The organism is Chondromyces apiculatus DSM 436 (genome assembly GCF_000601485.1).
GTDB lineage: Bacteria > Myxococcota_A > Polyangia > Polyangiales > Polyangiaceae > Chondromyces > Chondromyces apiculatus.
Genome location: NZ_ASRX01000003.1, coordinates 230,115 through 287,785 on the forward strand (window position 1 = coordinate 230,115; position 57,671 = coordinate 287,785).

The 57,671-nt window shown below is 70.7% G+C and carries 48 protein-coding genes (2 of these 48 cut by a window edge); 22 read left to right on the top strand and 26 right to left on the bottom strand.

Annotated features, from left to right (window positions below; translation table 11 throughout):
- Positions 1-219, bottom strand: the 5' portion of a protein-coding gene (locus tag CAP_RS02595) for a Ppx/GppA phosphatase family protein (RefSeq protein WP_081864485.1). The gene continues 1,416 nt to the left of window position 1, outside the view; only the first 219 of its 1,635 coding nucleotides appear in the window; the start codon lies at positions 217-219; the stop codon falls past the left edge of the window.
- Positions 220-269: 50 nt separating this feature from the next.
- Between CAP_RS02595 and CAP_RS02600 the strand changes: the two genes are divergently transcribed.
- The 4 genes from CAP_RS02600 to CAP_RS02615 all read left to right on the top strand — a co-directional run bounded on the left by CAP_RS02600 (position 270) and on the right by CAP_RS02615 (position 3,459).
- Positions 270-926 carry a hypothetical protein gene (locus CAP_RS02600; protein ID WP_044235594.1) on the top strand — a complete coding sequence of 219 codons (657 nt, stop codon included), beginning with the start codon at positions 270-272 and terminating at the stop codon, positions 924-926.
- Between the two features lie 17 nt (positions 927-943).
- Entirely contained in the window at positions 944-1,309 is a 366-nt protein-coding gene (locus CAP_RS51845; protein ID WP_197040962.1) for a hypothetical protein, read from the top strand.
- Positions 1,310-1,366: 57 nt separating this feature from the next.
- Entirely contained in the window at positions 1,367-1,549 is a 183-nt protein-coding gene (locus CAP_RS02610) for a hypothetical protein (protein WP_044235596.1), read from the top strand.
- A gap of 533 nt (positions 1,550-2,082) precedes the next feature.
- Positions 2,083-3,459 (top strand): S41 family peptidase, encoded by a 1,377-nt coding sequence (locus tag CAP_RS02615; RefSeq protein WP_197040963.1) that lies wholly within the window; start codon positions 2,083-2,085, stop codon positions 3,457-3,459.
- Positions 3,460-3,954: 495 nt separating this feature from the next.
- On the opposite strand, the gene CAP_RS49745 is transcribed toward CAP_RS02615, so the two are convergent.
- Positions 3,955-4,230, bottom strand: coding sequence for a hypothetical protein (locus CAP_RS49745; RefSeq protein WP_052373990.1), 276 nt, complete (start codon positions 4,228-4,230; stop codon positions 3,955-3,957).
- Between the two features lie 29 nt (positions 4,231-4,259).
- Between CAP_RS49745 and CAP_RS49750 the strand changes: the two genes are divergently transcribed.
- The 4 genes from CAP_RS49750 (at position 4,260) to CAP_RS02635 (ending at position 6,943) form a co-directional block, all read left to right on the top strand.
- A complete protein-coding gene (locus CAP_RS49750) occupies positions 4,260-4,703 on the top strand; it encodes a hypothetical protein (protein ID WP_052373991.1) in 444 nt (147 codons plus the stop codon).
- Positions 4,704-4,857: 154 nt separating this feature from the next.
- Positions 4,858-5,610: a hypothetical protein gene (locus tag CAP_RS43585; RefSeq protein WP_052373992.1), complete on the top strand. Its 753-nt coding sequence runs from the start codon at positions 4,858-4,860 to the stop codon at positions 5,608-5,610.
- Positions 5,611-5,924: 314 nt separating this feature from the next.
- A complete protein-coding gene (locus CAP_RS49755; RefSeq protein WP_044235600.1) occupies positions 5,925-6,359 on the top strand; it encodes a hypothetical protein in 435 nt (144 codons plus the stop codon).
- 44 nt (positions 6,360-6,403) lie between these two features.
- Positions 6,404-6,943 (top strand): hypothetical protein, encoded by a 540-nt coding sequence (locus tag CAP_RS02635; RefSeq protein WP_156040433.1) that lies wholly within the window; start codon positions 6,404-6,406, stop codon positions 6,941-6,943.
- Between the two features lie 104 nt (positions 6,944-7,047).
- Here CAP_RS02635 and CAP_RS02640 read toward each other — a convergent pair whose 3' ends face one another.
- A complete protein-coding gene (locus tag CAP_RS02640; protein ID WP_044235602.1) occupies positions 7,048-8,658 on the bottom strand; it encodes a glucose-6-phosphate isomerase in 1,611 nt (536 codons plus the stop codon).
- 181 nt (positions 8,659-8,839) lie between these two features.
- On the opposite strand from CAP_RS02640, the gene CAP_RS02645 reads away from it, so the two are divergent.
- The 3 genes from CAP_RS02645 to CAP_RS54815 all read left to right on the top strand — a co-directional run bounded on the left by CAP_RS02645 (position 8,840) and on the right by CAP_RS54815 (position 14,033).
- A complete protein-coding gene (locus CAP_RS02645; RefSeq protein WP_081864487.1) occupies positions 8,840-11,770 on the top strand; it encodes a 2-oxoglutarate dehydrogenase E1 component in 2,931 nt (976 codons plus the stop codon).
- Positions 11,771-11,873: 103 nt separating this feature from the next.
- Positions 11,874-12,398, top strand: a complete 525-nt coding sequence (locus CAP_RS02650; protein ID WP_044235792.1) for a PaaI family thioesterase — start codon at positions 11,874-11,876, stop codon at positions 12,396-12,398.
- 9 nt (positions 12,399-12,407) lie between these two features.
- A complete protein-coding gene (locus CAP_RS54815; RefSeq protein WP_052373994.1) occupies positions 12,408-14,033 on the top strand; it encodes a rhomboid family intramembrane serine protease in 1,626 nt (541 codons plus the stop codon).
- Here CAP_RS54815 and CAP_RS02660 read toward each other — a convergent pair whose 3' ends face one another.
- The gene (locus tag CAP_RS02660) at positions 14,034-14,801 is read right to left on the bottom strand and encodes a glucose 1-dehydrogenase (protein WP_044235604.1); all 768 of its coding nucleotides are present in this window, start codon (positions 14,799-14,801) and stop codon (positions 14,034-14,036) included.
- A 277-nt stretch (positions 14,802-15,078) separates the two neighbouring features.
- Here CAP_RS02660 and CAP_RS02665 point away from each other — a divergent pair, with 277 nt between their 5' ends.
- The 3 genes from CAP_RS02665 to CAP_RS02675 all read left to right on the top strand — a co-directional run bounded on the left by CAP_RS02665 (position 15,079) and on the right by CAP_RS02675 (position 20,161).
- Positions 15,079-15,834, top strand: a complete 756-nt coding sequence (locus CAP_RS02665) for an outer membrane beta-barrel protein (protein WP_052373995.1) — start codon at positions 15,079-15,081, stop codon at positions 15,832-15,834.
- Between the two features lie 339 nt (positions 15,835-16,173).
- The gene (locus CAP_RS02670) at positions 16,174-18,207 is read left to right on the top strand and encodes a peptide MFS transporter (protein WP_044235606.1); all 2,034 of its coding nucleotides are present in this window, start codon (positions 16,174-16,176) and stop codon (positions 18,205-18,207) included.
- A 742-nt stretch (positions 18,208-18,949) separates the two neighbouring features.
- Positions 18,950-20,161, top strand: coding sequence for a hypothetical protein (locus tag CAP_RS02675; RefSeq protein WP_044235608.1), 1,212 nt, complete (start codon positions 18,950-18,952; stop codon positions 20,159-20,161).
- A 73-nt stretch (positions 20,162-20,234) separates the two neighbouring features.
- Here the strand turns inward: CAP_RS02675 and CAP_RS49760 are convergent, their stop codons facing one another.
- Entirely contained in the window at positions 20,235-22,046 is a 1,812-nt protein-coding gene (locus tag CAP_RS49760; protein WP_044235609.1) for a hypothetical protein, read from the bottom strand.
- A gap of 113 nt (positions 22,047-22,159) precedes the next feature.
- Here CAP_RS49760 and CAP_RS43595 point away from each other — a divergent pair, with 113 nt between their 5' ends.
- Entirely contained in the window at positions 22,160-23,035 is an 876-nt protein-coding gene (locus tag CAP_RS43595) for an ATP-binding protein (protein ID WP_052373997.1), read from the top strand.
- 56 nt (positions 23,036-23,091) lie between these two features.
- Complete coding sequence (locus CAP_RS47410; RefSeq protein WP_081864492.1) at positions 23,092-24,207, top strand: HNH endonuclease; 1,116 nt, start codon at positions 23,092-23,094, stop codon at positions 24,205-24,207.
- A 298-nt stretch (positions 24,208-24,505) separates the two neighbouring features.
- On the opposite strand, the gene CAP_RS02690 is transcribed toward CAP_RS47410, so the two are convergent.
- Positions 24,506-25,405 carry a hypothetical protein gene (locus CAP_RS02690; RefSeq protein ID WP_156040435.1) on the bottom strand — a complete coding sequence of 300 codons (900 nt, stop codon included), beginning with the start codon at positions 25,403-25,405 and terminating at the stop codon, positions 24,506-24,508.
- Positions 25,406-26,546: 1,141 nt separating this feature from the next.
- Here CAP_RS02690 and CAP_RS02695 point away from each other — a divergent pair.
- From CAP_RS02695 to CAP_RS55630, 3 genes are read left to right on the top strand one after another with little or no spacing between them, the layout of a single operon-like run.
- Complete coding sequence (locus CAP_RS02695; protein ID WP_044235800.1) at positions 26,547-28,172, top strand: SpvB/TcaC N-terminal domain-containing protein; 1,626 nt, start codon at positions 26,547-26,549, stop codon at positions 28,170-28,172.
- A 29-nt stretch (positions 28,173-28,201) separates the two neighbouring features.
- The gene (locus CAP_RS47415; protein ID WP_081864494.1) at positions 28,202-29,269 is read left to right on the top strand and encodes a ParB N-terminal domain-containing protein; all 1,068 of its coding nucleotides are present in this window, start codon (positions 28,202-28,204) and stop codon (positions 29,267-29,269) included.
- Positions 29,232-29,717 carry a DUF6896 domain-containing protein gene (locus tag CAP_RS55630; protein ID WP_370865966.1) on the top strand — a complete coding sequence of 162 codons (486 nt, stop codon included), beginning with the start codon at positions 29,232-29,234 and terminating at the stop codon, positions 29,715-29,717. Before CAP_RS47415 ends, CAP_RS55630 begins: the two co-directional genes overlap by 38 nt.
- A 72-nt stretch (positions 29,718-29,789) precedes the next feature.
- On the opposite strand, the gene CAP_RS02700 is transcribed toward CAP_RS55630, so the two are convergent.
- From CAP_RS02700 to CAP_RS02745, 10 genes are all read right to left on the bottom strand, one after another.
- Entirely contained in the window at positions 29,790-29,954 is a 165-nt protein-coding gene (locus CAP_RS02700) for a hypothetical protein (RefSeq protein WP_156040436.1), read from the bottom strand.
- A gap of 193 nt (positions 29,955-30,147) precedes the next feature.
- Entirely contained in the window at positions 30,148-32,160 is a 2,013-nt protein-coding gene (locus CAP_RS02705) for a serine/threonine-protein kinase (protein WP_197040966.1), read from the bottom strand.
- A gap of 305 nt (positions 32,161-32,465) precedes the next feature.
- Positions 32,466-33,938, bottom strand: coding sequence for a hypothetical protein (locus CAP_RS02710; protein WP_044235616.1), 1,473 nt, complete (start codon positions 33,936-33,938; stop codon positions 32,466-32,468).
- A gap of 24 nt (positions 33,939-33,962) precedes the next feature.
- Positions 33,963-34,355 (bottom strand): TFIIB-type zinc ribbon-containing protein, encoded by a 393-nt coding sequence (locus tag CAP_RS02715; RefSeq protein ID WP_044235618.1) that lies wholly within the window; start codon positions 34,353-34,355, stop codon positions 33,963-33,965.
- Complete coding sequence (gene cysC / locus CAP_RS43600) at positions 34,355-36,574, bottom strand: adenylyl-sulfate kinase (protein WP_052373999.1); 2,220 nt, start codon at positions 36,572-36,574, stop codon at positions 34,355-34,357. Before cysC ends, CAP_RS02715 begins: the two co-directional genes overlap by 1 nt.
- Positions 36,575-36,591: 17 nt before the next feature.
- Positions 36,592-37,383 (bottom strand): M67 family metallopeptidase, encoded by a 792-nt coding sequence (locus CAP_RS47420; RefSeq protein WP_081864496.1) that lies wholly within the window; start codon positions 37,381-37,383, stop codon positions 36,592-36,594.
- On the bottom strand, positions 37,377-38,324 hold the full coding sequence (locus tag CAP_RS02730; protein WP_044235621.1) for a PLP-dependent cysteine synthase family protein: 948 nt from the start codon (positions 38,322-38,324) through the stop codon (positions 37,377-37,379). Before CAP_RS02730 ends, CAP_RS47420 begins: the two co-directional genes overlap by 7 nt.
- 91 nt (positions 38,325-38,415) lie before the next feature.
- Positions 38,416-38,700, bottom strand: coding sequence for a MoaD/ThiS family protein (locus CAP_RS02735; RefSeq protein ID WP_044235623.1), 285 nt, complete (start codon positions 38,698-38,700; stop codon positions 38,416-38,418).
- A 79-nt stretch (positions 38,701-38,779) separates the two neighbouring features.
- Positions 38,780-39,751, bottom strand: coding sequence for a cysteine synthase A (cysK, locus tag CAP_RS02740; protein WP_044235624.1), 972 nt, complete (start codon positions 39,749-39,751; stop codon positions 38,780-38,782).
- Between the two features lie 82 nt (positions 39,752-39,833).
- On the bottom strand, positions 39,834-41,270 hold the full coding sequence (locus tag CAP_RS02745) for a M1 family aminopeptidase (protein ID WP_044235626.1): 1,437 nt from the start codon (positions 41,268-41,270) through the stop codon (positions 39,834-39,836).
- Between the two features lie 70 nt (positions 41,271-41,340).
- Between CAP_RS02745 and CAP_RS02750 the strand changes: the two genes are divergently transcribed.
- Positions 41,341-43,020 carry an acyl-CoA dehydrogenase family protein gene (locus tag CAP_RS02750; protein WP_044235628.1) on the top strand — a complete coding sequence of 560 codons (1,680 nt, stop codon included), beginning with the start codon at positions 41,341-41,343 and terminating at the stop codon, positions 43,018-43,020.
- Between the two features lie 407 nt (positions 43,021-43,427).
- On the opposite strand, the gene CAP_RS53280 is transcribed toward CAP_RS02750, so the two are convergent.
- Positions 43,428-43,874 carry a hypothetical protein gene (locus CAP_RS53280; protein WP_231511043.1) on the bottom strand — a complete coding sequence of 149 codons (447 nt, stop codon included), beginning with the start codon at positions 43,872-43,874 and terminating at the stop codon, positions 43,428-43,430.
- Positions 43,875-44,014: 140 nt separating this feature from the next.
- Here CAP_RS53280 and CAP_RS53285 point away from each other — a divergent pair, with 140 nt between their 5' ends.
- Together CAP_RS53285 and CAP_RS02760 are read left to right on the top strand one after the other, a co-directional pair.
- Positions 44,015-44,377, top strand: a complete 363-nt coding sequence (locus tag CAP_RS53285; protein WP_231511044.1) for a hypothetical protein — start codon at positions 44,015-44,017, stop codon at positions 44,375-44,377.
- Between the two features lie 47 nt (positions 44,378-44,424).
- Entirely contained in the window at positions 44,425-46,611 is a 2,187-nt protein-coding gene (locus CAP_RS02760; protein ID WP_231511045.1) for a thioredoxin domain-containing protein, read from the top strand.
- 31 nt (positions 46,612-46,642) lie between these two features.
- Here the strand turns inward: CAP_RS02760 and CAP_RS02765 are convergent, their stop codons facing one another.
- The 9 genes from CAP_RS02765 to hpf form a co-directional block, all read right to left on the bottom strand.
- Positions 46,643-48,766: a hypothetical protein gene (locus tag CAP_RS02765; protein ID WP_156040437.1), complete on the bottom strand. Its 2,124-nt coding sequence runs from the start codon at positions 48,764-48,766 to the stop codon at positions 46,643-46,645.
- Between the two features lie 75 nt (positions 48,767-48,841).
- A complete protein-coding gene (locus CAP_RS02770; RefSeq protein ID WP_044235630.1) occupies positions 48,842-50,314 on the bottom strand; it encodes a hypothetical protein in 1,473 nt (490 codons plus the stop codon).
- A complete protein-coding gene (locus CAP_RS02775) occupies positions 50,314-52,539 on the bottom strand; it encodes a bifunctional metallophosphatase/5'-nucleotidase (RefSeq protein WP_044235632.1) in 2,226 nt (741 codons plus the stop codon). The genes CAP_RS02770 and CAP_RS02775 overlap by 1 nt, the downstream gene beginning before the upstream one ends.
- A 127-nt stretch (positions 52,540-52,666) precedes the next feature.
- Complete coding sequence (gene ptsP / locus CAP_RS02780; RefSeq protein ID WP_044235634.1) at positions 52,667-54,457, bottom strand: phosphoenolpyruvate--protein phosphotransferase; 1,791 nt, start codon at positions 54,455-54,457, stop codon at positions 52,667-52,669.
- Positions 54,454-54,741, bottom strand: a complete 288-nt coding sequence (locus tag CAP_RS02785; RefSeq protein ID WP_044235636.1) for an HPr family phosphocarrier protein — start codon at positions 54,739-54,741, stop codon at positions 54,454-54,456. The genes ptsP and CAP_RS02785 overlap by 4 nt, the downstream gene beginning before the upstream one ends.
- Before the next feature lie 9 nt (positions 54,742-54,750).
- Positions 54,751-55,773: an RNase adapter RapZ gene (gene rapZ, locus CAP_RS02790; RefSeq protein ID WP_063748626.1), complete on the bottom strand. Its 1,023-nt coding sequence runs from the start codon at positions 55,771-55,773 to the stop codon at positions 54,751-54,753.
- On the bottom strand, positions 55,770-56,843 hold the full coding sequence (gene hprK, locus CAP_RS02795; RefSeq protein ID WP_063748627.1) for an HPr(Ser) kinase/phosphatase: 1,074 nt from the start codon (positions 56,841-56,843) through the stop codon (positions 55,770-55,772). Before hprK ends, rapZ begins: the two co-directional genes overlap by 4 nt.
- A complete protein-coding gene (locus CAP_RS02800) occupies positions 56,840-57,352 on the bottom strand; it encodes a PTS sugar transporter subunit IIA (protein WP_044235638.1) in 513 nt (170 codons plus the stop codon). Before CAP_RS02800 ends, hprK begins: the two co-directional genes overlap by 4 nt.
- A 125-nt stretch (positions 57,353-57,477) precedes the next feature.
- A protein-coding gene (gene hpf / locus CAP_RS02805) for a ribosome hibernation-promoting factor, HPF/YfiA family (RefSeq protein WP_044235640.1) crosses the window boundary here: on the bottom strand, positions 57,478-57,671 show its 3' portion. The gene runs 181 nt beyond the window's last position; the window shows 194 of its 375 coding nt (coding positions 182-375); its start codon lies off the right edge, out of view — the gene reads right to left on this strand; its stop codon occupies positions 57,478-57,480.

A 57,671-nucleotide genomic window follows, 5' to 3' on the forward strand; every position in this document is an offset into this window, starting at 1 on the left:
GAAGCGGGTGAGGGCCTCACAGGCGGCGCCGATGATGCTGGGCTCAAGGCGTCCCTTGGTGAAGACGTCGTGGCCGAGCCGGACAGGCGCCCGGTCGGCCGCGACGTCACGGAAAGGCGAGAGGCGCGGGCCGTCCTCGCCCACCGCGGGGGGATCGACGTCGACAATGCGCAGGCGGATGGCATTGGATCCAATGTCGATCGCCGCGAGCCTCGCCATGCGGGAGAAGTAGCGAAGCCGACGCGCGTTGGCTACTCTCAGACACGGTCATGCAGACTCATGCGGCGAACGTGGGGCCGGGGATCACGGAGGTCGAGGTGGCCCAGGGGCCGGAGATGCGCCGCGCCGAGCGCGCGGGGAGCGCGGGGAGCGCGGGAAGCGCCGTGCCCCGCAGGGGTGGGTGGCTGGGCGCGCTGGGGCTGAGCGGGTGGGTGGCGCTCGGCGGGATCGCGCTGGGCGGACTCTCTCTGGGGGCGATCGGGTGTGGTCCACCGCCGGCGCGGGCGCCGAACGCGGTGAGGCTGCTCGACGAGCGCCGCGCCATCGAGGTGATCCGGCGGGCGATGACGCAGGAGGGGACGCAGCCTGCGCCTGCGCGCGAGGTGAAGCTCCTGAGCACCGGGGCGATGGTGCAGGTGGACGTCGGCGTGCAAGGGCACGACTACGGGGTGGTGTACGTGACCCAGGAGGACGCGGACAAGCTCGGGGTCGCGATCCCTCCGGCGAACCGGCAGGAAGAGAAGCTTCGGCTGGTGCGCGCGGGTGAGGACGGCGAGACGCGGCTCGTGCTGCTCTACCAGACCAATTACCGGTACGACGACCTGGTGGGCGAGGAGCACGAGCAGACGACGATCACCGCGGAGCGGCAGCTCACGCGCGACGTGCAGGACTTCGTGACCCACGCGCGGACGCGGAAATTCCGGTGACCGGGAGCGGCGAAGCGATGCGCGGGGTCGAGGACGCGGGTGCGTGGGGGACAGGGGCCGAGCGGCGGGCACGGCAGGCGCTCGTCGGCGGCGGGCTCCTCTTGCTGCTCGGGCTGGCGCTCGTCGGGATCGGCCCCTCGGAGGTCGGCAGGCTGGTGACGGTGATCGGGCTCCTCGCCACGATCTACGGAATCCACACCTTCGGTCGGCTGGGGACCGAGGGGGAGGACGACGGCGGCCCGGGCGGAGACGGCAGCCCGGGCGAAGCGAGCGGAGCAAGCGGCACCCGCAGCACCCGCAGCACCGGCAGCGCCGACAGCACCCGCAACCAGAGCAAGGGCAGCGCGGGCAGGGGCAGCGCGGGCAGCGGCGACGCGGGGTAGCACCTCGCTGCATTCTGGCTCTTGCGCGGGGAAGCAGGCTGGAGCAGCATCCGCGCCATGCATCGTCCGTCGCGTCAGCACCAGCACCTGCTCACGAAGATCGCGCGCAAGCAGGAGCGCGCCAAGCAGCAGAACCGCCCCACCGGCAAGCGCTCCAAGCAGTGGACCCGGTGGTCCACCCAGTACTCTCCCCTCGTCCAGCAAGAGGGCGGCGAGACCTCGCAGGAGAACGCTTCGTAAACCAGTCCAGGTCACGACGCGGGCTCAGCAACGCTGCAGGGCCCGCGAGTGAGCGCGTGCTCGAAGCGGGCGGGGAGCGGGCGGGGAGCGGGCGGGGAGCGGGCGGAGAGCGGGCGGGGAGCGTCAGAAAAAGGCGCGAGGCACGCGACGAGGACGGGAGAAGACCGCGGAAGAGAAGGAATTCTTCCGCGCTCCCGAGAAATACAGAGGTTGCGTGAGGACATCAGTTCGCCGACCCTTCTCGGGCCGTGCCTGATACCCAGCGCGCAGCCCTCTGCTCCAGCTCCCAGGCTTCGCCGGACTCGCTGGTCCCACGCGACCCACGCAACCCACGCGACCCACACGACCCACGCGGTCGAGGGCTTCGTCCGCTCTTCGGGCTGAAGACGTCAGGCTGCGCGCTGCGGGTGGCCACTGCCGCCCTCGTGGGTGCGCTCGGGCTCGCGCATGCCGGGTGTGCGGCGGGTGTTGCGCAGACACCGGAGCCCTCGTGGCGGATCGCAGACGGGGCGTTCGATCGCGACCCGCGCCCGGTGAGCGCAGTCGAGGCTGAGGCGGATCTGCTGGCGGCCGTGCGCGTCTTCGAGGAGGCGTACGCCGGCCTGGAGGAAGGTCCACGCACGCCGGACGCAGCCACGCTCGCGGCGGCGCAGGCTGCGGTGCGCGGGCAGGCGCAGTGGGATCCCGCCGCGCTGACGCGGTTCCTGCGGGACGTGCTCGGCGCCGAGGACGGGCACCTCGCCTTCGGGTACGGAGGGCACGCGCCGCTGCGGCTGCTGGGAGGGGAGCGGCGGAAGCCGTTCGTGTCGGCGCACGTGGCGCGGGTGGAGGCGGACGGCGCGGTGTGGCTCGGCGGGGAGCGGCTCTCGGGGTGCGCGTTCGGCGCGGGCGGGGTGGAGATCCTGCCGACGCTGGAGGGGCAGTTCGTGCTGAGCGTGTTCGCGGCCGAAGGTGCGCCGGCGCCGGTACCTTGCAAGCGTGCCGGCGGTGGGCAGGCGTCGTTGCCGCTCCGTGCGGCGGTGATGGAGGCGGTGCCCCGGCGCCGGGGGGTCGCGGAGGCCGTGACGCTGGAGCGTCGCGGAGAGGTGCCGGTGCTGTCGATCCGCACCTTCGAGAGCGCGGCAGCCGAGGCGCTCGAAGGGCTGCCGGCCATGGCGGGTACGCTGCGCGAGTCGCCGGGGTTCGTGCTCGACCTGCGCGGGAACGGCGGGGGGAACTACCGGTACGCGGAGGCGTTCCTGCTCGCACTCACCAGCGAGCCGATGCAGCGGCTGTCGGAGCGCGAGGTGCTCTCGGCCGCGGCCGCCGAGGGTCGGGCGAACAGCGCCCGGCGAAGGCTCGGACAGGGGGGCGTGCCAGCCGCGGCCGAGGCGCGGTTCGTCGAGCACATCGGGATGCTGGAGGCGCTCGCGGCCGAGCTGCGGGCGCGCGGGGCAGGGCGCGAGGACGTGGTGACGCCCGGTGAGGTGGTGCGAGGCCACGCGGAGGGGCCGCTGCGGGGGCGGGCGGTGCTGCTGGTGGACGGAGGGTGCGCGTCGGCCTGCGAGATGCTGGTGTCGCTGGCGCGGCAGCTCCCGTCCACGATCGTTGCAGGGCAGCCGACGCGCGGGGGGATGGCGGTCGGTGAGGTGGCGCTGTTCGCGCTGCCACGCTCGGGGATCCAGGTGTCCTTCGGGACGCGGGCGTTCCGTGACGCGCTCGGCGACTTCGAGGAGCTGCGGGGGTTCGTGCCCGACGTGTGGATCGAGGGGCGCGACGCGCTGGCGGAGGCGGTGGCGCTCGCCGCGGGGAGCAAGACGCCCGCAGGCGAGGTGGATGGGCGGCGGGCGCGGCGCGCTGGGCGGCGCGGGACGAGCGCTGCGGGGCGCGGGGCAGGGCTCCGGACGGGGAGACGGCCGCACGCAGGGTGATGACGCGGCGTGGTGCTCCACACGCCACGCTCCAGCGCGATGCCGTCGCCGCGGCGTGGAACTCGACACTTCAGCACGATGCCGTCGCTGCGCGGGGTGGCGTGGGGGGCACGGAATGTTGATGCAGCCCGGCGGCGGCGTATGCTGGAGCGCGTCTCCCGTCCTTGTCTCGTAGCGTTCGTTTCACCAGCATCCGAGGGGGCGCCCGCCTGACGCTCATGCCGATGAGAACCGTTGCTTCGTGGTCACGTTGCCGTCCCCTCGCCGCCGCGACGCTGCTCGGGAGCGCGCTCTTGCTCCCGGCCCCCGCGCACGGCCAGCAGGCGCCCCGTCAGGAAGCGCCAGCCACCCCCGCGAAGCCCACGACGCCTGCGCAGGGGCAGCGGGGGACACCGCAGCCGGCAGGACAACCTGCGGGGCAACCTGCAACGAAGCCCCCGGGACAGGCCGCTGCACCGGACGCGACCTCTGGAGAGGACACGCCTGCCGCGCGCGTCACCCCCGCAGGATCCGGCAAGCCGTCACCAGGAAACGGCGCGCCGTCTGCGGGCCAGAGCGCGCCGTCTGCGGGCCAGGGCGCTCCGCCACCTGGATACGGCACTCCGCCACCTGGATACGGCGCCCCACCACCTGGATACGGCGCCCCACCACCTGGATACGGCGCCCCGCCACCTGGATACGGCGCCCCGCCGCCTGGATACGGCGCTCCGCCACCTGGATACGGCGCTCCGCCACCTGGATACGGCGCTCCGCCGCCTGGGTACTACCCACCTCCAGGCTATTACCCGTACCCGCCAGCAGTGCCGGAGAGGCAGGAATTCCCCAAGCAGATCCCGTACGAGGAGGGCATGCAGATCCCCGACGGCTACACGCTGGAGATGCGCGCCCGGCGCGGGCTGGTCATCGCCGGGGCCGTGACGTTCGGCACGATGTACGGGCTGTCGCTGATCGGTGGCGTGCAGAGCATCTCCGATGGCAACGGCGACTTCGGTGCGCTGGTCGTCCCGCTGGTCGGGCCCTTCATCGCGCTCGCCACGAGCGACGCGAGCATCGACGGCGAGCTCGGGGCCGTCCTCGTAGTGGATGGCATCGCACAGATCGGCGGCGCCCTCATGCTGCTCGGCGGTCTGCTGTCGCAGAAGAAGGTGCTGATCCGGAACGATCTGGCCAGCGAGCACGTCGAGATCGTGCCATTCGCAACGGGCCGAGGGGATCTCGGCCTCGGGATCCGCGGGACCATGTAGACGCGGTGCGGCGTCGGCGTGACGTGCCGAGCGCGCGTGCAGTGGGGGCCGTTGATCTTGAAGCGAAGCCGCGTATTCTGGCCGCGTTCGGCTGGATTTCTTTCACCATCCCCTGTGCTTTCGCCGCTACCGGGGGCGCGGCGAGGAGGCTCGCATGACGATGCTGACGACGAACACCACTCACTTTCCGCGAACCTGCGTCCGGCTCGCCGCGAGCGCGATGCTCGGTGCAGCGCTCCTCGCTCCGGCCACTGCGCGCGCGCAGGAGCGGCCCGCGGACGCAGCCTCGGCGCCTGATCCGCAAGCGCCTCCTCCCGGATATGGCGCACCGCCTCCCGGGTACGGCGCGCCTCCTCCCGGATATGGCGCACCGCCTCCCGGGTACGGCACCCCGCCTCCGGGCTACTACGGGCAGCAGCCGCCTCCCGCCTACTACGGGCAGCCGGGCGCCGGGAAGGCCGCGGAGGGCCCCAAGAGCATCGACTACGAGGAGGGGATGGCCATCCCGGAGGGCTACACGCTGCAGACGCGGATGCGGCGGGGGCTGGTCATCGGCGGCGCCGTGACGTTCGGCACGATGTACATGATCTCGGCGCTCATCGCGTCGGTCGGCGACTCCGCAGGTACCGACGAGCTGCTGCCGCTCTACGCGCCGCTCGCAGGGCCGTTCATCTCGCTCGGCATGATCCACAGCAGCGCGTCGCGCAACGACCGGCTGGGAGGCGTGTCGTTCCTGATGGTGATGGACGGCCTCGCGCAGATCGGTGGAATGGCGATGCTGATCGGGGGGATCGCGGCGCCGAAGACGGTGCTGATGCGCAACGACGTGGCGACCCTCGACGTGAACGTGACGCCGATGCCGATGGGGCTCGGGGGCATGGGGCTCGGGGTCTGGGGGTCGATGTAGCCATGCGCGGTGCGCCCGGAGTCGTGCGCGCCCTGACGCACGTCGGCGCCCTCGTCGGCGCCCTCGTCGTGCTGTCGGCCCCTGCTCTGGCACAGGAGGCCCCAGCTCCGGGTGTGCCGGCTACGCCGGCTGCTCCGGTTGCACCGGCTGCACCGGCTGCACCGGCTGCACCGGCTGCACCGGCTGCTCCGGATGCACCGGCTGCTCCGGATGCGCCGGCCGTGCCTGAAGGCGCCGCGCCTCTGCCCTCAGGCTGGTACGGCGGGTCGGAGACGCCCTGGAGAGGGCCACCTCCGTCGCGGTTGCCCTCGTGGATGAACCCGCAGCGGCTGGAGTACGAGGAGGGCGACCCGATCCCGCCACGCTACGCACTGGTGACGCGGCCGAACCGGAAGCTGCTCACGGGGGGAATGATCACCTTCATGGTGCCCTACGTGGCGTCGGTGGTGGTCTCGACATTCGCGCTCGTCAACGACGACGAGGAGGTGTCCCGGGGGATCGCGACGCTGCTGATCCCGGTCGCAGGGCCTTACGTGGCGATCGGGGCGCTGGGCGCCAACGGGGCCGGGGCGTTCTGGCTGAGCGCAAACGGCGTGGTGCAGACAGCAGGCGCCATCCTGATGGCAGCCGCATTCGCGCACGAGGATCTGTACCTGCAGCGGCAGGAGAGCCCTTCGTGGGTCGACGTGGCGCTGCGTCCCGAGATCAACGTGGGCCCCTTCGGGGGCTCGCTGCGCTGGAAGTTCTGAGGCAGGTGGTGGTGCCGGTGCAGGTGATCCGCAGGTTCGTCTCGATGGCTGGGTTGCTCCCCGCACTCGCCGCGCTCACCGCGCTCACGCTGCCAGGCGTCGCCAGCGCGCAGGAGCCGGTGGTGCTTCCCCGGACGCTGCCGTTCCTCGACAAGGCGCCACCTCCGCCGGGCTACCGGCTGGAGATGCGCCCGAACACCACGATGTCGGTCGTGGGCGCGTCCATCTTCGGCGGGGCGTACGTGTCCTCGGTGCTGCTGGCGGGCACGCTGGTGACCGTGGAGGGCAACAACCCGGAAGACTGGGCCGCGCTGTTCGCGCCCATCGTAGGTCCGTTCGTCACCATGGGGACGGGCGAGGACGTGGGGTTCGGGCCCCGGGGAAACGCGACCGCGGCCGTGCTCCTGCTCGTCGACGGGGTGACGCAGGTGACGGGCGCGGCGCTGTTCATCGCCGGCCTGATGACAGATCACAAGATCTGGGTGCGCGGCGACATCCCGCTGAAACCACAGGCAGAGCGCGCGACGCCGGTGCCTGAGCTGATGATCGGGCTACGCGGCGCCGGCCTGCGCATGCGCTTTTAGTACTGCGTACCCTGGAGCAGGGGCCTGGCGGCCCCTACGCTCCCGATGGTCACTACCCCTGCATCTGCGCGCGAGCGTCGCGAGGGGACCGGAGATACGGCGCGCTAGACCTTCACGAGCCGGTAGGTCGCGTCGAAGATGGCGCCATCCTCCGACGGCTCCGGCAGGTCGCGCACGACGCCGCGCTCGGGGTTGGCGACGAGGCGGCGCAGGATCCAGAAGACGGGCTCCGGGTCGCTCTCGCCCGCGGCCTTCGCGATCTCCTGCACGGTCATCGCGCGGCCCGGCTGCGCGGAGAGCGCCTGGAACACGCGGCCCTGGAGCGTGATCACCGCCTGCGCCGCCTTCTTGCCGGCCTCCACGCCAGGCTGGTGGTAGGCGTTCACGTTGACGAGCCAGGCGTAGAGCCCCACGGCGCGCTCGTAGAGGGCGATCAGGGCGCCCAGCGCGCGCGGGCCCATCTCCTCGATGGTCACCGTGATCGACTCGCGCCCGCGATCCGTGAGCGCCTGCCGGGTCCCCTGGAGGAAGCCGGAGAGGTAGTCGCCCGCAGTGACGCCCGGCTCGACCTCCTCGTGGCGGCGGCCGGGGGCGTGATCGCGCAGCACCTCGATGAAGGTCGTGAAGAAGTTGTCGACGCCGTCGCGGAGCTGCTGGACGTAGGCGTGCTGATCGGTGGAGCCCTTGTTGCCGTACACCGCGATCCCCTGGAAGACCTCCTTGCCGTCGAGGTCGTGCTGCTTGCCCAGCGACTCCATCACGAGCTGCTGCAGGTAACGGGAGAACAGCTCGAGCCGGTCCTTGTAGGGGAGGACGACCATGTCCTTCTTCCCGGCGCCGCCTGTGGCGCTGTACCAGGCGAGGGCGAGGACGGCCGCGGGGTTCTGGCGGGGCTCCGGAGCGCGGGTCACCTCGTCCATCGCCGCGGCGCCGGCGAGCATCGCGCGCACATCGAGGCCCTGGAGCGCGGCAGGCAGGAGGCCCACGGCGCTCAGCTCGCTGGTGCGACCGCCGACCCAGTCCCACATGGGGAAGCGCGCGAGGAAACCGTTCGCGGCGGCGTACTTGTCGAGCTCACTGCCCTCGCCCGTGACGGCGACGGCGTGGGCGCCGAGGGTGAGGCCGAGCCGCCGGTACGCCGCGTCGAGGGCGAGCATGCCGTTCCGGGTCTCCTTGGTGCCGCCGGACTTGGAGACGATCACCGCGAGCGTCGCGCCGAGATCGTCGCCGATGGCGTCGAGGACCCGGTCGAACCCGTCGGGGTCGGTGTTGTCGAAGAAGTGCGGGATCATCCGGTCCGCAGGCGAGCCCAGCGCAGCCGCAGCGAGCTGCGGGCCGAGGGCCGAGCCGCCGATGCCGACGACGACCAGGCGCCGGAAACGGGGCGACCGCTCGGGCCGGATGTGCGCCGCGTGGACGTCGGCCGCGAACGCGAGGACGCGCTCCAGGGTGCGCTCGACGTCGGCGCGGATCTCCGGCTTCGGCGCGAGCGCCGGAGCGCGCAGCCAGTAGTGGCCGACGAGGCGGCCCTCGTCCGGGTTGGCCGTGGCGCCGGCCTCCAGCTCGGTCATGCGGCGGAGGGCGTCCCGGATGCGCGCATCCATCTGCGCGAAGAACCCGTCAGCGAAGCGGATCCGGCTGACGTCGAGCCAGAAGCCGAGGGCCGGCGCATGAACCAGGAGGTCGCGGAATCGGTCGAAGCGGTCCAGGGACATGCGCCTTTGTACCCCGACCGCAAGACAGGAGCGCGAAAAACGTGGGGCCTCCTCCTTGACAAACTCGACCATGAGCCCAGACCGAGCTCAGACCGAGCTCAGACCGAGCTCAGACCGACAGAGAGAGCCCACTTCCGCTCTGGCATGCGGGTCCATCTCGCGTTATTTGCAAGGCCTTCCAATGCAGCTCGATTTCGGAGTGAACGCAGGTTTCGTCGAGGAACTCTACGCACAGTTCGTGGAGAACCCCGCATCGGTCGACCCGGGCTGGCGCGCCTTCTTCGAGGCGAACGGCACCGGCAACGGCAACGGCAACGGCTCGGCCCTCGCGCACTCGGCTCAGCGACGCGCGGCGCCCGCCGCGGCCCCGACCCAGGCGCCTCTGCGCGAGGAGCCCCAGAGGACCTCGAACGACGCTGGCGCCCGCGAGCTGGAGACGGCCTTCGCGAAGAAGCTCAGCGAGATCCCCGCCGGGGACACCACCCGCGATCTCCAGGTGCTCGCCCAGGGCGCGCTGCAGGCGCGCGCCTACCAGCTCGTCAACGCCTACCGCGTCCGCGGCCACCTCTTCGCCCACCTCGACCCGCTGAACCGGCCGCCGGCCACGCCGCCCGAGCTCGATCTCACGAACTTCGGCCTGAGCGCCGAGGACCTCGACAAGCCCTTCCCCACGAGCGACCTCGCGGGCGTGCCGCAGGTGCTCACCCTGCGCGAGATCATCGAGCACCTCTCGGAGACGTACTGCCGCACCATCGGCGTGGAGTTCAACTTCATCGAGTCGCCCGAGGAGCGCACCTGGCTCCAGCAGCAGATGGAGTCGACGCGCAACCGGATGAAGCTCGACCGGGAGGCGCAGCTCCGCATCCTCACGAAGCTCAGCGACGCCGAGATCTTCGAGCAGTTCATCCACGTCTCCTACGGCTCGGGGACCAAGCGCTTCTCGCTGGAGGGCGCCGAGAGCCTCATCCCGCTGCTCGACCTGCTCATCGAGCGCGGCGGCGAGCACGAGGTCGGCGAGGTCGTGATGGGCATGGCCCACCGCGGCCGCCTCAACGTGCTCGTCAACATCATGGACAAGAGCATCCGCGAGATCTTCGCGGCCTTCGAGGACAAGGACGCGGAGCGCAACCTCGGCTCGGGCGACGTGAAGTACCACCTCGGCTACTCCACCGACCGGACCCTGAAGGGCGGCCGCAACGTCCACCTCACCATGACCTTCAACCCGAGCCACCTGGAGTTCGTGAACCCGGTGGTCGAGGGCCGCACCCGCGCCAAGCAGGACCGGCTCCTCACCCGGTGGGCGGACAGCGCCGAGACGAAGAAGCACGTCATGCCGCTGCTCATCCACGGCGACGCGGCCTTCATCGGGCAGGGCGTGGTCCCCGAGACCCTGAACATGATGAGCCTCGCCGGCTACGGGACCGGCGGCACCATCCACGTCATCGTCAACAACCAGGTCGGCTTCACCACCATGCCGGACGAGTCGCGCTCCACCCGGTACGCGTCCGACATCATGCGCATGCTCAAGGTCCCGGTGTTCCACGTGAACGGCGAGGATCCCGAGGCCGTGGCGCACGTCGCGCAGCTCGCGATCGACTACCGCCAGCACTTCGGCAAGGACGTGGTCATCGACATGTACTGCTACCGCAAGTACGGCCACAACGAGGGCGACGAGCCGCGCTTCACCCAGCCGAGGATGTACCAGGCCATCGACGCGAAGCCGACCGTGCGCCAGGTGTACGTGCAGCGCCTCGTGGCGATGGGCCAGGTCACCGAGGAGGCCGCCGAGGAGATCGTCCTGCGCCGCCGCGAGGCGCTCACCTCCGCCTTCGACGAGGTGAAGTCCAGGGGCTACGCGCCGGTCACCTACTCCATGGCCGGCGTCTGGACGAGCTACCGCGGCGGCCCCGACAGCGCGACGCCCGAGGTGACCACCGCGGTCCCCGCCGACAAGCTCATCGCGCTCTCCGAGCGGCTGCTCACCGTGCCCGAGGGCTTCAAGGTGCACCCCAAGGTGCTCCCCATGCTCAACGCCCGGCACGAGCGCCTCGTCGCCGGCGAGACCTTCGACTGGGGCACGGGCGAGATGCTCGCCTACGCCTCGCTCCTCTCCGAGAAGACCCCGGTGCGCATCTCGGGCCAGGACGCGCAGCGCGGCACCTTCAGCCACCGCCACGCCGTGCTCTCCGATGCGGAGACCGGCGCGCGCTTCGCCCCGCTCACCCAGGTCGCCGAGTGGCCCGCGCGCTTCGAGGTGCACAACAGCCCGCTCAGCGAGGCCGGCGTGCTCGGCTTCGACTTCGGCTACAGCCTCGACTACCCCGACGGCCTCGTGATCTGGGAGGCGCAGTTCGGCGACTTCCTCAACGGCGCGCAGGTCATCGTCGACCAGTTCCTCACCTCCAGCGAGGACAAGTGGCACCGCCTCTCCGGCCTCGTGCTCTACCTGCCCCACGGCTACGAGGGCCAGGGCCCGGAGCACTCCAGCGCGCGCGTCGAGCGGTTCCTCCAGAACAGCGCCGAGGACAACATCCAGGTCTGCAACCTGACCACCCCGGCGCAGCTCTTCCACGCCCTCCGCCGCCAGGTGCACCGCCCCTGGAGGAAGCCCCTGGTGATCTGCACCCCGAAGAGCCTCCTGCGCGTCGCGACCAGCTCCAAGGGCCCGCACCGCCCCGTCTCGACCCTGCAAGATCTCGCCGAGGGCCGCTTCCACCGGGTCCTCGCCGACACGAGCAACGTCGACCCCGGGGACGTCCGCAAGATCCTGCTCTGCTCCGGCAAGGTCTACTACGACCTCGCCATTGCCCGCGACGCGCGCAAGGCGACCGACGTCGCCATCCTCCGGCTGGAGCAGCTCTTCCCCATCAACGAGGAGCTCTCCCAGGCCCTCGCCAGCTACAAGGACGGCACCAAGCTCGTCTGGGTGCAGGAGGAGCCGCGCAACTACGGCGCCTGGTACTACATCAACGCCGTCCTGCCCGAGCTGCTCGGCCACCGCTTCCCGGTGAGCTGCGTGAGCCGCGCCCCCAGCGCGAGCCCCGCCACGGGCTCCAAGGCGAGCCACCTCCTCGAGCAGAAGATGCTCGTCGACGAGGCATTTGGGGCCTGAACGTGAGCACCCGCCCGAGCGCGCGCGAGCGCGAGCGCACGCGAAGGAACACGTCGAGGAACACGTCGAGGAACACGTCGAGGAACACGTCGAGGAACACGCCATGAGCAGCACCCCCGAGCCCCAGTCCGCCCCAGCGTCGCCTGCAGCGGAAGCTGCGGGCGACGCCGCGGCCGAGAGCCTGCAGGACCGCTACGCCCCGCAGAACCGCTGCTTCGGCTGCGGCCCTGCCAACGACAAGGGCCTGCGCATCAAGAGCCGCGTCGAGGGCGACGAGCTGGTCGCCGACTTCGTCCCCGAGGAGCACCACCAGGCCTTCGCCGGCATGCTCAACGGCGGCATCACCGGCGCGCTCCTCGACTGCCACTCCAACTGGGCGGCGGCCCACCACCTCATGAAGGCGCGCGGCGAGGCCACCCCGCCCTGCACCGTCACCGCCGACTTCCACGTGAAGCTCAAGCGCCCCACCCCTCTCGGCCCCATGCGCCTCCGCGCGCGCGTCGCCGAGTCCGAGGGCGACAAGGTCATCGTCGACGCCACGCTGGAGGCAGGCGGCAAGATCACCGCCACCTGCCGCGGCACCTTCGTCGCCGTCAAAGAAGGGCACCCCGCTTACCACCGCTGGTAAGCTCTGCGGGTGGAGCCCTTCGCCTCGTACCTCGCGCGCCACCACATCGTCGAGCGCGGCTTCACGCCGAGCGCCCCCATCGAGGCCGAGCCCCTCGCCCGGGCCTGCGACATCCTCCTCACCTACAGCGACGGCATGTCCTTCGGCATGGTCTGCATCGTCGACGCCGAGGACGACGACGACAGGTGCTGGCCCGAGGACTTCGGCCAGGACCGCCTCATCGAGATCGGCAAGACCTGCCTCAAGTACACCGGCCACATGAACGGGACGAAGCTCCCCGTCGGCATCCAGATCATCGAGATCCGCAAGAGCATCACCGACGACGACCACGCCCGCCTCAAGCCCCTCCACCGCCTCCCCGGCCTCGCCAAGGTGGGCATCACCGCCCTCGTCGCCGCCCCCTCCACCGCCGAGGCCTGGTCGAGCACCGCCATCCAGTTCTTCGCGACCCGCCGCCTCCGCGCCCTCATGAAGGGCCCCCGCGAAGATCTCACCCTCACCCCCGCGGCCCTCGCCCCCGACGCCAGCGCCGACGCCAGCGCCGACGCCCAGAAGCCCCTCCTCACCTACGCCATCCTCGGCACCCTCGGCCTCGTCTTCCTCGGCCAGCTCGCCTTCGCCGTCCCCGTCGGCCCTCCTGGCAGCGCCTCGGCCGCGGCCACGGCCCAGGGCCTCCTCGGCTCCTCGGTCCCCACCCTCATCGCCCTCGGCGGCCTGAGCCAGCCCCTCGCCACGGGCGCTGGCGAGTGGCACCGCCTCCTCACCGCCACCCTCCTCCACGGCGACCTCTTCCACCTCGCCCTCAACGGCGTCGCCCTCTACATCGGCGGCGCCATGCTGGAGCTGTTCGTCGGCCGCGCCTGGCTCCTCCCCCTCCTCCTCGTCGGCGCCCTCGGCGGCTCCTTCGCGAGCCTCGCCTGGAACGCCGACGCCGCCATCTCCGTCGGCGCCTCGGGCGCGATCATGGGCCTGCTCGCCTCCGCCCTGGTCTCCACCCTCCGCCTCCCTCCCCGCGAGCGCTCCCAGGCCACCATCCCCCTCGTGCAGATGCTCGTCCCCTCCCTCATCCCCCTCGCCGTGCACCGCACGGCCGGCAAGGTCGACTTCGCCGCGCACCTCGGCGGCGCCATCGCGGGCGCGCTCGCCGGCGCCCTCCTCCTCGCCATCTGGCCGAAGACCCGCCCTCACCCTCGCTTCCAGAACGCCGCCCTCGGCGTCAGCATCGCCTGCGTCCTCCTCTACGCCGGCGCCCTCTACCAGGCCGCGGAGCTACGCCCCACCTACGAAGCGGCCCTCACCGCCGCCATCATCCCCTCCGACGACCTGCCCACCATCGAGTCCCGCAGCACGGAGACCCTCCTCTCCACCTACCCCCACGACCCCCGCACGCACTTCCTCGCCGCCTCGCGCGCGGCCACGAGCGGCGACCTCCCCACGGCCGAGCAGCACCTGCGCCGCGGCCTCGACGAGCGCGGCGTCCTCCAGGTCTACTTCCCCGACCGGCAGCTCGAAGCGCGCATGCGCGCCCTCCTCGCCACCGTGCTCTCGGAGCAGGGCCGCCCGAACGACGCCGCCGAAGCCGCGCGCCCCGTGTGCGACGTCAACCTGCCGACGCTCGCGCCTTTCTGCCGCTGATCAAGCGATCGTCAGCCCGCCGTCGACGACCAGGGTGTGGCCGGTGACGAACGAGGCTGCGTCCGACGCCAGGAAGAGCGCCGCGCCCGCGATCTCCTCCGGCTGCGCGTACCGCCCGAGGGGCGTCCTGTCGACCATGCGCTTCACGATGTCCGGGTTCGTCACCAGCGCCTGCGAGAACTTGGTCTCCACGAGCCCCGGCGCGATCGCGTTCACCCGGATGTTGCTCGGACCCAGCTCGACTGCCAGGGTCTTCGTCATCGAGATGACCGCCGCCTTCGTCATCCCGTAGATGCCCTGCAGCGGCGCCCCCATCAGCCCGTTCACGCTGCTGATGAACAGCAGCGACCCCGGCGCCCTCCGGTCCACCAGGTGCCCAGCCACGCGCCGCGCCAGGTGGAAGTACCCCTTCACGTTCACCTCGAACGTCTTGTCGAAGGCAGCCTCATCGGCGGTCACCATCGGACCGAAGTGCGGGTTCGTCGCCGCGTTGTTCACGAGCACGTCGATCCGTCCGAACCGCTGGATCACCTGCGCGACCAGCGCGTCCAGCTCATCCGGCTTGCCCGCGTGGCAGGCGTACCGCTCCACGGTGATGCCCTCCTTGCGGAGCCGCTCGGCCGCCTCGCTCACACCCTGCATCTTGCGCGAAGCGATGGCGACCTCGGCACCGGCCAGCCCGAACGCGCGCGCGATCGCCTCGCCGATGCCCCGGCTCCCGCCGGTCACCAGCGCGACTTTTCCTTCGAGATGAATGAGAGGGTTCATGGTGTGGACCGATGCTCGCCCATGTCCTCTCCTTTGCAAAGCGCCCCCAGTGCAAATCCCACCTGCCACCGTGCGTTCGCCCTGCATCCGCGATGCGCACCGCCCCCGCCGATACGCCTCTGCCCATGCTCCACGGTGAGCCCGCAGCGCGCGCCGGCGCTGCCGCTCTGGCCGAAGCGCGTACGCCTTGCTCGCGCGCCCGTGGCATACGCGATGCTCATCGAACATGACATCCGGCGCGCTCGTAGCGACGCCACGACCCAGGGGAAAAGCAGCCATGAACGCCAGATACGGTATCGCTCTCGCCAGCGCCGCACTCACCGTGGCGGCCGCCACCACGGCCCTCGCCCAGCCCATCAGCGAGGAGATAAGGCCGAGCTACCTTCGCTCGCCCGTGCGCGCCCCCGTGAACGCCGCCGAGTTCGGCCTCGACCTCGGCTACACGCAGGGCTTCGGCAACCTGAACACGGGCCGCACCGTGAGCGACACCGCCGGCCCCGGCTTCGCCCTCGGCCTGAACCTCGGCTACCGCGTCGCCCCGGCCTTCGGCTTCGGCGTCTACGGCCAGTACCAGAACTTCGCGCCCACCCTCTCCACCTCGCCCACCACCGCGAGCGGCGACGCCAACGTCCTCGGCATGGCCGCCGGCCTCCAGGGCACGTTCCACCTCCTGCCCTTCCAGCGCATCGATCCGTACCTGACCCTCGGCGCCGGCTACCGCGCGCTCTGGGAGATCCCCGAGGGAGGCGTGAACGACAACGTGATGACCCACGGCTTCGAGGTCGCGAAGCTCAACCTCGGCCTCGACATCCGCCTCAGCGACAGCGTGGCCCTCGGCCCCATGGTCGGCGCCGACATGACCATGTTCCTCTGGCGCAACCCCGAGGGCGCCGTCGGCGACACCCCCATCGACAACCCCTCCCTGAGCACCTTCGTCTACGCCGGCATGCAAGGCCGCTTCGACGTCGGCGGCTACCGCTCCGCCCAGTACACCGCCATCAGCCGGAACTCCGCCCGGAACTCCGTTCGGTAACTCAGGGGCCTTTCGGCCGTACTGCGTACCCTGGATCAGGGGCCTTTCGGCCCCTACGCTCCCGTTGGTCGCTACCCCTTCGTGCCCTCAGCGCAGCGCCAGGGCTCAGCGACGTCGCAGAGAGCGCAGGCAGCACGCGAAGAGAATTTGGGTCGCTACGCGATGCGTCGAGCCTCGCTCTCTTCTGGCGCGTGAAGCGATCCCTCCGATCTTGCTGGGCCCCGGGCCACCCTGGACCTCTCGCCAGGGTGGTCCTCTTTTCAAAATCCCCCCTGCGCCGCGCTCCATCGACGCCTCGACGCCTTGACAAGGCTGTCCTCGCCGGGTGTCCTCCGCGCCATGAGTTCGTCAGCCGCCCCTGCGGGCGAAAGCGGTTCCCCCGCGGATCAGGCCACCCCGAAGGGTCACCCGACCGGCCTCTACGTCCTGTTCGCGACCGAGATGTGGGAGCGCTTCAGCTACTACGGCATGCGCGCGCTCCTCGTCCTCTACTTCGTCAGCTACCTGGGCTGGAACCCGGGCGACTCCTCGCAGGTGTACAAGTGGTACACCAGCCTGGTCTACCTGACCCCGCTCATCGGAGGCTGGCTCGCCGACCGCTACCTCGGCCTCCGCGCCGCGATCATCACCGGCGGCGTGCTCATGGCCATCGGCCACTTCCTGATGGCCCTCGAACCCCTCCCTGCCATGATCGCGGCGCTCGGGTTCCTCATCCTCGGCAACGGCTTCTTCAAGCCCAACCTCTCCACGCTCGTCGGCCGCATGTACCGCGACAACGACCAGCGGCGCGACGGCGCGTTCACCATCTACTACATGGGCGTCAACCTCGGCGCCTTCTTCTCCCCCCTCGTCTGCGGCTACCTCCGCGACCGCTTCGGCTTCCACTACGGCTTCGGCGCCGCCGGCGTGGGCATGGTCATCGGCCTGCTCATCTTCCTCGCCGGCCAGGGCAAGGTCCTCGCCGCCGTCAAGGCCGCCGGCAACGACCTGCGCACCGCCCGCGAGATCGCCAAAACCGACGCCGAGGTGGCGAAGCGCGACCCGGCCCACGCCGCCGAGATCAACGACCCGGTGACCCGCGACGCGCACGACGCCCACGAGCCCGGCGCCACGGGCTTCGCCGGCATCATCTCCCAGGGCATGCCCCTGCTCATGCTCGCCCTCGCCGTGGTCCTCCCCGTGAAGTACGCCATCGACGTCGTCCGCGGTGAGGCCCACTGGACCGACCTCATCATGCCCATCGCCTTCGGCGCCATCGCCGGCTGGATGGGCGTCACCCTGCGCACCTTGAAGGGCGCCACCCGCGACAAGAGCTCGGTCATCTTCGCCCTGTTCTTCTTCTCGGTGATCTTCTGGATGGCCTTCGAGCAGGCCGGCAACGCGCTCAACCTCTGGGCCGAGTTCCAGACCGACCGCCACCTCGTCTTCGTCGAGTTCCCGGCCGAGTGGTACCAGTCCGTCAACCCCTTCTTCATCGTCTCCCTCGGCCCCGTCTTCGCCGCGCTCTGGGTGTGGCTCGCGCGCCGCAGCGTCAACCTGTCCATCCCCGGCAAGATGGCCATCTGCATGTTCTTCGTGGCGCTCTCCTTCCTGGCCATGGTCGGCGCCGGCATCAGCGAGAACGGCACCGCCACCAGCGTCCCCCTCAAGGAGCTCCCCGCCCGCGTCGACCTCGCCAAGATCAACGCCGGCCGCACCAGCTTCGACCCCGCCAAGGGCGAGCTCGCGACCCGCGGCGCCTTCCCCTCCTACGCCATCAAGCAGGCCCTCGAGCCGGCCGTCGACCCCGCCTACCTCACCTCGCTCAACGAGCTGGAGAAGGCGAGCAAGAACGCCTCCGAGAAGCGCCCCGTCCCCATGAAGATCGCCGCCCTCCCCGAGGGCTTCCAGCTCCTCTTCACCGACAAGCAGAAGGAGCGCATCGTCTCCGCCTGGGACCCGGCCACCGCGACCCTCACCCTCAAGGGCGCCGTCGACGTCGACGCCAAGATCCAGCTCCTCCGCGCCGGCGCCCCGAAGGAGTACCAGGAGGCCCTCCAGACCCTCGCCGACCGCTCCAACGCCGCCCGCGTCAGCGGCCTCTGGCTGATCCTCAGCTACTTCCTCGCGACCATCGCCGAGCTGTGCCTCTCCCCCGTCGGCCTCTCCATGGTCACCAAGCTCGCCCCCGCGCGCTTCGCCTCGCTCTTCATGGGCGTCTGGATGCTCGCCAGCTCCGTCGCCCAGTACGTCGGCGGCAGCCTCGGCGAGAGCTGGGGCGTCATCACCCCCACCTCGTACTTCAGCATCTTCGTCTACTCCTCCGGCATCGGCGCCGTCCTCCTCGCCCTGCTCGTGAAGCCCCTCAAGAAGCTCACCCACGGCGTCACCTGACGCCCCCTCCACACACGTGAGCCCTGTCGAGGGCCTCCACGCCCTCGCCACGTGGACGAGGCTGCGCACCGCCCACCGTCTCAGGTGCGATCAACCACGCTTGATGATACGAAGCTGCGTGAGACTGAACGTTCTGGGAACCGGAGGTCGAGCAGTGCTGACGGACGACTGGGTAGAGCTGCTTAAGCACGTACCGTCACCTTCAGCGTTCAGACATGTGGCGCTCTCCGTGAACACGAACTGCTCAGGAAGAGCGGATACGTGTACTTCATGTGCGCTCAGACGCCAGAGGCGCCCCAGAAGAAGCTAGACCAGCTCGAGACGGAGTACGGCGTGACGATGCACGATGCACGATGCACGATGCACGCGCCATTGCCTCAATGGCCGCGGATTCTGAGGTGCTCGCCGCGCTGACACACCTCACTGGCGTCTTGCCCGCACAGCAGACGTCCCGCCCCCGCAACGCTGCTACCGATGCGCGCCTCGCATTCTCGTTCTTCCACGAAAAAACGGGGGACTTCCGTTCGGAATTTCGGTACGGCGCCTGTTCCGCCGGGAGCTTGCAGCGCTCGCAACCGAAGGTCTTATCGAGACGGAATCGGACCGCGTCTCGGCGACAAGCAAGCTCAGGACACTCACGGAAGCGGCCCTGAGCCTCCAGGAGGTCTCCGCCGCGGACCTCCGCGAGCAGTGCATTCACGCGCTGGAGGGGAGAATCCACCATCCTGACCGGCGCAAAGCGGTGGTGGAAGACATCTTCGACAGCCTGGGGCTCCTCGCGCGCGAGAACACGCTCTGTGCGCTGCCTGGACACTCTTCGGACGAACTCACGAGACGCCTCGACCAGTTGGAACGGCGCCTCTCGGATGACCTCAAGCCGAGCGGCGGCACCTCCCGGGAAGCCGTCAAAGCGCTCATGGATATCGTCTCGGCATCGCACTACGGCAAAGCACTCGCTGCGGCAGAGTTTTTCATCCAGATGACCAACCGTGAGAGCGGCGAGCTGGCCACCGCGCTCACGCGACGGGAAGACCTCGTGATCTGGCTCGATGCGTCCGTCGCGCTTCCGATGCTCTGTGGGAAGCTCGACCGTGTTGCAGGTGGATGGGTGACCTCGGAGAGCGCCGTCGAACTTCACGACGCGCTTGGCAAGCGTGGCATCAAGGCCGTCGTCCCGAGTGTCTACCTCGAGGAGATGGCGGCACATCTCGTACACGCGGCGCGCCGTTACCGATCGTGCGTCGGCGTGGACCAGTCTCTGGCGCGCTCCGCGAACTTCTACGTCGCTCACTTCCACGCTGTCGCGCAGCTCCTGGGCAAACCCGCCACACTGGCGCGCTTCGACGAGTTCCTGCAGGATCTCGGCCTGCCCCCGGACTGGGAGGCTGCTGACAAGCAAGACTATTACCGGCTCCGTCGTCGCATCGAGATCGCGTTGAAGGAACTCTTTGAGTACTACGGCGTCGGCGTCGTTCGCACCCGATCGACAGAGGCGGTGAAGCTCCCGGAGGAGCCCGATCGCGATCCGATCGTCCTGCGCCACGACCGCTGCGTCGCCCGTGATCTCGAAGACCTCACAAGCACCGAAGACAGCAACCCGCTCCTCTGTTCTGAGGACCAGTGGCTCGTCCGCGTCCTGTCCGACAAGGACCTGCTCGCGCTCCATCCCGCCGCCTTGCACGATGTGCTCCACATCGTGCGACCACGCGAAGAGCCAAGGCGGCTCGCCGCCCTGCGGGAGCTGGCCGCGACGTTCTCCGATCGGGCTGTCTCGATCGGCGCCAGTGTCTGGGACCTGCTCGCAGAGCTCGAAGGGCCGAAGCTCTCCGACGCTGACCTGTTGAGGCGCGCCAGACAATTCAAGGAGGCGTGGCTGCGCCGCTCCAGCGACGAGAAACGCCCGCGCGCGAGCGACTGGCAGCGGTTCAAGGCCGCGGACGAGTTCGGCACCTGAAGCCTCTCCCTCCCTGCGTGCGCATCAAGCCCCTTCCACCCGCCTCACCCAGCGGCGTCTCAGGCCGCCGCGTTCAAGGCCCTTCCACCTTCCGCACCAGCACCAGCGCCTCCCCCTTCCCCGCGCCGAGCCGCAGCTCCACGGCCCCTTGCATCGGCGCGTTCCCCGCGCACCGCCGGTCCGACACCACGTACCTCCCCCGCGCCACCCGCGCCTCCCGCGCCTCCCTCCCCTCCCCTGTCCCCCCCTTCGCGTCTCCCGTCCCCCCGCCCTCCACGAGCCGCAGATCGAGCCCCGCCCCTTGCCGATCGAGCGCCACGATCACCTCCGAGCACGACCGCACCGGCACCGTCAGCGGCACCGTCGCGAGCCGCGCCTCCTCCAGCGTCACCACCTGCGCCCCCGCCGCGCTCCCCGCCGCGCCCCTCACCCCCTCGCCAGCCCCACCGCCCGCGCTCCCCCCCTCACCCGCGATGAGCCGCGACATCAACCGCGCCGCCGCCGTCGGATGCTTCACCAGCACCTGCGGCGCCGCCGGATCCTTTCGCACCACCACCCCGAACGGGCCTGGCCGCGCCAGCGACTCCACGTCGATCCTCCCCTGCCCTCCGGCCCCGCACCCGTAGAGCGTCGCCGCCGCCCCCGCGCGCTCCGCCACCAGGAGCTCCCCCTGCTCGTTCCACAGCTCCGCCAGGAACTCCCCCAGCGGCTTCCCCGCGAGCACATCGATCCGCGCGCACCCTGCCGGCAGCTCCACCGCCACCGAGCTGCGGCTCCCGAGCTTCGCCGTCCCCGTCGACGCCCGCGGCGCCCCGAACCCCCGCCCCTCCATCGCCCTGTCGTGCACCCCCCGCACCACCGTCAGCGCCCGCGTCTCCGTCACCCGCGCGATCGGAAACGTCCCCTCGATCTCCCCCTCGGTCCCCACCTCCGACCGCCCCGCCATCACCGCGCACAGCCCCCCTGCACCCCGCGCCCGCAGCGCCAGCGACACCTCCGCCCTCTCCCCTGCGCACAGCACGAACCCCCGGTCCTGCCCCAGCTCCCGCGCGCGCGCCACGATGCGCCCCCCCGCATCCTCCGCGACCACCTCCAGCGTCCCCACCTCATCGCTCGGCACCACCAGCACATCCAGGCACCGCCCCGCATCGACCACGAAGCTCACCCGTGCCGGCGCGATCGACCCCACCGGCAGCGCCAGCCACCGCACATCGTCCCAGCGCCCCCCGATCCCTGCCCGGTGCGCCCGCAGCTTCCCCTCCAGCCCTGGCCACGACGACGCGATCCCGCTCCCTTCCCCGGGCCGCCCCCGCGCCCCCACCGCCTGCGCCACCGCCTCCGCCGCCCGCGCCTCCACGCTCTGCACCCCCACCGCCACCACCCCCGACCCCGCCGTCACCCGCGCCACCACGTACAGCCGCCGCGGATGGGGCGGGCACACCAGGATCGTCGCCTTCGGATCCGGCGCCTCGTCCGTGGAGAAGGTGCTCCCGTCATCGTCGTAGGCCGCGAGATCGAGATCCCCCACCGTCGGCGATGCCCGCGCGATGACCAGCACGCACTCCGCCTGCGGCACCTCGATGAACCCCCCCACGCGGTCTCCCTCGACCGCGACATCCACCCCGAGGAGCTGCAGCGGCCCGGCCCCCGCGCTCCCTGCGAGCCTGCTGTCGTTGTCGAGCAGCGCCCGCCCCTCCATCGTGTCGGCGAGCACCCGCAGCGCCGTGGCCCCCGTGACCCCAGGCTTCCCTCCGGCAGCCGGCGGCGCAGCCGGCGCCCCGCAGCCCAGCGCACCGAGGAGCGCGAGAAGCGCGAGGAGCGCGACGAACGCGCGGGTAAAGCAAGCCACAGGCTGCGACGAGGAGCGATGGATGGAGGTGCGCACGGTCGGAAGACGAGGCTAGTACGTTGTCGCCCGGATGCCTCGCCGGTCTTTGCGAGAGCGCGCGCCCCGGGGAAACCAGCGCTTCCAGAGCGGGGAAGCGCTATCCTCCCGCCGTGACGGGGAACATCGAGCAGCGGCTGCGCCTCGGCGAGGACGCACGGACCGAGTTCAAGAGCGTCGCCCGGGCCACCATCGACCTGAAGGACCTCGCCCGGGAGATCGTCGCCTTCGCCAACGGCCGAGGCGGCCAGATCTTCCTGGGCGTCGACGACCTCGACCTCGACGCCCTCGACCGCTTCCTCAAGGACGCCTACGGCCCCGCGGCCCCAGCCCGGCGCCTGCCCTACCTCAAGGCGCTCCAGTGCCTCGATCCCAGCGGCGCCCTCACCGTGGCCGGCGTGCTCCTCTTCGCCCGCGAGCCCCAGCGCTGGCTCCCCGACGCCCGCATCTCCGCCGTGTGCTTCCCCGGCACCCGCATCTCCGGCGAGATGAAGGACCGCCACGACCTCGACGGGAACCTCTTCCAGCAGCTCGACGCCGCCATCTCCTTCCTCGATCGCAACGTCGCGGCCCCTGCCCGCATCGAGGGCTACCGCCGCGAGGAGCGCGGCATCCCCATGCCCGCCAGGCGCGAGGCCGTGCTCAACGCCCTCGCCCACCGCGACTACCGCGCCGCCTCCCAGATCCGCCTCTTCGTGTACGACGACCGTGTCGAGGTCATCAACCCGGGCGTCCTGCTGAACCAGCGCTCTCTCGACAGCATCCGCCTCGGCGGCATCAGCCAGCGCCGCAACCCCGCCCTCGCCGCCGCCCTCGTCCGCGCCAGCCGCCGCGAGAAGCTCGGCATGGGCGTCCCGGAGATGATCGGCCTCCCGGAGATGCGCAGCCTCATGCTGATGCGTGGGTTGCCTGAGCCGGAGATCCGTCTTGAAGGCGGCCACTGCCGGGTAGTGTTGAGAGCCGTCGCTGTCGAGGGGAAGGCTGCATAACGAGCTAGCGCGCCTTCCGGAAAGCCTGAGACTGCTGAACCTGCCATTGGAGCACCATGTTCATCTGCCGCTGCTGCACCGAAAACCCGGCGGACTCGCTGGAGCATCTGTTCCCGAGCGCGATTGGCGGCCGACGTAAGATCCGCGATGTCCTGTGCGCGCATTGCAATAATGGTCATGGCGCTACTATCGATGCGCATCTCGCGAACGCTCTGAAAGGTCCCAGGATGCTGCTCAACATCACCGGGGACCGCGGTCAAACGGCGACGGTGAGGGCGGAGTCGACCAGCATGGGTAAGGTCGATTTGACACCTGGAGCGGTCCCACAACCAGTCCCCGGTCGACCAGTGATCATTGACGAGAAGGATGGCAGGCAAACTATACGGTTCGGCTCGGAGAAGGAGGTGCGGGCATACCTGAAGGCGCAAGAACGAAAAGGCAATAAGGTGCGCGTGATTGACGCTCGGATACATTCAGTGTTCCCGAGCATGGCAGAATTCAACGTGGAGCTTGGAGGAGAGGAATACTTCCGGGCTGCAACAAAGACGGCGCTAACCTTGATGGCCTGGAAGGGACTGGCTGGAGGTATCGGCGAAGCAGAACTGTGGAAATACGTCGCTGGAGGTTCACTCAGCGAGCGCGTCTCTACAAACGTCACGTACGCAAAGAAACCCTGGCCACTGCCCACGACCTTCGAACGTCTTGCGCATCAAGTCACAGTCCAACGGGAGGCTGGAGGAACGTTGCGCGTGGACGTTCGCTACTTCGGCGACCTGGCAGTTGCAATCGAAGCAAGCGTGGATGACCCTGGACCCGCATGGCGTATTGGCTATGCGATGGATCCGTTCACGGGTAAGGAAGTACAGACGAACTACGTGTCAACGGCGCTCGAGGGCGTGCCTCCCCGTACCGAGGCTGCTCATGCGCGGACGCGGCGAGCCCACGATGAAGCGGCGAAAGCCATTCTGAAGCGATGGCACGTCGAAGCGCGACGCGCCGTCCGACGAAACCTTTGGTCCGGCATCAGCAAAGGTTCATTCGCGGATCGCCTCTTCGCAATGAAGCGCTTTGTTTTTACACTGCTACGGCGTGATCATTCGCGTGCAGCTCCGGACCTCATCACGCGCCTCGGAGGCGATGCGGGAAGGAAAAGCGAAAAGCCGGAGCACTAGACCCTCACCATCCATTGCGCTCTGACCAGTGCACCGTTGCCATCGTAATGGTTCAACGGTCCGACCGCGATCCGGGTTGAGACCAGGAGCCCCCTGTTGAGCTTCAGGACAAAGGAACACTTCCTTGCTCTGTCTCACCGACGCTCCACGCTCCAAGAGCGCACCTGGCTAAAGCCTGGTCCCGTGATCAAAAAAGGCGCCTCCTACCCGAGGAGACGCCTCTCTTCAGGTCCCGCGGCACTCCCCTTCATCCGGAGAGCGCCGCCGTCAGACCTTCTCTCTCACGCGCCGGCCAGCGCTACTTCTGCCGCTCCGACGCCTTGGCCTTCGCCGCGTCCAGCTTCTTCTGCGCATCGGCGCGCTTGCGCTCTGCTGCGAGCAGCACCTCCTCGGCGGCGCGCACCTCGGCCTCCTCTTGCAGGCGCGCCTCCTCTTCGGCCTCCTCTTGCAGCCGCTCCAGCAGATCTTCCTGCTTCTGCAGCCGAGCGCGGAGGCGCAGCACCACCTGCTCCACGTCGGAGACCGAGGGCTTCCGGTGGCTCGTGTCGCGCAGGAAGAACCGGTCCCCGAAGTCGCGGGGCAGGTTCAGGTCCGGGCGCTTGTGGGGCAGCTCCGCGACCTGACCGTACGTCGTCAGGCGCAGCGCGTTCAGCGTGTCCACGAACGCCTTGCGGGCGCCCATCATCACGAAGTCCGTGCGCTGCTGCGTCGCCTGGGCCAGCGCGGTGACCGCCTGGTCTGCCTGCATGACCCGCTCGGCGAGCTGCTGCCCGTAGGCCTGCAGCGTCGGTGACGTCTCCTCGGCGGTCAGCGACGGCACCCAGTCGCGCATGGTCGCGAGCTGCTCGCCGAGCACCGGCCGCTTCAGCTTTCCGGGCGGGGCTGCGCCGTAGTACCGCAGGTAGCGCTCCGCCTTGCGGTTGCCGCCCAGCTCCGCGAGCAGCGCGCTGGAGATGGCCACGGCGAGGTAGTCGAAGGCATCGTCGACGGCCACGATGCGCGCCTCGGCGAGGGCGATGGCGCGATCGTGCCCCAGCTCCTCTTCGTGCAGCGCGAGCCACGAGGGAAGCAGCGCCACGAAGGGCGGGACGAGCGTGGAGAGGAAGGGATAGGCGCTGAGGAGCGCCTGGGTGTGGAGGATCTCCTGGTGGAGATCGGCCATGGAAAGATCGAGCGTTAACGTGCGGGGTTGCGTCATGCGCGTATCTTTACCGAGGAGACGGGGACGGAGGGAAGCCCTGGAAAGTGTGGTGGAACATTTTCATGGGAGAAGGTGGGAAGACCTGCGCAGGGGCGTACGCAGCGCAGGGAGAAGGGCGGGAGGTGGGGAGGCCGGGCGCAGGGGAGCAGGCGGCGGCTGAGGGCGGGCTCCAGGAGTCGAGGGAGGTCCTGCGGTCGAGGGATGAGGAGCCCTCCTCCGGTCGGAAGTCGGCTTGAAACGCGCGTCCTGCCTCCCAGCCGCGTGGATTTCATCGCGATCGCCTCATCTCCCGGAAAAACCACGTCGCCGCGGGCCCGGAGGCCTCGTCTCCCGAAAAAACCACGTCGCCGCGGACCCGGACGCCCCGTCTGCCGGAAAAACCACGCCGCCGCGGGCCCGGAGGCCTCGTCTTCCGAAAAAACCACGCCGCCGCGGGCCCGGAGGCCTCGTCTGCCGAAAAAACCACGTCTTCCCGGACGCAGCGCCTCATCTCCGGAGAGATCTCGGCCTGCGCAGACCCCGGCGAGCATCCGTCGCCACGTCCGTGAGGCGTGGGGTCGTGCTGGCGGCTTCCTCGCCCGCGAAGGAGGGCTCCACGTGCGGGGGGTCGTGCTGAAGGCGTTCTCGTCCGCGCAGGTGCGCGTCGACCGCACTCCCGCAAACCACGGATGGGCCACTTCTGGCGATTCCCCGCCACCGGTACATCGGGAAGCACACCCCGCTTCAACGGCATTGCGATGGCAACGTCTGCATTGATTGGACGCATGCCGCGCGACACAGTGCATTCCTCGGGCGGCGCTGCACGCCGAGCGCCACACGCACGTGAACGATGGCGTGGGATTGTCCACGCGCGCGCCCGGATTGCCTGAGCACACGCCGCGTGCGTCATCGCTCCACGGCCAGAGAAGTCCCTTTTTCAGCAGAGGCGCGCGTCGACGGGCGCTCGCGGGGAGTCCTGCCGGGCCGCACCCGATGCAGCAGACATTCACGAGAGGCCGTTTATGAACGACGATCGAAGCTCCCGCCGGATTTCTGCCGGCGCGGCGTCCCGCGCTCCTTCTACCTCTACCGCGACCGCAACTGGGATACCGCGGCCGCAACTGGGACCTCCGCGACAGCGCCCGGTGGCTTCTCGCCCGTGAAAGCGACAGCGCCCTCCCTGCCCAAGGGCGGCGGCGCTGTCCGCGGGTTGGGCGAGGCCTTCCGCGTCGCTCCCGCCACCGGCACCGGCGGCTTCGACATTCCCCTCCCGCTCACCCCCGGGCGCCAGGGATTCGGCCCCTCGCTTTCTCTCTCGTACGACTCCGGCGCCGGCAACGGTCCCTTCGGCCTCGGGTGGCAACTCTCCGTTCCGGCAATCACCCGGAAGACCGACAAGGGGGTGCCTCGGTACGACGACGCCGGTGACTCTGACATCTTCTTGCTCTCGGGCTTCGAGGAGCTGGTCCCCAGCCTGAGCGCCGACGGAACGTTGGACGAGTTTGCCAGCGGAGACCACGAGGTGCGCCGTTACCGGCCCCGTCTGGAGGGCGCTTACGCCCGCATCGAGCGCTGGCGCAGCCGGACCACGGACGAGGTCCACTGGCGGGTCACCACGCGCGACAACGTGAACCACGTGTACGGCGCGTCCCAGGAGGCGCAGATCGCTGACCCGAGTAGCCCGGGCGCTCCTGGAGGCACGAGCGCTCCTGGCGGTATGAGCGCTCCTGGCGGTATGAGCGCTCCTGGCGGTATGAGCGCTCCTGGCGACACGAGCCTGCCCCGACGTGTCTATTCCTGGCTGCTTGAGCGCAGCGAGGACGACCGTGGCAACATGATCCTCTACGGCTACGTGGAGGAAGACCTCGCCAACACCTTGCCGGCCCTCTACGAAGATGCGCGCCGCCGCGGTCTCGCTCCCTTCACCAACCGCTACCTGAAGCGGGTGCTCTACGGCAACACTGTGCCTGGCGACGCCAGCGGCGCGAGCTGCGTGCTGGAGCTGGTCTTCGACTACGGCGAGCACGATCCGGCGCAGCCCACCCCCGACCCTGCCCCTGATCGTTCCTGGCGCGCCCGCCCCGATTCCTTCTCGCAGTACCGCGCCGGCTTCGAGCTGCGCACCCACCGCCTCTGCCAGCGCGTGCTGATGTTTCACGGGTTCCAGGAGCTCGGCCCCGAGGCCACTACCGGGCTCGACCCCGACCGCGTCCCAGCGCGCAGCGCAGTGCCGACCTTGGTCCGATCCGTGGACCTCACCTACGACGAGAACCCTTCACTCAGCCGACTGGTCTCGGTCACCCACAAGGGATACCTGCGTCCCGCGGGCAGCACCGGGCCCTACACCTTCAAGGCCTTCCCCCCCGTGGAGTTCGGCTACACCAAGGCCTCCGCGCAGAGACAGGTGAAGCAGCTCGACCCCGACATGGCCGAGGTCCTCTCCAGCCGCACGTTCGAGGGCCACCAGTGGGTCGACCTCGAAGGCGAGGGCCTCCCCGGTGTCCTCTCCGAGCAGGGCGGCGCTCTGGTCTACCAGCGCAACGAGGGCGGGGGACACTTCGCCCCGCCCCGGCGCCTCCGCGACCGCCCGGTGATCGCGGCGGGTATCTCACCGCAGATCCTCGACCTCGGGGGCGACGGACAGCGCGACCTCGTGCAGTTTGCGCCGCCGGTTGCCGGCTACCACGCGCGCACCGAGGACGATGGCTGGGGCCCCTTCATCCCCTTCGCCTCGCAGCCGAACATCGACTGGAACGACCCCAACCTGCGCTTCATCGACCGCTAGCGAGATGGGGATCCGCAGATGCAGCGGGAATGGTCGATGGGCCCAACCTTTACGCATACGTCAGCGCAAACCCCATCCGGTTGCATGACCCAAATGGTCGATGGGGTCTGCCGTCTCTTCAGGAAGTTCAAGCCACGCTCTCCCGTGCTGGGCAGTCGGTGAGTAGCGTATATGGCAAGACCACCGCAGCCGCTGCACGTGCATACGACGCCACCGCCGAAGTCGCGAGTCGTGCAGCGAATACGGCTGCGACGGCTGCCGCCAAGCATGTCCTGATCCCGGCCGTCGAGACCATCTTTGGAGGAAGCGCTGCATCGGCACCAACGACCACACAGGAAGCGCGCGAAGCGCCAAAAGCGCAGACGTACACCGAGCAGGCGGTTGGTATCGTGGCCTCGACCACCGGGGGGGTCGTGGGCAGTAAGCTCTTGGGCGCTGCCATTTCGCGATTCGGCCTGTCTGCCGTAAAAAGCTCGGGATTTGCCGTTGCAGCAGGTGCTGGCTCCGGAGGAAGTGTCGGCAGCCTGGCTGGCAATGATATCATGAGAGGCGAGGTTAGCTCGGCAGAGGACTATCTCGGTGCGACGGTGACTGGCGCCGTTCTCGGAATTGCGTATCGCGGTGCAGGTCAGGGCCTGGGCAAGGCAGGCGACGCAATGACCAAGGCGGCACACAAATCGATCGAGAAAGCTGCGCCTGTCGTGAAGGAGATCGTTCTGGCGCCAGCTGGACTCTTCTTGGGCACAGGTCCGGGTGGACGATTGCCCAGGCTCCCCTCCGGCAAGGCGACGCCAGATAGCATGATGGTCAATCCGCGTGCCTTGCGGCCGACACATGAGGTAGATTCAAGAAGCGCGGTTGACAATCTCAAGAAAAAGCTCACGAAAGAAGGGTTCGACCCAACACAACCCATCCAGGCGGTCGAGGTTGAAGGCTCTCTGTATATTACGGATGGACACCATCGAACGGCAGCGTCTATCAAGGCCAACATCAAAGAAGTGCCGGTCGAAGTACGCCAACCGTCGACTCAGATGGAAGCAGAGCAACTGTTCAGAGATTATGCGGGGACACTCCAGGGAGGTGATCGAGGGTTCTAGCAAGGACGCCGTCCAGGTCGTTCTTGAATTCTGCCAGCTACAGCGCCAACTGGTCGCACATTTCATGGATCTTCATGAGCCCAAAGATCGGGAGCGGTTCTCGGACGTGGCGCGAGTGACTGTGCTACGGCTCGGAGAGCAGTCGTGGCGTTGCGCGAGGCACGGGGCAGGCATCTCCTTCAAAACTGCTGGGAGCACCGTTGATGCGCACGTTGGGCTCGCCATATTCGCTGACGCCATCGATGGGTGGCGCTTGCTCCAGTTTCTGGAGTCGAGAGGGATAGCGTCACTTTCATTTGAAGGTGAATCGTATCCCGCGGACGAAGAGGAAGCGCTAGGGAGACTGCTCGCGAGCATGTCAAACGCCGGTATTCTCGAGAAAGTTCCCCTGAGAGCCAGGTTCGGACTCTTTCGTCCCGTAATGAGGGATCGTTCCGGCGCAGCGTGAGTCGACGAGGGGCGAACGGCCGTCTTGGTGAGGACCACCTGTCGACCCTTCCCTCGCAAGGCTCGTACATCGTCACGACGCAGCTGAGCGATATACCTCCTGGGGGATGTCGCGGATGGCGAGCCGCGCCAGCACAGTCTGCGCAATGCCGTCGTCATTGCCCGCGAGTGGACCACCCAGCCCGTGGACCTCTTCGTGGTTCCTGAAGTCGGGGTCCCAGTCAGCGATGTGGTTCACCGCGAGACCGCTCAGCGAGAAGTTCGCCGGGCGGCCTTGAACCGACAGGAGAGCGCCCGAGGAGGGCACAGAAGAGCGAAGGCGAGGAGCGCGACCTCCTGACCTCTGTGGCGCTCAGGTGTGCGGCTGGTCGGATCGCGCACAACGCGGTGACAGGGCCAACGACGTAGCGTCGTTGAGGCAGATGCGTGCGCTACTCGCTGAAGGAACGGTTCCGCACGGCGGGATCCGGCGCGGTCGCGGGGCGCTTGCTCGACGGTGACGGCGCAGGGGATGACGGTCGGGCCACACGGGTGGGCTCGGGCTCGTCGGAGGCCTTCGAGGAGGCGGCCGGGATGGTGGTGGGTGCGGTCGAGGCGGCGTCTGGAGCCGGAGAGGCGGCTGCCGGAGGGGGCGTCGGCGCGGCGGGTGCAGCGGCGGTGAGGGCGGCGGCGGCGGCTTTCGGTGCGGTCGTCGCGACGCTGGCGGTGACGGCGCGGAGCACGGAGCCGGCGGCGCGGACAGGGGCCACCACGCCCTCGTCTTGCGGGCGCAAGGAGATCGCCGCGAGGCCGGCGGCGAGCGCGGCCACGCCCACGAGGAGCCAGCTCCGGCGCGCGCGTGCAGGCGGAGGGCGCGAGGAGCGGTGGTGGCGCTCGGCGAGCGGGGCGGAGGACGGGTGCTCGGAGGCGGAGGTGGCGCTGGAGAGGTCGGCGTCGCTCGCGCGGAGCAGGTCGAGGGCGAGGTCGTCGCCGGTCATCGCGTCGGGGGGCGCGGCGAGGGTGAAGACGGTGTCTTCGTCGGCGTGCACCAGTTCGCGGCCGGTGAGGTCCTCGTCGGCGTCGAGCGCGTGAGGGCCGTCGGAGGAGTCCGGCGGGGGACGGAGAGAGGGCTGCGGCGCGGGGACGTCGCGGAGAGCCGCGGCGATGAGGGCGGTGAGGGCGCTGGCGTCGGCCGTGTCGGCGGCAGCGGTCGAGGTGTCGGAAGCGGCGGCAGCGTGCGCAGCGCGGTCCAGGTGCGCGCTGTGATCGGCAGGGGCGCTGGCAGGGGTGCTGGCAGACGCGCTGGCAGGGGTGCTCGAGGCGTCGGCTCGCGCGCGTCTGGGGCTGGGTGGCGCGAGGACGCTGGCATGCGCGCCCACCTCGTCGTCGGCGCGCTCTGCGCCACGTTCGGCGCCACGCTCTGCGCCACGCTCGGCAGCGGGTGGATGGGAGCGTCGAGGCAGGGGCAGCGGCGTCCTCGTGGCGGTGGAGGTCGCGGCGGCGTCTTCCGAGATGTCGCCAGGGGTGGCCTCCGGGGCTCCAGCACGCTCCAGCGCGTCGAGGGCGTGGGCCATGGACGCGGCATCGAGGAAGCGGTCGTCGGGCTCGGTGGCGAGCGCGCGCGCCAGGAGGGCTTCGAGGTCGGCGCCGAGATCGGGGCGCAGCTCACGCACGGGGCGGTCGCGGCCGGTGCGGGCGGCTTCCTTCTGCTCGCTGATGGTGGCGCCCGGGAAGGGGCGCGCGCCGGTCAGGGCTTCGTAGAGGACCACGGCGACGGCGAAGAGGTCGGCGCGCGGGTCGACGGGGTGGCCGTCGAACTGCTCGGGGGCGGCGTACTCGGGCTTGCCGGTGAAGAGGTAGCGGCGCGTCTCGGCAGGGTTGCGCGCAGGGTTGCCCGCGGGGTCGCGCGTGGACGAGGGCGCGATGGGCTCGCGCGTCGCGAGCGCGACGCCGAAGTCGCCGAGCTTGACCTCGCCGCTCGCGGAGAGGAGCACGTTGCCGGGGCTGATGTCGCGGTGCACGAGGGGTACGCCCTCGGTCGCCTCGTGCGCGTGGGCGTAGGCGAGGCCATGGAGGACCTGCGTCGCCACGTGGAGCGCGACCGGGACCGGGAGCTGCTCGTCGCGCGCCCAGAGCCAGCGGCAGAGGCGCGCGAGATCGAGGCCCTGCACGAGCTCCTGGACGAGGACGTAGTTGCCGTCCTCGTCGACGCCATGGTCGAGCACCCGCACCAGGTTCGGATGATCGAGCCGCGTCATCGCCCGGGCCTGCGCCAGGAACAGCTCGGTGAGCGCCTGGCTGCCCGCGTGGAGCGGCATGATCCGCCGGACCACGACCAGCTCCTCGGTGCCGTCGTCACGGGTGGTCAGGGCGCGAAAGGCTTCGCCCGTGCCACCGCGCGCGAGGCGCGTCTGGAGCTGGTATCGGTGTAACGAGGCACCGAGACCGGGGGGCTCAGCGTCCATTGAGGGTCCCACTATCACCCACGAGGGATGCATGGTCAAGGGTGGCCAGACCTGAGACCGCTTCGTGGAACGACCTGGTCACATGCACCGGGGTGCCGAGCGCCACTGCTCACGTGCGCGGTGGATCGTGAAATTTCACGAGGCGTGAAGCGCAGATGCGTGAAAGCGCAGGACGCGATGGAGCGCGCGGAGAGGCTGTAGAGAAGGCTCCCGTGACGCTCTTGTGACGCGCGCTGCTCGGCCTGCGCAGCAGACGCACGCACCGCGCGCTGCCTGTGCACGGCTCCGCGTATACCCGCCAGAGGTCAGCGTACGCGCCACACCGAGAGCGCCCACCAGGTGGAGGCGCCCACGGCGAGGATGCGGGCGACGGCGCGGTCGTCGGTGGTGGCGCAGAAGGTGACGCCAGCGCTATCGCTGCGGACCGCGTCGTCGCGGAGGACGCGGCCCTCGATCTCGATGCTGGGGCGGAGCACGCGGGACTCGCCGCGCGCCATGGACACGGCGGCGAAGTAACAGCGGCCCGGCTCCACGGCGAGGGGGATCATGGTCTCGCCCGAGACGCCGGTGGCCTCGTGGACGGGAGGGGCGTCGGGCGCGGGGACGTTCCAGCGCATCAGCGCCGCCGCGAAGCCGGCGCGGGCGCGGGCGCCGAGGTGGACGGGGACGCCCTTGGGGACGGGGAAGCTCGCGTCGGAGACGATGACGCGCACGGGGCCGGCGGCGCCAGCGAAGGGGATCTCGACGGCGGTGCTCTCGCCGACGCAGGCGAGGAGGAGGGCGTCGGCGGCCTCGCCGCGGTCGCGATCGATGAGGCGCGGGGAGCCGCCAGGGGGGGCGACCTCGCGCACGTCGGCGTCGATGTCGGTGGCGCGCCGGGGGAGGATGGGAGGGATGTCGGCCATGATCTCCAGGCGGTGGCAGCCTTCGGAGAGGCGGAGCGCGACCTCGCCGGTGCCGTCGATGGCGGCCACGGTCTCGGTGAGGGTGACGCGGGCGGCGCCCTCGGTGCGGCCACGGCGCATGGCGCGCTGGACGCGCTCGGTGAGGGGGCCGGGCTCGGTGGGGCGTCCCGGGTCGCCGCTCGGGGCGACGGGGCCGAAGACGCGCTCGGGGAAGACGCCTTCGAGCGGGCCGGGAGGGCTCACGGACTCGGCGAGGATGACCTCCACGGTGGAGCGCGCGGACTCGGTCTGGAGGACGGCGAAGCGGAGGCGGTCGCGGTCCTCGTCGCAGCGCTCGATGCGCACGGCGCCGGCCACGCTGCGGGAGCGGTGCTCGGGCGGGCCACGGCGGACCTGGCGGAGGAGTTGCTCGAGGATCTCGTCGTTCTCGGGGAGGATCTCGGTCTCGACGGTGAAGTCGGCGGTGCGGGGGGCGAGGAAGACGAGCGTCGCGCAGCGGTGCGCGGGTGACGCGGGCGAGGGCGCTGGGGAGGCGTCCGAGGCGGGGGGCGCGGAGGCAGCGCGCGTGTCGGGCGCGCCCGCGGGGGGGAGGCGCACCAGGGTGGGGCGGTTCTGCTCCATGAACACGGGCTGGAGGCGGCGCACGCGGGGAGCTGCCCCGGCGGCGAGATCGACGTCGCTCGCGAGCGACCAGAGGCGCACGAGGCGCTCGGCGTCGTCGTGGAGGTCAGCGCGCGCAGGCGCCGCGGAGAAGGCCGTGGCGAGGCAGGTGAGAACGGTGAGGGTGGCGAGGCGCGCGGCGCGGAGGGTGGGCGTGGCGCGCGCGGCCTGCGTGTCCTGCGCGACGGGCGCGACGTACCAGCGCGGGGGCATCGAGGGAGGGTACGCGGGGGGCTGTCAGGAGACCAGGCGGCGGACGCGTTCGAGGAGGCTGCCGAACAAGGTGCCCTCGCCGCGGAGGAGCTCCAGCTCGCCGGCGTCGAGCCACTGGCCGCCGCAGACGGCGCAGGTGTCGACGTGGATGTCGTGATCCCACTGGGCGATCTGGACGAGGAGGCCGGCGCCCTTGCACCGCGGGCAGCTCCCGCGGCGGGCGTCGGGGGCGACAGCGGGCGCTTCTCCCCGGGCAGGCGCGGGCTTGCTGCGGAGGCGGTCGATGCTCTTCGTGCCGAGGACGCGGCGCAGCTCGCCGGCGTCGAACCAGAGGCCCGAGCAGGTGTCGCAGCGGTCGACCTCAATGTCGTCGATGGGGATCCGGCGCAGGGTGCCGGTGCACTTGACGCATTTCATCACGGGTCTCGCTGCGGGTCGCGCTCGGGCGGGGTGCTGCGGGGCAAGCGTACCACGGTGGCGTCGGCGAGGAGGCGCGCCACCTCGGGGCGGAGGATCTCGGGCGGGGGGAGCTGGCCGCGCTGGAGCATGGCGCGGACCTCGACCGGGGTGAGGTGGAGCCGGGTGGAGGCGTCGCCAGGGGACGTCTTGGCAGTGGCGATGGTGCCGAGGGCCGTGGAGTGGAAGGCAGGCTCGACGAAGAGCGGGACGATGCCCAGTTCGGCAGGGGCGAAGCGCTGGAAGACGGCGCGGGCCTCGTCGATGGCGCGGGCCTCGGGGCGGGCTTCGCCGGGGCGGGCTTCGCCGGGGCGGGCTTCGCCGGGGCGGGCTTCGCCGGGGCGGGATTCGCTCGGGCGCGCGTCGCTTGGCGGGGTGGTGAGCGCGGGGTGATCAGGGGCGATGAGGACGTGAGAACACCCGTGGTTCTTGAGGACCAGGGCGTGGTGCAGGAGGTCGCGCGCGCCCGCAGCACGGAGGGGCGCCGGGTACACGGAGAGGAGGACGCGGCTCTGGGGGTAGTAGTGGGCGAGCAGGGCCTCGTGGCAGCGCATGCGCACCGGGGCGGGGAAGTCGTCCGGGGAGGGGGCGTCGACGAGGGCGTGGAGGAGGAGGTCGTCGCACAGCTCCATGGCGGCCTTGGTGAGGTACTCGTGGGCGCGATCGAGGGGGTCGCGGGTGAGGTAGCCGGTGACGTGGCGGAAGCCGCGGTCGGCGAAGTGGGCGCGGGTCTCGGCGGGGGTGTGCTCGCGGGCCGGGAAGTCGGGAGGGACGGGGCGGTCGAAGGCGTGGACGGCGCCGCCGAGGTAGACGGGGCCGCTCTGGTGCAGCGCGGCGACGCCGGGGTGCTCGGGGTCGGTGGTGCCGAAGAGGGCCCGGGCTTCGAGGTCCTTGTCGGGGCGGTAGATGTCGGTGACGTCGAGGAGGGCGACGAGGCGGCCGTCGCGGGCGCGGAGGGCAGCCTCGACGCCGACGCGGAGGGGCGCGGCGGCCTCCTCGGTGGTGGCGAGGGTGATGGGCAGGGCCCAGGGGAGGCCGCGTTCGAGGCGCAGGTCGCGGACGACGCGGAGGTAGTCGCGCGAGGTCATGAAGCCGCGCAGGGGCGCGTAGGCGCCGGTGGCGAGGAGGTGGAGGTCGTGCTCGGCGCAGGCGTCGAGGTCGACGATGGGGAGGGTCTCGGCGCGGGCGGCGAGGGACTCGCGGGACCGGGGGTCGACGTAGCAGGGGGTCAGCTCGCCGCCGTGGGGCGGGAGGAGCACGTCGTGGCGGAGGCGCGAGGGGAGAGGCGCGGAGACCGGGATGCCCGAGGGAGGCGTGGTGCGCCGGGCCGCGGGCGGGAAGCTGGAGCGGGAGGTGGAGGGAGGCGCGGCGAGGGGCATGCCGGAGGGAGGCGTGGTGCGCCGGGCCGCGGGCGGGGAGGTGGAGCGAGAGGTGCCGGGAGGCGAGGAACGCGGAGCGCCTGGGGGTGCGGAGCGAGGGGCGCCGGGGGGCGCGGAGCGAGGTGAGGCTGGAGGCGCGGCGGGAGGCGCTGCGGAAGGCGAGGTGCGGGCGACGCCGGGGGGTATGGAGCGCTCGGTGGGGGGCGCGGAGCGCTCGGTGGGCGGCGGCATGGTGCGCGCGACGGGCGGGGGCGTGGTGCGCGGGGCGTCCTGGCGGCGGGGGATGTGGCCGAGGTCTTCGAGGGTGACGAGGATGCGGGCGAGGCTGGCTTCGGGGGCCTCGCGATCGGTGTGGACGACCAGCTCGGGGTGCTCGGGGCGCTCGTAGGGGTCGTCGACGCCAGTGAAGTGGGTGATCTCTCCGGCGAGGGCCTTCTTGTAGAGGCCCTTGGGGTCGCGCTCGGCGAGGGCGTCGAGGGCGCAGTCGCAGTGGATCTCGACGAAGCCCGGGATCTGGGCGCGCTGTTCGTCGCGGGTCTGGCGGTAGGGGCTGATGGCGGCGGTGATGGCGCAGGAGCCGGCGCGGGCGAGGAGCTTGGCGACGAAGCCGATGCGGCGGACGTTGGTGTCGCGGTCCTCGCGCGAGAAGCCGAGGCCCCTGGAGAGGTGGGTGCGGACCTCGTCGCCGTCGAGGACCTCGACGTGGACGCCACGCGCGCGGAGCTCGGCAGAGAGCATGGCGGCGAGGGTGCTCTTGCCCGTGCCGCTGAGGCCCGTGAACCAGACGACGAATCCAGCCATGCGAGGTGCTCTTTCGGTCAGTCGGCGAGGGTGAAGGAAGAAGGTGCGAAGGAGTGGCCATCCCAGCAGAAGAGGCGGTGGTCGTCGATACGGGGCAGGTCGCCATTGCCGTCGGGGGCGCCGGGGGGGCGGGGGGCGCCCGAGGCGTCAGGGGCGCGGGGGGCGCCGGGAGCATCGGGGGCACCGGGAGCACCGGGAGCACCGGGAGCACCGGGAGCACCGGGAGCACCGGGAGCACCGGGAGCGCGGGTGACGCTGACGACGAGGAAGGCGAGGGGCCACGCAGGGCCCGGGCCGAGGGTGACGGGGGCGCCTTCGTGGGCAGGGGGCTCGCCGCCGCTCATGACCGCGGCGTCGGTGGGGCTGAAGTAGGCGCCGACGTCGAGGTGCGAGTGGTAGAGGACCTTGACGGGGCGGCCCGCGGCGGCGCCGCGGCGGAAGGCGTCGTCGAAGCGCTTCTCGTTGAAGGCGAAGAAGGAGCGGGCCGTGCGGAAGTACCGCTCGGGGTCGAGGGCGTGGAGCTTGTTCGCGAGGTTGTCCATGCGCACGTGCTCGTCGAGGAGGAGGGGCTCGGCGGCGGGGCCGAGGAGGTAGCCGCAAGCCTCCTCGTCGCGGAGGTAGGCGGCGATGGCGTCCGCGGCGACCGCATCGAGGACGGCGCGGGTGAGGACGAGGTTGCCGCGGGTCCAGGCGGGCGCGGTGACCGTGTCGGCAGGCGTAGGCGCAGGCGCAGGTGCAGGTGCAGGCGCAGGCGCAGGCGCAGCAGGCGGAGCGGGCGCGGTGTCGGGGGTCTCGGGATCGCTCACCATGTGTAGCGCTTCTCCCAGGTGGAGGGGGCGAAGTAGCGGTCGCCGCGGTCGCAGAGGATGGTGACGATGCAGCCGCCGCCCTGCTCCTGGTGGAGCTTCCTGGCGAGGGTGAGGGCGGCGAAGACGGCGGCTCCCGAAGAGTGGCCGACGTGGAGGCCCTCTTCGCGGGCGAGGCGGTCGGCCATGTCCCAGCCGTCCTCGGTGCTGACGCGGGTGGTCTCGTCGTAGGCGGCGGCGTCGTGGATGGCGGGGACGAGGGAGCTCGGGAGGTGCTTGAGGCCTTCGAGGCCGTGCATGGCGTCGTCGGGCTGGACGGCGATGCAGCGGATGGGGCGGGTGTGCTCCTTGAGGCGACGGCTCACGCCGACGATGGTGCCGCTCGTGCCGAGGCCGGCGACGAAGTGGGTGATGCGGTCGCCCACGGCGTCGAGGATCTCGGCGCCGGTGCCGTGGTAGTGCGCGAGCGGGTTGTCGGGGTTCGAGTACTGGTCGGGGTAGAAGTAGCGGTCGGGGTCGCGGGACACGGTGGCGCGGGCCTGCTGGATGGCGCCGTCGGAGCCTTCGAGGGGGTCGCTGAAGAGGATCTCGGTGCCGAAGGCGCGGGCGATGTCCTTGCGGGGGCGCGAGACGTTGGAGGGCATGACCAGGGCGACGCGGAAGCCCATGGCGGCGCCGAACATGGAGTAGGCGACGCCGGTGTTGCCGCTGGTGGAGTCGATGAGGGTCTTCTGCGAGGTGAGGCGGCCGTCGGCAGCGGCGCGGAGCATCATGCGCAGGGCGGCGCGGTCCTTGACGGAGCCGCCAGGGTTGCAGAACTCGAGCTTGCCGTAGACCTCGACGGAGGGGGCGTCGCGGGCGACGCGGGAGAGGCGCACGAGCGGGGTGTTGCCGACGGCGTCGAGCACGGCGGTGCGGACCGAGCGGAACAGGGAGGGTTTCACGCGGTCTCCCGGGGCAGCGCGAGGGCGATCCCGGGGAGGAGCGCCCGGCGCAGGTGGCGACGATCCATCGGTGGGACCAGGGGTGGAGGCGTCAAGCGCCGCCGGCGATGGCGGGGACGATGGTGATCTGGTCGCCGGTCTTGAGCGGGGTGGCGAGGCCGTCGAGGAAGCGGATGTCCTCGTCGCCGACGAAGATGTTGACGAAGCGGCGCACGCCCTTGTCGTCGAGGAGGCGGGCGCGGATGCCGGGGTGGGCGCGCTCGAGGTGCTCGATGATCTCGGCGACCGTGGCGCCCTGGGCCTTCACTTCTTCCTGTCCGCCCGTGAGGGTGCGGAGCTGGGTGGGGATCCGGATCGTGGTCTCGGTGTCGGCCATGGTCAGTGCTCTCCGTGGTGAGCGGCCAGGGGGGATGGGGCCGCGGGCGTGGCGTGGTCGTGGATCGAACGGTCGTGGGTCAAGGGAAGTACTCGCCGAGGCTGAAGTAGCGCTCGCCGGTGTCGCAGAGGACGGTGACCACGTTGGCGTCGGGGCCCAGCTCGCGGGCGACGTCGAGCGCGACGCGGACGGCTGCGCCGGCGCTGATGCCGACGAGGAGGCCTTCCTCGCAGGCGAGGGCGTGCTTGGTGTCCCAGGCCGTCCTGTCGGTGACGGTGCGGACCTCGTCGACGACGGTCGGGTCGTAGTTGCCAGGGACGAAGCCGGCAGCGAGGCCCTGGATCTTGGTGGGGCCGCGCTCGCCGCGGGAGAGGGTGGCGCACGCTTCGGGCTCGACGGCGACGATGCGGGACGAGGGGTGGAGGCGGCGCAGGACGCGGCCGACGCCGGAGATGGTGCCGCCCGTGCCCACGCCGGCGACGAAGGCGTCGATGCGGAGGTTGGCCATGGCGTGGAGGATCTCCTGGGCGGTGGTCTCGGCGTGGACGCGGGGGTTGTCCGGGTTGTCGAACTGGCCGAGGACGAGGGCGCCGGGGATGCCGTCGGCAAGCTCGCGGGCGCGCTGGATGGCGCCCTCCATCTGCAGCTCGGGCTCGGTGAGGACCACCTCGGCGCCGTAGGCTTCGAGGAGCTTGCGGCGTTCGAGGCTCATGCTGGCGGGCATGGTGAGGACGCAGCGGTATCCCTTGGCGGCGCAGGCGAGGGCGAGGCCGATGCCGGTGTTGCCGGAGGTGGGCTCGATGACCACGCCCCCGGGGCGGAGGGCGCCGCTCTGCTCCGCGCCCTCGATCATGGCGAGGCAGATGCGGTCCTTGACCGAGCCGCCAGGGTTCTGGTGCTCGGCCTTGGCGAAGATGCGGGCGCGCGGGGGGTCGGTTTCGAGGCGGCGCAGCTCGTAGAGCGGGGTGTCACCGATGAGATCGAGGACGCTCTCGACGACGCGGGGGTGGGAGGGGAGCGGAGGCAGGGCGGCGCGATCGGGGGAGGTCATGCTGGCTCCTGCAGCGCGCGCGGGCGCGCGGTACGCCCCCGGGCAACACTCGCCGCAGATGAGCATTGCCAGCTCGGAGGCGTCAAGGGTCGGGGCAGAGCGTGGTGATGTCGACCGGGCACGCCTCGGTGCGGAGCCAGGCCTCGGTGAGTTCGTCGACGGCGGCCGCGCCAGCGGTGTCGGTCGTGGCCTTGATGTGGTCGAGCAGGTCGGCCATGTGCGCGGCGCCGTTGACGTGGGCGGCGTAGAAGCTGGCGAGGGCCTGGTCGAGCACGTCGACGCCGATGGCCTGGGCGACCTCGCGGAAGAAGTAGGCGCCCTTGTAGTAGGGCACGCCGGACCAGAGAGGGTCGTTGAGCAGGTCGATCTCGTTGCAGGTGGCGTCGGGCAGGGCGACGGTGTTCGCGCCGTTCGCCGGGTCGCAGTGGTACTGCAGCTCGCACCCGTAGCCCGGCCAGACGTCGACGCCGAACTGGTCGAGGGCGTGCGCGGCGAGGTAGGTGACGACGCCCTCGGAGAGGACGAAGTCCTCCCAGCAGGCGACGCGGACGCCGTTGCCGAACCAGCCGTGGGCGGCCTCGTGGACGTTGACCTCCTCGCCGTGGAGCCCGCCCCTGGAGACGTGCCAGTAAGGGTGGTGCTCCATGCCGCCGAAGTCGCCGTCGCCCCAGTCGGCCGAGACGGTGCCGACGCGATCGCCGAAGGTGTAGGGGCCATAGGTGGTCTCGAAGAAGTCGAAGGCGTCGACGAGGTGGGCGGTGCCCTCCAGCGCTTCCGCGTTCTGCCCGGGGAGGTGCCAGACGTGGACGCTGGTGCCCGCGGTGGTGGTGCCGAGGTCGATGTCGGTGAACGCGGCGACGGCGAGGGCCGGCATGTAGGAGGGCGCGTCGGCGGGGATCTCGGCGGGGTAGATGGCGGTGCTCCCCTCGGCGACGCCGGTGACGTTCATGGTGAAGCGCAGGCCGTCGGAGGGGTCGGACTTGCAGGGGAAGAGGTTCTTGCAGAAGTAGGGCCAGAGGAACGAGACGCCGGCCTCGGGCGTCCAGCCGGTGTACAGCGCATGGGCGCTGAAGCGGTACTCGACGGTGAACGTCGGATCGCCCCCCTCCGCGGGGACCTCGACGTCGAGCCGGCGCGCCTCGGGGTCGCTGGCATCGACCGCGTGCTTCAGCACCCCCGCGGCGTCGGTGACCGCGACGATCTCCAGGTCGCCGATCTCGAACGAGGCAGCTCCGCTCGTGGAGGCGAGGAGGGAGATGGTGGCCCGTCCGGTGAGCGCCGTGAGGTCGAGGTCGAGATCCGTGGAGAGGATGTCGCGGGTCCAGTCCTGGCCGACGGGAGGCTGCGAGGCGCCGCCTTCGCCGCCCTGGCCGCCCTGGCCGCCCTGGCCGCCCTGGCCGCCCTGGCCGCCCTGGCCTTCAGTGCTCCCCGGAGTGCCGTCGTCCCCGCCACAGGCGGCGAGGGTGAGGAGTGACAGCGTCGCGGCAAGCGTCGAGATGCGAAGGTGAGCTCGGTACATGCCCCGCAGGATAGGCGCAGGGCGCCCGGGCTCCTAGGCGCCTGGCGCATGCCAGGTTAAGACCAAGGGGATGGCATTTTTTCAGGACCCCCCTGCTCTGGGAAACCAGTTCGATGACGATCAAGCCCTGCGCTCGTATCTCTCGCGCGCGCTGCCGCAGGACGTGCGGGAGGCGATCACGCCTTCGCTGCGCGAGATGGGTGAGCTCGCAGGCGGCACGCTGTACCGGATGCAGCGCGAGGATCGGCTGAACGAGCCTGTCCTGACGCAGTGGGACGCGTGGGGGCGGCGGGTGGATCAGATCGAGGTGACGCCGCTCTGGAAGGAGGCGGCGCGGATCGCCGCCGAGCACGGGGTGGTGGGCACCGCGTACGAGCGCAAGCACGGGCAGTTCTCGCGGGTGCACCAGTTCGCGCTGGCGTACCTGTTCGATGCGTCGACCGACGTCTACACCTGCCCACTGGCGATGACGGACGGCGCGGCGAAGACGCTCGCCGTGCACGGGAACAAGGCGCTCGTGGATCGCGCGCTGCCGCGGCTGACGAGCCGTGACGCCGCGAAGGCGTGGACGAGCGGGCAGTGGATGACGGAGCGCACCGGCGGCTCGGACGTGGGGCTCACCGAGACGGAGGCGCGCGAGGCCGGGGACGGGAGCTACCGCCTCCACGGGACGAAGTGGTTCACCTCGGCGACGACGTCGCAGATGGCGCTGACCCTGGCGAGGCCGGAGGGGAACCCGCCCGGGGGTCGAGGGCTCGCGCTGTTCTACGTGGAGGTGTTCGACGAGCGGGGGCGGCGCGAGGGGATCCTGGTGAACCGGCTGAAGGACAAGCTGGGGACGCGCAAGGTGCCCACGGCGGAGCTGACCCTGGACGGGGCGGTGGCCACGCCGGTGGCAGGGTTGACCGACGGGATCCGGAACATCGCGCCGATGCTCAACATCACCCGCACCTGGAACTCCATCGGCGCGCTCGCGGGGATGCGGCGCGGCGTGGCGCTCGCCCAGGACTATGCGCGGCGGCGGGTGCAGTTCGGGGCGGCGCTCTCGCACAAGCCGCTGCACGTGGACACGCTGGCCGGGCTCCAGGCGGAGCTGGAGGGCGCGCTGCACCTGACGTTCCGCGCGGTGGAGCTGCTCGGGCGCGAGGAGGCAGGCGAGATCACCGAGGACGAGGCGCGCCTCCTGCGGCTGCTCACGCCGATCATGAAGCTCACCACGGCGAAGCAGGCGGTGGCGGTGACCAGCGAGGTGATGGAGTGCTTCGGCGGAGCCGGCTACGTGGAGGACACCGGGGTGCCGCGCATCCACCGTGACGCGCAGGTGCTGCCCATCTGGGAGGGGACGACCAACGTGCTGTCCCTGGATGCCCTGCGGGCGATCGCGAAGGACAGGTCGCTCGACCTGCTCGGCGAGGAGCTAGGGCGCCTCTGCGGCGGGATCGGCGCAGGTCGGCTCGCCCCGGCGGCGGCGGCCGCGATGCAGGGGTTCGAGCACGCGCGCACCTGGCTCGGGCGCAACGCGACGGAGGATCCGTTCGCGGTCGAGGCCGGGGCGCGCCGCTTCGCGATGACGCTGGGGCGCTCGCTGGAACTCGGGTTGCTGGTGCGGCACGCCGCCTGGGCCCAGGAGAACGAGGGCGATGCCCGGCCAGCGGCGGCGGCGCTGCGGTTCGCGGCGCACGGGGTCGATCAGATCCGCGACGAGCCGCGCGATCTGGCCGAGGCGCTGGTGCGCGGCGCCGACGTTTGAGCGTTCCCTGATCCGCGCGCCGGTCGCTGCGCCGGTCGCCGCAGCGCGCCACACCGCGCCGCGCTGCGTCGCGTAACAGGCACTTTCCTCCTCCCTCCCCTCCCCTCCGCGCGTCGCCACACGCGCACGTGACCACCTCTGGTCCCGGCCGGCGTCAGATCGCGCGCACACCATCCCCGGGCGTGACCCGGCTGGCGTAGCGTGCAGGCCGTTGCAGAGAACGCTGCGTTCTTCTCGCTGCAGCCAGCCATACGCTGCGACAAAGGCTGTCCTATCGCGCCATGGAAGCTGCTGGACGCTCCGACCTGCTCGGGCGTACAGTATTACTCCGAGGCGGCGCTGAACGTCACGGAATCAGGGACGACGGTCCAGCGGCCCGGGCGTTAACCCCCGAGGAACCGCCGCGCCTAGCTGCACCTCCTGCCGAGGTCCATCCGCTCCTGGCCCAACCCGGGCCCGGGAGCCGTGTACCTCGCGGTGGGGCTGTCGTCTTGCGACCAGAGGGCGCGGCGGGTTCGCGCAATGGACGGTGAAGAGGCGAGCATGAAGACGCAATACACGCTGCTGTCAGGAGAGACCGTGGAGTTCCCCGCACCCGCGGGTGAGCTGGGCACGTTCCTGCGGCGCGTGCTGACGGCGTCGAAGGACATCGCGGTGAGCGAGACGGAGCTGTCCGAGATGATCTTCGGGCCGGAGAACCCGCTGCTCGACGCGACGGTGGTGCCTGGCAAGGTGGTCGCGACGAGCGAGACGTACAGGGATCCGATCTTCCACGTGATGCTCGACTGCATCGCCCGCAAGCGGATGCCTCCGGGCACGAGCGTGAGCACCGCCCGGGCGCGCTTCACGATCACCGTGCCGGAGGCGTCGAAGCAGCTCGGTATCTCGGAGAGCGCGGTGCGTCAGGCGATCTACGCGGGGCGGCTGCCGGCCCGGAAGGAAGGCGGGACGTACTACCTACTACCTGGATCCCAGCTCGGTCGGGGGCTACCGGGTGAGCCGCCGGGGACCGCGGCGCAGGGATGCAGGGGCGAGGAGCACGCCGGGAGGCATCCTGGAGGCGCGCATCGGATCGGCGCCCGACGCGAGCTTCCGGGTGAAGCACTCGCGCGAGGAGTTCGAGCTGGAGGAGAAGCACGGGGCGGAGTGGGTGGGGACGATCCCCGGCGGGTGGCACCGGATCGGGGTGCTGGGGACGACCAAGGATCGGGCGAGGTTCTGGGAGATCGAGCCCGCGGAGGGCGAGAGCGTGCTGCACTTCGAGGGCTTCTATCTGCGGGGCGGGTTCAGGATCGTGGAGACCGTGAGCGTGACGCCGCGCGCCCGGGAGGCGTTCCGGCACTTCCGCGCCAAGTGAGGGAGGCGCGGGGGACAGGCGCCCCCGCCACGTGGTACTTCCCCGGCGTGACAACCCCCAAGATCGCCAGTGCTTTGCCGGGTGCACCCGATGTGCCCGAGGATGTGGCCCGCCGCCTGGACGAGGCGCTGTCGCGCAAGGGGCCAGGGTACGTGCCCCGCACGCACCACCTCGAAGGGGGATGGCCGGTGTACACAAACCGGCTGGTGCTGGAAGGCAGCCCCTACCTGCTGCAGCACGCGCACAACCCGGTGAACTGGTTCCCGTGGGGCGAGGAGGCGTTCGAGGAGGCCCGCCGGCTGGAGCGGCCGGTGATGATCAGCATCGGCTACTCGACCTGCCACTGGTGCCACGTGATGGAGCGCGAGTCCTTCGAGGACGTGGAGATCGCGCGGTTCCTCAACGAGAACTACGTCTGCATCAAGGTGGACCGCGAGGAGCGGCCCGACGTGGACGCGATCTACATGAGCGCGGTGCAGGCGCTCACCGGGTCGGGCGGCTGGCCCCTGAACGTGTTCCTCACGCCGGACAAGGCGCCGTTCTTCGGGGGCACATACTTCCCTCCCCGCGATGGGGCGCGGGGGATGCGCAAGGGGTTCCTGACCATCCTGGCGGAGCTGCTGGAGGTGTACACCAAGGACCGGGAGCGCATCGATCGCGCCGCCGCGGACCTGACGGGGATCGTGCGCGACCTCCTCTCGGCGCAGGCAGCCCCGGCGGACGTGGACGTGCCGGATGCCGGTCCCATCGCTTCGGCCCTGCGCGCGTACAAGCGCGGGTTCGACAGCACGCACGGCGGCCTCGCGCGCGCGCCGAAGTTCCCCTCGCAGCTCCCGCCACGGTTGCTCCTGCGGGTGAACCGCCGCGCGAACGACGCGGAGGCCCTGCACATGGCGACGCTGACGCTGGCGAAGATGGCGGGCGGCGGGATGTACGACCAGGTCGGCGGCGGGTTCCACCGGTACTCGACGGACCCGGAGTGGCTCGTGCCCCACTTCGAGAAGATGCTCTACGACAACGCGCTGCTCGCGGTGGCCTACGCGGAGGCGCACCAGGCGACAGGAAGGGCCGACTTCGCGCGGGTGACGCGGGAGGTGCTCGACTACGTGCTGCGGGAGATGACCTCGCCCGAGGGCGGGTTCTACTCGGCCACCGACGCCGACTCCGAGGGGGAGGAGGGCCTCTTCTTCGTGTGGACCCCCGCGGAGCTGCGCGAGGCGCTCGGCGCCGATGCCGACCGGTTCATGCGGTACTACGGGGTGACCGAGGCCGGGAACTTCGAGGGGCGCACCATCCTGCACGCGAGCGCGCCCGACGAGGCGGAGCACGCGGCGCTCGCCTCCGCGCGGGAGACGCTCTACGCGCTGCGGGCGAAGCGCATCCCGCCGCTGCGCGACGACAAGGTGCTGACGTCGTGGAACGGGCTGATGATCTCGGGCTTCGCGGTGGCGGCCCAGGCGCTCGGAGAGCCCCGGTACGCGGAGGCCGGAGCGCGGGCCGCGGCGTTCCTGCTGGAGCGCATGCGCGAGGGCGACCGTCTCCGGAGGAGCTTCCTCGACGGGAAGGCACAGTTCAACGGGTACCTGGATGACTACGCCTTCCTGATCCAGGGCCTCCTCGATCTGCACGAGGCGACGTTCGAGGCGCGCTGGTTGCACGAGGCCATCGCGCTCGCCGAGGTGGTTGAGGCGCACTACGCGGATCGCAGCTCGGGAGGCTGGTTCATGACCAGCGACGACCACGAGCAGCTCCTCGCGCGCGAGAAGCCGGGGTACGACGGGGCCGAGCCCTCGGGCAACTCGGTACACCTGCTCAACGTGCTGCGCCTCGGCGAGCTGACGGGCGAGGATCGTTACCGCGAGATGGGCGCGCGGGCCCTCAAGGCCTTCGCGGCGCAGCTCACGGAGCGGCCGCTGGCGCTGAGCGACATGCTCCTCGCGCTGGACTTCTGGACCGACACGCCTCGCGAGGTGGTGGTGGTGTGGCCGGACGGAGAGGCGGCTCCGAAGGCGCTGCTCGACGTGCTGGGGCGGACGTTCCTTCCCAGCCGGGTGATCACGGGCGGTCCGGAGAGCACGCTGGCGGCGCTCGCGAAGGCCGCGCCCATCGTGGAAGGGAAGCGCACCGTCGACGGCAAGCCCACGGTCTATGTGTGCGAGCGCGGTCGGTGCGAGGCTCCCACGACCGATCCTGGGGTGCTCGCCGCGCAACTCGGGCAGGTGAAGGCGTACTGAGAGGAAGCGGGGGGGCCGACGGGCCCCCCTGTCAGAAGCGGGCCTGGACCATCGTCCCGAAGCCGAGGAAGTCGGGGCTGATGAAGGTGCGGAGCGAGGTCGTCCCCTCGTTGGGGTCTCGCTCCACGAAGGTCGCGTTGTTGTCGCGCACGTACTGGGCCCAGACGATGGCCGAGATGATCCGGCTCAGGTCCCACTTCAGGCTTGCGCGGGCCTGGATGATGGGGACCGCGCTGGTGTTGACGGGCAGGATGGAGATGTTGCCCTGCTCCCGGACGACCACGGTGCGGCTGATGGGCGAGCTGGCGGAGTCGAAGGTGTTCGACTCGAAGGTGGCCGGGAGCTGCAGACCGGCGCCGATGCCAGGCGTCAGGTGCAGCGAAGGGATGTGGTAGTCGGCCGCGACGGCGAAGAAGAGCTCGTTGCTCGTGCTGACCGAGTCGTTCGAGGGGACGGTCTGGAAGGGGATGAAGCTCGGCTGGTTGCGGAGCACGTAGGGCAGGTCGCGGTAGATGGCGGTGAGGCTGGAGCGCAGGTAGCCCGACTTCAAGTTCGCCTGCAACGCCGCGGCGCGGGCCTGCTGGATCGCGGTCGCGCCGGCGACCTCGAAGTCCTTCAGGTGCTGGAAGAGGTTGTCGTACTCGAGGCTCACCGCCCAGGTGGTCTTCCCTTCCGTGTACGTCTCCGGCTTGAAGAAGATCTGCGGCTTGTTCGGGTCGTTCCGGTAGAGGAGGAAGTCGATCGACTGCGCCGCCGGCATGTCGGGGTGGTGCACCACCGCGCGCGCCGAGAAGCCCGTGGTGTAGACGGGCTCGCCGGCGACGTCGGGCAGGTCGAACTTGCCCTGCTCGAAGTAACCGCCGCCCGCGTCGACGTGGACCCAGTCGTTGATGTCCACGCCAGCGCCGCCGAGGAAGCCGTAGTTCGTCTCGCCGGTGCGGATCTCCTCGACCTCGCTGGTGCCCGGCGTCAGCACCTGGCTCAGCTCGATGATGGTCGCGGTCTTGAAGCCCGCGTAGACGCTGAAGCGCTCGTGGTCGTACTGGAGCTTCGCGCCGGGCGAGCTGCCCACGATGCGGGGGAAGATGGACTGGTTGATCGCGCCCGCCGTACCACCCCACGAGAGGTCGTAGAGGTAGCCGAGCCGCATGCGGTCCGTGTCGAGCGGGAAGAAGGTGAGGCCGAGGCCCTCCTTGCCGTCCGCCTTGCCATCCGTGTGGTAGAAAACGCGGAGGAACGAGCCTGAGTCGTAGAGCGCCTGGTTGACGTTGTTGGCGTTGCGCGACAGCGAGGCGATGTCGAAGCGCAGGACGAGCGAGGCCTCGGTGTCGAGGTTGCGGATGAACCCCGGCATCTTCTTGTAGAGCACGAGGTGGGTCAGGTTCTCGCGGCCGGCGAAGCGGGAGTTCAGGTTGTCGAAGAAGAGCCGGTACTGACGGCGGTCGCCGACGCTCAGGTTCGGGGAGAGCGGGAGCGCCTGTCCCGTCTCGTGGAGGACGTCGTCGTCACCGAACGTCCAGGTGAGGCGGGTGTCCATGAAGTCACCGAGCAGGACCCCAGGCTCCTCCTTGGGCGGCCCGGGGGGCGACGCGATCGACGGGACGAGCGGCGAAGCCGGCGCCGGGGTCACCACGGGCGCCGACGGAGGCCCGAACGAGGCGGGGGGCTGCGCGGGCTGCTGCAGCGCATCTCGCCTGGCGCGCGCCGACTCGGCCTGAGGCCCTCCTGCGGCGGCGACCTGACCGTACTCTGCGGCCGCCACGTTCGGCTTGCCCTGGCGCTCGTGACACCCCGCGAGCTCGTAGAGGATCTCGTTCGGCGCCGGCCCCGGGGTGCCCGACTGCGACGCCCGGAGCGACGCCTCGTAAGCCTGCTCGAAGAGCAGACACGCCCCGCTCACGTCGTTGCTCGACAGCGCGGTGCGCGCCCTGGCCCGGAGCTGCTCCGGCCCCTCCACGGCGGGCGCTGCGGGGGGCTGCCCCGCGGTCGGTGGCTGATCGCCGGGAGTAGGCGGAGGAGGCTGCGCTCCAGCCGGAGGCTGAGCACCGGCCGGAGGCTGCGCTCCGGCGGGAGGCTGCGGCTGGGCCAGCGCCGGCAGGGCGATCGTGGCGAGCAGGGCTGCGACTGCAGTGGCGAGGGGCGCGCTTCGGTGCATGACGGGCGTTCAGTCTCCTGGGGCGACCAGCCGGTGAGGCCGGGCGGGGAGGTTCGAAAATGGTCTCCGGCGTCCCTAGTTCGCCGGGTCGTCGTTGTCGTCCTCGGTGCGCAGGCGTACGCACGCTTCGGTCGAAGGCTTCGGCGCAGGAATGCAGCCGGTGGCCTGACAAACAAGGTCGTCGGAGCAGCGGGTCTCCACGGTCCAGTTGAGAGAGCCGCCGGAGAAGTTGCGCAGCGTCCCCGTCACCACGTCCAGCACCTGTCCGCGGTGCGACGTCGGATCGAACCCGCCCACGGTGCTGGTGTTGACCTGGATCATCGTCGACCCGTTCGACACCTTGTAGTTGCCGCGGGCCGAGTAGCTGGTCCACTCGCTGCACTCGGTGCTGCTCGTGCACTGCTCCGAGCAGAGCCCCTCGGTCGGGCTCTCGAAGTCGACCTGCCCGTCGTCGTTGAGGTCGCAGTTCGACTGGTCGGGCTTGAACTCGTAGACGCCGGGGAACATCGCGCTCTCCACGGCGCGGTTCTTCCCGAAGTTCGCGGTGATGTGGAAGCCGGAGATGCGCACCAGGCCGGACTCGATCTTCTCCATCGCCACCGCGTCACTCACCATCGCGGGCTCGATCACCTCGGGCTCTGGCACCTCGCACGGCTCGTCCTTGCCCGGCGGCACCACCCGGAACGAGGGGAACGCGATCTGCGTCCCGCCGAAGAACTCGTTCACCGTCCCCGCGAGGTACTCGAACCTGTCACAGACCCGCATCCCCGGCGGCGTCGAGAAGTTGAAGGCGTAGAGGTGGTTGTAGCCCTGCCCTTGCTCGGCCAGATCGGTGACGTAGAAGCCGTCGCTCGAGATGCGGATCACCACCAGGCGCTGAGGCTCCGAGGTGTTCACCTCCATGGCCTCGTACTTGTAGGGCGTCTCCGACGCGCGCCCCTGGATGTCCGAGATGCGGGGCAGCGCATAGGCCACGGGCTCGGACACGCCGGCGGCGAACGTTCCCCCCTCCTCCGAGTCGTCGTCCGCATAGGCGCAGCCCGGATCGGCGGGGAAGTCGACGAGCACGTCCTCTTGCGGGTCGTCGTTCTTCCCGTTCGAGCACGCCGCTTCGTCCAGGTTCTCGGCCGGCAGGTACCCGAGGTCCTCGACCCACATCCGCGAGGCCCCGAAGACCCCGGTGACGCGCACCGTGCCCACCCCGCGACCGCCGCGCACCCGCAGGTTGCGGCCCGATGCCCCTTCCCCTTCCACCGCTTGCACCGCGCCAGGCTCCGCGCGCAGGCGCACCATGCCCTCGAATGCCGTGGGGTCGCCGCGGCCGTCACGCGCCTCGATCACCACGTCCCAGAACTCGTCGACGTTGCCCAGGTTGGCCGGGAGCGGCGCGTCGAAGGACGGCGGCGCGTCCCCGTTCACCCGGACGACCTCGATGTTGAACGTGGACACGCCGTCGAGCGAGTAGCCCTCGGTCACGCAGCCCGTCAGCGCCGGGAGCGCCGGCAGCGCCGCGAGCAGTGCCGCCGCACGCAGGGACCGACGGCGCATCACTGCCCCACCATCCGCAGGCGGCCGTCGGAGAAGTTCCCGATCTGCCTGTCGACGCACGCCAGGAACTTGCACGTCTCACCTCCAGTCGCGCACGGCGAGAGTGCCGTCTGGCAACGGTCCCGCAGGTAGTCGTCCGGCGCCGCCTCGCACGTCTGCCGGCGGTAGTCGGCGATGTCGATGCGGCACTGCCGGAGCACGCACGCGCCCGCGTTGTTGCAGGAACCGCCCGCCTTGGTCTCGCAGGTGGGCCCCTCCTCCACCTGGTCGGGGCACGCGCACACGAAGTCCTCGCCCGCGGTCCCCACGCAGTCCGCGTCGGTGCTGCACGTGTACGGGTTGCCGTCCGGACCTGCGCCGCACGGGGCGCCGGCGCGGATGTAGTCGCCGAGCGCGTCGCGCTGCTGGATGCCGGTGTTGAACTGGGTCGTGTTGCGCTGGAGCACGCGGAACCCGCTGCCCCCCGCGCCGAGGTAGTCGGACGTGGCGAGCTCGTACGTGGAGAACCTGTCGAGGGGCCTCCAGCACCGGTTCGCCTCGGCGTCGCAGCTCCCGAAGCCCTGATCGGGGCAGTCCGCGTCGCCGCCGGGACACTCCACCGGCGGATCGTAGGTGCCGATGTAGATGTTCGTCGCCACGCCTGGCGACGCGCCCGGAGTCGCCTCGGCGGTGCAGTTGACGACCACCCGCGCCCCCGCGATCTGCACCTGCGACACGCAGCCGCGGCCCGCGGAGCGCCGCGCCACGAAGTCGAAGAGGTCCTGCACCTCGATGCCGGAGAGCTGCATCTTGGTGATCGCGTTGTCGAACGGGAAGATGTTGTAGAGCTGCTCGATCGACACCGGCCCGGGCACCAGATCGGCGCGGATGCCGGTGGTGTTGGTGAGCGAGAAGTCGGTCTGGATGCCGAGCCGCAGCCACATCGCGGTGGCGATCATGTTCCCGAGCGGCGAGTCGCCGCCGCTCGTGGAGAAGCGGCGCGAGCCGTCGCGCGCGTACCCCACGAACAGATCCAGGTCGGCCAGCGCGTCGAGGCCCTGCTCGTAGGGTTCGAGCGTCGAGGCCACGATGGGGTCCTCGGGGACGTTCTCGTTCACCGGGAACAGGTCGTAGACGCTGGTGAGCACCTCGAAGCCGTCGTTGGGATCGTAGTTCTCGCCGAGATCTTCCCGCTTGTTGGAGACCACCAGGTCGAGGCGGCCGACGTACTTCGCGAAGGCGCCGGAGTGGGCGAGGACCACGTCGCGCGGCGTGCAGTAGCGGCGCTGCTTCTCGCCCTGCTCGGGGTTCCGCTCGTCGTTGAGGAGGATGTAGTAGCTCTCCTTCTCCTCGTCGTAGTAGCGGGAGCAGTCCTGCACCTGCTTCGGCGGCTGGAGCACGATGTGGTTGTGGCCGCCGAGCACCACGTCGATGCCCGTCGTGCTCTGGATCATCCGCTCGTCCACCTCGAGGCCGAGGTGGGTGACGAACACCACGAGGTCCACCGAGGGGCGGAGGAGGTCGACGTAGAACTGCGTGACCTCCACCGTGTTGAGCGGGGTGATCCCCAGCCGGTTCGGCGCGTCGAAGAGCGACGTCATGCTGGACAGGTTGCCCATGCCGATGACGCCGACCCGCAGCCCATCCAGGTTGAAGACCGTGTACGGCTGGATGATCGCGCCGAGCGGCGAGGCCCCCGGCTCCTCCGGATCCTCCAGCACGTAGTTCGCGGCGAGGATCGGGAAGTTCGAGTTCTGCTGGAGCTGGATGCCGAGGTTCAGCGCGCCCCTGTCGAACTCGTGGTTGGCGACGATCATCGCGTCGACGCCCATCGCGGCGAGCGTCCGGATCTCCGCCTCGCCCGAGTAGAAGTTGAAGATGGGCGCCCCCTGGAAGCAGTCGCCTCCGTCGAGGTGCAGCACGCGCGAGGAGCGGGCGCGCTCGCGGCCGATGATGTGCGAGATGCGCGCTGCGCCGCCGACGTTGACGATGCTCTGCGTCTGGCCGAGGCCGAGCCCCGCGTCCACCTGGCCGAGCTGCAGGTTGTAGGGCAGCAGGCGCGAGTGGATGTCCGAGGTGTGCAGCAGGGTGAGGTGAACCTGCCCCTCAAGCGGCGGCGGCGGTTGCTTGGTGACGCAGCCCGAGCCGCCCATCCCGAGCGCGACGGCTCCGGCGAGGAGCGAGGCCGCGAAGGGAAGGAGCGAGACGGCGCGTCCGCGCGGCTGGTCAGATTGTTGCTTCTGCATCCGAGGCGGGCGCCACGCTAGAGAGCCATGTCCACCGGCTCAAGGGGAAAATGCGCCCGTGCGGGGGTGCGACAGGCGCGCGACCCGGGTGCGGGCAGCGCATTGCGCAGTGCGTGACAGGACGGTGTCAGCTCTCGCTGGCCAGCAGATCGCAGAGCCGGGGCGCGAAGGCGCCGGCCACACAGGCCTCCACCTCCTCGGCCGTCGCGCGGGAAAGCGCCTCGGCCGCCACCTGCTCCGCTTCCGCCAGCGAGACGCGCCGCAGCGCCTCTTTGATCTCGGGGATCGCCGCGGCTTCCATGGAAAAGTCACGCATCCCGAGCCCGAGCAGCAGCACGGCCGCGAGCGGGTCGCTCGCCATGGCGCCACAGATGCACACCGGCCGGCTGAAGTCGCGACCCGCGCGGATCACATTCAGGATCAGGCGCAGGATGGACGGGTCGAACGGCGACGCCAGGTAGGCGAGCGAACGGCTGGTGCGATCCACGGCGAGCGCGTACTGGATGAGATCGTTGGTCCCCAGGCTGAGGAACGCCGCCTCGCGCGCGAAGTGATCCACGAGCACCGCCGCCGCGGGGACCTCGATCATCACCCCGAGCGGGATCTCATCCGCGCACGCCTGCCCCCGCGCCCGCACCTCCTCCTGCGCCTGCGCGAGCAGCGCCCGCACCTGCCGCAGCTCGTTCAGCCCCGCCACCATGGGGATCATGATCCGCACGTCACCGAACGCCGAGGCGCGCACCATCGCCCGGAGGTGCTCCAGGAACACGTCGGGCCGCGACAGCGCGAGCCTCACGGCGCGCAGCCCCAGCATGGGGTTCATCTCCGGCGGCAGCGGGAACGTGGAGACGAACTTGTCCCCGCCGATGTCGAAGGTGCGCAGCGTCACGGGCTTCGGACCCATCGCCTGCACCACCTTGCGGAAGATCTCGAACTGCTGCTCCTCCGTCGGCGGCGAGGCCCGATCGATGTAGAGGAACTCGGTGCGGTAGAGGCCGATCCCGTCCGCCCCCTGCTCCCGCGCCAGCACCGCCTCCGCGGGCAGCTCCACGTTGGCCCGGAGCTGCACGCGCACCCCGTCCGCCGTCACCGCCGCCCGATCGCGCCCCTCCGACAGCTCGCGCGCGTGCGCGTGGTGCCGGTCCGCCCGCGCGTGCGCCGCCTTCAGCTCCTCGGGCCCCGGGCGCACCAGCACCGCCCCCCGCATCCCGTCGACCACCACCAGGTCCCCCGTGGCGATCCGCTGGGTGGCGTCGCTCACCCCGACCACCGCCGGGATCTCCAGTGCCCGCGCCATGATCGAGGTGTGGCTCGTCCGCGTCCCCACCTCGGTCACGAACCCGATCACCGGCTGCCCGGCCAGCGCCGCCGTGTCGGCGGGAGACAGATCGTGGGCCACCAGGATGGACGGCCCGTCCATCTGCGGGATCGTGCGCGGCGACGGCACCCCCTCGAACGCCCGGATCAACCGCTCACCGACGAACTCGATGTCGTGGCTCCGCTCCCGCAGGTACGGATCGTTCACGAGCGCGAGCCGCCCCGCGAGCGACGCGCACGCAGCGGCCACCGCCCACTCTGCCGAGCGGTTCTCCTCGGTGATCTGGATCTTCACCGCGTCCGCGAGCGCATCGTCTCCCATCATCAGCAGGTAGGCTTCCAGGATCGACGTCTCTGCGCGCCGGTCCCCCACCTGCGCCGCCACCTCGCGCAGGTCTCGCTGCGCCTGCGCCACGGCGTCCTGGAAGCGCCCGATCTCCGTCTCGAACTCCTGGGGCACCACGTGGCGACGCGGGTATGCGAGCGTCTGCGTCCCGAGCACCACCGCGGTCCCGATCGCGACCCCGGGCGCGCCTGCGATGCCCGCGAGCGCACGGACACGCGCTGAAGGCGGCGGGTCGGACGACCGCCGCCCGCTCACTCGGGCTCTCCGAAGCGATCCGCGATCAGCTCACCGATGGCCGTGACGGCAGCCTCGGCCGCCGCGCCCGTGGCCTCCACCCCGATCACCGTCCCCACCGACCCGCAGAGGAGGAGCACGCCCATCACGCTCTTCGCGTTGGCGCTCTGGCCGTCGGGACCCGTGAGGACGATGTTGCAGTCGAAGCGACCTGCGAGCTGCACGAGCTTCGTTGCGGCGCGGGCGTGCAGACCACGCGCGTTGATGATCGTGAAATGCCTGGTCGCTGTCTGCTGTGCCGCCACGTCCGCCCCTCATGACCCCCTGAACGAAGATACCTCGGATCCGGGGCCGGACGCCCCCTCGACCGCCTCGCCCTCGGCCCTGCCCCCTGCGCCCGCGAGCGCCTCACCGGAGGACGACACGGGCGCCGCCGCGGCCACCCCGCGGGCCAGATCGCGGTGGATCACCGCCACCGGCAGCCCCGTCTTCCCCCGCAGCCGCTCGCCGAGCAGCGTCGCCAGCGCCACCGACCGGTGACGCCCGCCCGTGCACCCGATCCCGATGGTCAGGTAGCTCTTGCCCTCCCGTGCGTAGCGCGGGACCGAGAACAGGAGGAGCTGCTCCACCCGATCGGCGAACGCGAGCGCGTCCGGGTTCTGCAGGATGTAGTCCCGCACTGGCGGATCGTTGCCCGTGAGCGGGCGGAGCTCCGGCACGAAGTACGGGTTGTCGAGGAAGCGCACGTCGAACAGCAGATCCGCGTCGAGCGGCACGCCGTACTTGTACCCGAACGACACCACCCGGGTCGCCATCTGGGTCTCCGCCTCCTTCGCGGAGCCGACCCGCTCGATCACCAGCCGGCGCAGCTCGTGGACCGACAACCGCGACGTGTCGAGCTCGATGGTCGCCTGCGCGCGCAGCGACGCGAGGCGCTTCCGCTCCAGCCCGAGGCCGTCGAGCATCGCCATCTCCCCGTGACCCCGCGCGATGAGCGGGTGCGGCCGGCGGCTCTCGCTGAAGCGCCGGATCAGCACCTCGTCGCTCGCGTCGAGGAACAGGACGAACACGTCGCGGCGGGCGCGCAGCGCCTTGAAGGCCGCGCTCGCGCCGTCGAGGAACGCCCCTACGCGCACGTCGATCCCGAAGCCGATCCGGTCGATCCCGCCGGCCTCGCACACCTCCACCGTCCGCTCCACGAGGGGCGGCGGCAGGTTGTCCACGCAGAAGAACCCCAGATCTTCGAGCGCCCGGATCGCGGTGGACTTGCCGGCGCCGCTCAGCCCCGTCACCACCGCCACCTGGCCCCGCGCCTCGCCGCGCATCGGCTCGCTCATTCTCCCCACCTTCCGGAGAGCGACTCGCCCCGCACCGAGGGCGGCACCAGCGGCTCGTCGGAGCTCCGCTCGCTGAGCAGCGCCCCCTCCAGCCTGGTGAAGAACTCCCGCGCGGCGTGGTGCCCCGCGTGCTTGAGCAGCTCGTTGCGCGCCGCCACCTCCAGGATCGACGCCGTGTCGCGCCCCGGCTGCACCGGGATGCACAGCTCGCGGATCGGCACCCCGAGGATGGCGTGGGTCCGATCGTCGAGCCCGAGCCGGTCGTACTCCGTGTTCTCGGACCAGGCGACGAGCTTCACCACCACGTCGATCCGCTTCCGCTCGCGGATCGAGGTGACCCCGAAGAGGTCCTTGATGTTGAGCACCCCGAGCCCGCGCACCTCCAGGTGGTGGCGGAGCAGCTCTGCGGGCGCGCCGAATACCATCTTCGGCGGCCGGAAATCGCACTCCACCGCGTCGTCGGCGACCAGCCGGTGGCCGCGCATCACCAGCTCCAGCGCGCACTCGCTCTTGCCGATCCCGCTCGGCCCCACGAGGAGCAGCCCCACCCCGAACACGTCCACCAGCACCCCGTGCATGCGCACCCGTGGCGCCAGCCGATCGTCGAGCAGCGCATGCAGCGCCGCGATGGTCGCGCTCGATCGCGCCGGCGACGAGAGCAGCGGCGTCCCCGCCTCCTCCGCGCACTCGGCGAGCTCCGGCACGCGCGACGTTTCCGCCGCCTGCGGCAGTGTTCCCGCCGGCTCGCTCCCGGTCACCATCACGCACGACAGCCCGAGCCCGAAGAAGCCCCGCAGCGCGGTGAGCCGCTCCTCCCGGCCGAGGCGGGCGAGGTACGACTGCTCCGTCTGCCCCAGGAGCTGCACGCGCGTCGGCACGATCCCGTGGAAGTGCCCCGCGAGCGCCAGCCCCGACTTCTGGATGCGGGTGTGATCGAGGATCCGCCCCAGGCCCGCCGACCCTGCCAGGATGGTGAGCCGCAGCCCGAGGCCCTGATCGTGGAGCAGCTCCCGCACCTGGATCGAGGTGCGGATCGTGGCGGCGTTCCGCCCTCCCCCTCCCCGGGTCACGACACCCCCCGCCGCTCTTCGGCGACGATCATCTCGAACGCCACCTTGCCGTTCCGCGCCGCGAGCAGCCGCTCCCGGAAGCCTGCATCGCGCAGGAGCCGCGAGATGCGCGCCAGCATCTTCAGGTGCTCTCCGGTCGCGCGGGTCGGACCGATGACCGCGCAGAGGATCGACACGGGCGCACCATCGATCGCCTCGAAGTCGATGGACCGGGGACACAGCAGCACGGCCCCCACCTGCCGCTCGGCCCCCTCCAGCACCCCGTGCGGGATGGCCACGCCGCCGCCCACGCCGGTCGATTGCAGGCGCTCTCGCTCCACGAGCACACGCGCTATCTCCTCGGTGGGCCCGCTCGGCCCGCGCAGCTCGCGCCCGTTCACCCCGGTGCTGACGCCAGCGGCGAGCAGCGTGGCCAGGCGGAGGAGCGCCTCCGCTTTCGTTGCAACAACCCCCTCCTGCTCGCCGGCGACGGATACCTGGTGCGCGGTCAGGATTTCACAGAATTGCATTCGAGTCGGGGCTCTCCGGGAAGAGGAAGGCCCCGAGCGCCGCGCGGGCACCCGGGGGCGGCCAGTCTATCCGATTCCGGGCCGCCCGCGGGCGCTACACGCGCATGGCGCGTTCGAGGCAGCCCTCAGGAGCGCGAGCGCGCCGAGGTGGCCGGGGCGGCGGACATCTGCAGGATGTCGGCTGCGTACTCACCGGCCCTCGTACCGCCCCGCTTCCGCGCGAGCGAGTGCCCCTTACCGTCCCGGATCTGCCGTTCGAGCTTGTCGATCACCGCATCGATCGACGCATACATATCGGCGCTGCGCTCGTTTGCCTGAT

What these genes read in the sequence shown, in the direction of transcription:
- CAP_RS02600 (WP_044235594.1), top strand. Translation starts at nt 270, where the DNA reads ATGCAGACTCATGCGGCGAACGTGGGGCCGGGGATCACGGAGGTCGAG.
- CAP_RS51845 (WP_197040962.1), top strand. Translation starts at nt 944, where the DNA reads ATGCGCGGGGTCGAGGACGCGGGTGCGTGGGGGACAGGGGCCGAGCGG.
- CAP_RS02610 (WP_044235596.1), top strand. Translation starts at nt 1,367, where the DNA reads ATGCATCGTCCGTCGCGTCAGCACCAGCACCTGCTCACGAAGATCGCG.
- CAP_RS43585 (WP_052373992.1), top strand. Translation starts at nt 4,858, where the DNA reads ATGACGATGCTGACGACGAACACCACTCACTTTCCGCGAACCTGCGTC.
- CAP_RS49755 (WP_044235600.1), top strand. Translation starts at nt 5,925, where the DNA reads ATGAACCCGCAGCGGCTGGAGTACGAGGAGGGCGACCCGATCCCGCCA.
- CAP_RS02635 (WP_156040433.1), top strand. Translation starts at nt 6,404, where the DNA reads ATGGCTGGGTTGCTCCCCGCACTCGCCGCGCTCACCGCGCTCACGCTG.
- CAP_RS02640 (WP_044235602.1), bottom strand. Translation starts at nt 8,658, where the DNA reads ATGTCCCTGGACCGCTTCGACCGATTCCGCGACCTCCTGGTTCATGCG.
- CAP_RS02645 (WP_081864487.1), top strand. Translation starts at nt 8,840, where the DNA reads ATGCAGCTCGATTTCGGAGTGAACGCAGGTTTCGTCGAGGAACTCTAC.
- CAP_RS02650 (WP_044235792.1), top strand. Translation starts at nt 11,874, where the DNA reads ATGAGCAGCACCCCCGAGCCCCAGTCCGCCCCAGCGTCGCCTGCAGCG.
- CAP_RS02660 (WP_044235604.1), bottom strand. Translation starts at nt 14,801, where the DNA reads ATGAACCCTCTCATTCATCTCGAAGGAAAAGTCGCGCTGGTGACCGGC.
- CAP_RS02665 (WP_052373995.1), top strand. Translation starts at nt 15,079, where the DNA reads ATGAACGCCAGATACGGTATCGCTCTCGCCAGCGCCGCACTCACCGTG.
- CAP_RS02670 (WP_044235606.1), top strand. Translation starts at nt 16,174, where the DNA reads ATGAGTTCGTCAGCCGCCCCTGCGGGCGAAAGCGGTTCCCCCGCGGAT.
- CAP_RS47410 (WP_081864492.1), top strand. Translation starts at nt 23,092, where the DNA reads ATGTTCATCTGCCGCTGCTGCACCGAAAACCCGGCGGACTCGCTGGAG.
- CAP_RS02690 (WP_156040435.1), bottom strand. Translation starts at nt 25,405, where the DNA reads ATGACGCAACCCCGCACGTTAACGCTCGATCTTTCCATGGCCGATCTC.
- CAP_RS47415 (WP_081864494.1), top strand. Translation starts at nt 28,202, where the DNA reads ATGGTCGATGGGCCCAACCTTTACGCATACGTCAGCGCAAACCCCATC.
- CAP_RS55630 (WP_370865966.1), top strand. Translation starts at nt 29,232, where the DNA reads ATGCGGGGACACTCCAGGGAGGTGATCGAGGGTTCTAGCAAGGACGCC.
- CAP_RS02705 (WP_197040966.1), bottom strand. Translation starts at nt 32,160, where the DNA reads ATGGACGCTGAGCCCCCCGGTCTCGGTGCCTCGTTACACCGATACCAG.
- CAP_RS02710 (WP_044235616.1), bottom strand. Translation starts at nt 33,938, where the DNA reads ATGCCCCCGCGCTGGTACGTCGCGCCCGTCGCGCAGGACACGCAGGCC.
- CAP_RS02715 (WP_044235618.1), bottom strand. Translation starts at nt 34,355, where the DNA reads ATGAAATGCGTCAAGTGCACCGGCACCCTGCGCCGGATCCCCATCGAC.
- cysC (WP_052373999.1), bottom strand. Translation starts at nt 36,574, where the DNA reads ATGGCTGGATTCGTCGTCTGGTTCACGGGCCTCAGCGGCACGGGCAAG.
- CAP_RS47420 (WP_081864496.1), bottom strand. Translation starts at nt 37,383, where the DNA reads ATGGTGAGCGATCCCGAGACCCCCGACACCGCGCCCGCTCCGCCTGCT.
- CAP_RS02735 (WP_044235623.1), bottom strand. Translation starts at nt 38,700, where the DNA reads ATGGCCGACACCGAGACCACGATCCGGATCCCCACCCAGCTCCGCACC.
- cysK (WP_044235624.1), bottom strand. Translation starts at nt 39,751, where the DNA reads ATGACCTCCCCCGATCGCGCCGCCCTGCCTCCGCTCCCCTCCCACCCC.
- CAP_RS02745 (WP_044235626.1), bottom strand. Translation starts at nt 41,270, where the DNA reads ATGTACCGAGCTCACCTTCGCATCTCGACGCTTGCCGCGACGCTGTCA.
- CAP_RS02750 (WP_044235628.1), top strand. Translation starts at nt 41,341, where the DNA reads ATGGCATTTTTTCAGGACCCCCCTGCTCTGGGAAACCAGTTCGATGAC.
- CAP_RS02765 (WP_156040437.1), bottom strand. Translation starts at nt 48,766, where the DNA reads ATGCACCGAAGCGCGCCCCTCGCCACTGCAGTCGCAGCCCTGCTCGCC.
- CAP_RS02770 (WP_044235630.1), bottom strand. Translation starts at nt 50,314, where the DNA reads ATGCGCCGTCGGTCCCTGCGTGCGGCGGCACTGCTCGCGGCGCTGCCG.
- CAP_RS02775 (WP_044235632.1), bottom strand. Translation starts at nt 52,539, where the DNA reads ATGCAGAAGCAACAATCTGACCAGCCGCGCGGACGCGCCGTCTCGCTC.
- rapZ (WP_063748626.1), bottom strand. Translation starts at nt 55,773, where the DNA reads ATGAGCGAGCCGATGCGCGGCGAGGCGCGGGGCCAGGTGGCGGTGGTG.
- CAP_RS02800 (WP_044235638.1), bottom strand. Translation starts at nt 57,352, where the DNA reads ATGCAATTCTGTGAAATCCTGACCGCGCACCAGGTATCCGTCGCCGGC.